General features: G+C 71.6%; 48 protein-coding genes and 2 pseudogenes (2 of these 50 cut by a window edge). 21 read left to right on the top strand and 29 right to left on the bottom strand.

Annotated features, from left to right (window positions below; translation table 11 throughout):
- Both ACH45E_RS15615 and ACH45E_RS15610 read left to right on the top strand, forming a co-directional pair.
- A protein-coding gene (locus ACH45E_RS15615; RefSeq protein WP_361438665.1) for an aldo/keto reductase crosses the window boundary here: on the top strand, positions 1–334 show its end. Its footprint begins 695 nt before the window's first position; the window shows 334 of its 1029 coding nt (coding positions 696–1029); its start codon lies beyond the left edge, outside the window; it ends in the stop codon at positions 332–334.
- A complete protein-coding gene (locus ACH45E_RS15610) occupies positions 331–1452 on the top strand; it encodes a Gfo/Idh/MocA family oxidoreductase (protein WP_361438667.1) in 1122 nt (373 codons plus the stop codon). Before ACH45E_RS15615 ends, ACH45E_RS15610 begins: the two co-directional genes overlap by 4 nt.
- A gap of 7 nt (positions 1453–1459) precedes the next feature.
- Here ACH45E_RS15610 and ACH45E_RS15605 read toward each other — a convergent pair whose 3' ends face one another.
- Positions 1460–2614 carry a glycoside hydrolase family 3 N-terminal domain-containing protein gene (locus tag ACH45E_RS15605; protein WP_361438669.1) on the bottom strand — a complete coding sequence of 385 codons (1155 nt, stop codon included), beginning with the start codon at positions 2612–2614 and terminating at the stop codon, positions 1460–1462.
- Positions 2615–2807: 193 nt separating this feature from the next.
- Here ACH45E_RS15605 and ACH45E_RS15600 point away from each other — a divergent pair, with 193 nt between their 5' ends.
- The gene (locus ACH45E_RS15600; protein ID WP_361438671.1) at positions 2808–4532 is read left to right on the top strand and encodes a phospholipid carrier-dependent glycosyltransferase; all 1725 of its coding nucleotides are present in this window, start codon (positions 2808–2810) and stop codon (positions 4530–4532) included.
- Between the two features lie 8 nt (positions 4533–4540).
- Here the strand turns inward: ACH45E_RS15600 and ACH45E_RS15595 are convergent, their stop codons facing one another.
- Positions 4541–5782, bottom strand: a complete 1242-nt coding sequence (locus ACH45E_RS15595; protein ID WP_361438673.1) for an MFS transporter — start codon at positions 5780–5782, stop codon at positions 4541–4543.
- Positions 5783–5871: 89 nt separating this feature from the next.
- On the opposite strand from ACH45E_RS15595, the gene ACH45E_RS15590 reads away from it, so the two are divergent.
- Entirely contained in the window at positions 5872–6888 is a 1017-nt protein-coding gene (locus tag ACH45E_RS15590) for a winged helix-turn-helix domain-containing protein (RefSeq protein WP_361438675.1), read from the top strand.
- Positions 6889–6893: 5 nt separating this feature from the next.
- On the opposite strand, the gene ACH45E_RS15585 is transcribed toward ACH45E_RS15590, so the two are convergent.
- From ACH45E_RS15585 to ACH45E_RS15570, 4 genes are all read right to left on the bottom strand, one after another.
- Positions 6894–7952, bottom strand: coding sequence for a low specificity L-threonine aldolase (locus ACH45E_RS15585; protein ID WP_361438677.1), 1059 nt, complete (start codon positions 7950–7952; stop codon positions 6894–6896).
- A gap of 44 nt (positions 7953–7996) precedes the next feature.
- The gene (locus ACH45E_RS15580) at positions 7997–8566 is read right to left on the bottom strand and encodes an XRE family transcriptional regulator (protein WP_361438679.1); all 570 of its coding nucleotides are present in this window, start codon (positions 8564–8566) and stop codon (positions 7997–7999) included.
- Between the two features lie 94 nt (positions 8567–8660).
- Positions 8661–11225, bottom strand: coding sequence for an FtsX-like permease family protein (locus tag ACH45E_RS15575; protein ID WP_361438681.1), 2565 nt, complete (start codon positions 11223–11225; stop codon positions 8661–8663).
- Positions 11225–11965, bottom strand: coding sequence for an ABC transporter ATP-binding protein (locus ACH45E_RS15570; protein ID WP_361438683.1), 741 nt, complete (start codon positions 11963–11965; stop codon positions 11225–11227). Before ACH45E_RS15570 ends, ACH45E_RS15575 begins: the two co-directional genes overlap by 1 nt.
- Before the next feature lie 218 nt (positions 11966–12183).
- Between ACH45E_RS15570 and ACH45E_RS15565 the strand changes: the two genes are divergently transcribed.
- Genes ACH45E_RS15565 through ACH45E_RS15555 form a run of 3 tightly spaced genes read left to right on the top strand, consistent with a single transcriptional unit; the run spans position 12184 to position 14956 of the window.
- Positions 12184–13482, top strand: coding sequence for a sensor histidine kinase (locus tag ACH45E_RS15565; protein ID WP_361438685.1), 1299 nt, complete (start codon positions 12184–12186; stop codon positions 13480–13482).
- A complete protein-coding gene (locus ACH45E_RS15560; protein ID WP_361438687.1) occupies positions 13451–14125 on the top strand; it encodes a response regulator transcription factor in 675 nt (224 codons plus the stop codon). The genes ACH45E_RS15565 and ACH45E_RS15560 overlap by 32 nt, the downstream gene beginning before the upstream one ends.
- Positions 14126–14134: 9 nt before the next feature.
- On the top strand, positions 14135–14956 hold the full coding sequence (locus ACH45E_RS15555) for a class I SAM-dependent methyltransferase (RefSeq protein WP_399040784.1): 822 nt from the start codon (positions 14135–14137) through the stop codon (positions 14954–14956).
- Positions 14957–14987: 31 nt separating this feature from the next.
- Here ACH45E_RS15555 and ACH45E_RS15550 read toward each other — a convergent pair.
- A pseudogene (locus ACH45E_RS15550) lies at positions 14988–16201 on the bottom strand (globin domain-containing protein).
- A gap of 154 nt (positions 16202–16355) precedes the next feature.
- On the opposite strand from ACH45E_RS15550, the gene ACH45E_RS15545 reads away from it, so the two are divergent.
- A complete protein-coding gene (locus ACH45E_RS15545; protein ID WP_361438691.1) occupies positions 16356–18095 on the top strand; it encodes a GAF domain-containing sensor histidine kinase in 1740 nt (579 codons plus the stop codon).
- A gap of 29 nt (positions 18096–18124) precedes the next feature.
- Here the strand turns inward: ACH45E_RS15545 and narI (ACH45E_RS15540) are convergent, their stop codons facing one another.
- The 6 genes from narI (ACH45E_RS15540) to ACH45E_RS15515 all read right to left on the bottom strand — a co-directional run bounded on the left by narI (ACH45E_RS15540) (position 18125) and on the right by ACH45E_RS15515 (position 26995).
- Positions 18125–18892 carry a respiratory nitrate reductase subunit gamma gene (gene narI, locus ACH45E_RS15540; protein ID WP_361438693.1) on the bottom strand — a complete coding sequence of 256 codons (768 nt, stop codon included), beginning with the start codon at positions 18890–18892 and terminating at the stop codon, positions 18125–18127.
- Positions 18889–19563, bottom strand: a complete 675-nt coding sequence (narJ, locus tag ACH45E_RS15535; protein WP_361438695.1) for a nitrate reductase molybdenum cofactor assembly chaperone — start codon at positions 19561–19563, stop codon at positions 18889–18891. The genes narI (ACH45E_RS15540) and narJ (ACH45E_RS15535) overlap by 4 nt, the downstream gene beginning before the upstream one ends.
- The gene (narH, locus tag ACH45E_RS15530; protein WP_361438697.1) at positions 19560–21287 is read right to left on the bottom strand and encodes a nitrate reductase subunit beta; all 1728 of its coding nucleotides are present in this window, start codon (positions 21285–21287) and stop codon (positions 19560–19562) included. The genes narJ (ACH45E_RS15535) and narH (ACH45E_RS15530) overlap by 4 nt, the downstream gene beginning before the upstream one ends.
- Complete coding sequence (locus ACH45E_RS15525) at positions 21287–24967, bottom strand: nitrate reductase subunit alpha (protein WP_361439143.1); 3681 nt, start codon at positions 24965–24967, stop codon at positions 21287–21289. The genes narH (ACH45E_RS15530) and ACH45E_RS15525 overlap by 1 nt, the downstream gene beginning before the upstream one ends.
- Positions 24968–25129: 162 nt before the next feature.
- Positions 25130–25648, bottom strand: coding sequence for a hemerythrin domain-containing protein (locus ACH45E_RS15520; protein WP_361438699.1), 519 nt, complete (start codon positions 25646–25648; stop codon positions 25130–25132).
- A gap of 54 nt (positions 25649–25702) precedes the next feature.
- Entirely contained in the window at positions 25703–26995 is a 1293-nt protein-coding gene (locus ACH45E_RS15515; protein ID WP_399040779.1) for a nitrate/nitrite transporter, read from the bottom strand.
- Between the two features lie 239 nt (positions 26996–27234).
- Between ACH45E_RS15515 and ACH45E_RS15510 the strand changes: the two genes are divergently transcribed.
- A complete protein-coding gene (locus tag ACH45E_RS15510) occupies positions 27235–27657 on the top strand; it encodes a pyridoxamine 5'-phosphate oxidase family protein (protein ID WP_361438701.1) in 423 nt (140 codons plus the stop codon).
- A gap of 30 nt (positions 27658–27687) precedes the next feature.
- On the opposite strand, the gene ACH45E_RS15505 is transcribed toward ACH45E_RS15510, so the two are convergent.
- The 6 genes from ACH45E_RS15505 to ACH45E_RS15480 form a co-directional block, all read right to left on the bottom strand.
- Complete coding sequence (locus ACH45E_RS15505) at positions 27688–28656, bottom strand: Acg family FMN-binding oxidoreductase (RefSeq protein WP_361438703.1); 969 nt, start codon at positions 28654–28656, stop codon at positions 27688–27690.
- Between the two features lie 12 nt (positions 28657–28668).
- Positions 28669–29115 (bottom strand): hypothetical protein, encoded by a 447-nt coding sequence (locus tag ACH45E_RS15500; protein WP_361438705.1) that lies wholly within the window; start codon positions 29113–29115, stop codon positions 28669–28671.
- Positions 29115–31772: a multicopper oxidase domain-containing protein gene (locus ACH45E_RS15495; RefSeq protein ID WP_361438707.1), complete on the bottom strand. Its 2658-nt coding sequence runs from the start codon at positions 31770–31772 to the stop codon at positions 29115–29117. Before ACH45E_RS15495 ends, ACH45E_RS15500 begins: the two co-directional genes overlap by 1 nt.
- Entirely contained in the window at positions 31753–33030 is a 1278-nt protein-coding gene (locus ACH45E_RS15490; RefSeq protein ID WP_361438709.1) for a TIGR04053 family radical SAM/SPASM domain-containing protein, read from the bottom strand. The genes ACH45E_RS15495 and ACH45E_RS15490 overlap by 20 nt, the downstream gene beginning before the upstream one ends.
- A gap of 92 nt (positions 33031–33122) precedes the next feature.
- Positions 33123–33626: a hypothetical protein gene (locus ACH45E_RS15485; protein ID WP_361438711.1), complete on the bottom strand. Its 504-nt coding sequence runs from the start codon at positions 33624–33626 to the stop codon at positions 33123–33125.
- A 67-nt stretch (positions 33627–33693) separates the two neighbouring features.
- Positions 33694–34515, bottom strand: a complete 822-nt coding sequence (locus tag ACH45E_RS15480) for a DUF2249 domain-containing protein (RefSeq protein ID WP_361438713.1) — start codon at positions 34513–34515, stop codon at positions 33694–33696.
- Between the two features lie 406 nt (positions 34516–34921).
- Between ACH45E_RS15480 and ACH45E_RS15475 the strand changes: the two genes are divergently transcribed.
- Genes ACH45E_RS15475 through ACH45E_RS15455 form a run of 5 tightly spaced genes read left to right on the top strand, consistent with a single transcriptional unit; the run spans position 34922 to position 42374 of the window.
- Entirely contained in the window at positions 34922–38623 is a 3702-nt protein-coding gene (locus ACH45E_RS15475) for a nitrate reductase subunit alpha (protein WP_361438715.1), read from the top strand.
- 1 nt (position 38624) lies between these two features.
- Entirely contained in the window at positions 38625–40175 is a 1551-nt protein-coding gene (gene narH, locus ACH45E_RS15470) for a nitrate reductase subunit beta (protein WP_361438717.1), read from the top strand.
- Positions 40172–40963 carry a nitrate reductase molybdenum cofactor assembly chaperone gene (gene narJ / locus ACH45E_RS15465; protein WP_361438719.1) on the top strand — a complete coding sequence of 264 codons (792 nt, stop codon included), beginning with the start codon at positions 40172–40174 and terminating at the stop codon, positions 40961–40963. Before narH (ACH45E_RS15470) ends, narJ (ACH45E_RS15465) begins: the two co-directional genes overlap by 4 nt.
- The gene (narI, locus tag ACH45E_RS15460) at positions 40960–41742 is read left to right on the top strand and encodes a respiratory nitrate reductase subunit gamma (RefSeq protein WP_361438721.1); all 783 of its coding nucleotides are present in this window, start codon (positions 40960–40962) and stop codon (positions 41740–41742) included. Before narJ (ACH45E_RS15465) ends, narI (ACH45E_RS15460) begins: the two co-directional genes overlap by 4 nt.
- Positions 41739–42374, top strand: a complete 636-nt coding sequence (locus tag ACH45E_RS15455; RefSeq protein ID WP_361438723.1) for a vitamin K epoxide reductase family protein — start codon at positions 41739–41741, stop codon at positions 42372–42374. The genes narI (ACH45E_RS15460) and ACH45E_RS15455 overlap by 4 nt, the downstream gene beginning before the upstream one ends.
- Positions 42375–42459: 85 nt before the next feature.
- Here ACH45E_RS15455 and ACH45E_RS15450 read toward each other — a convergent pair whose 3' ends face one another.
- The 4 genes from ACH45E_RS15450 to ACH45E_RS15435 form a co-directional block, all read right to left on the bottom strand.
- A complete protein-coding gene (locus tag ACH45E_RS15450; protein ID WP_361438725.1) occupies positions 42460–43449 on the bottom strand; it encodes an Acg family FMN-binding oxidoreductase in 990 nt (329 codons plus the stop codon).
- A 76-nt stretch (positions 43450–43525) separates the two neighbouring features.
- Positions 43526–44218: a response regulator transcription factor gene (locus ACH45E_RS15445; RefSeq protein WP_361438727.1), complete on the bottom strand. Its 693-nt coding sequence runs from the start codon at positions 44216–44218 to the stop codon at positions 43526–43528.
- Between the two features lie 160 nt (positions 44219–44378).
- The gene (locus tag ACH45E_RS15440) at positions 44379–45290 is read right to left on the bottom strand and encodes an aldo/keto reductase (RefSeq protein ID WP_361438729.1); all 912 of its coding nucleotides are present in this window, start codon (positions 45288–45290) and stop codon (positions 44379–44381) included.
- A 242-nt stretch (positions 45291–45532) separates the two neighbouring features.
- Positions 45533–46387: a class I SAM-dependent methyltransferase gene (locus tag ACH45E_RS15435; RefSeq protein ID WP_361439147.1), complete on the bottom strand. Its 855-nt coding sequence runs from the start codon at positions 46385–46387 to the stop codon at positions 45533–45535.
- A 117-nt stretch (positions 46388–46504) separates the two neighbouring features.
- On the opposite strand from ACH45E_RS15435, the gene ACH45E_RS15430 reads away from it, so the two are divergent.
- The 3 genes and pseudogenes from ACH45E_RS15430 to ACH45E_RS15420 all read left to right on the top strand — a co-directional run.
- Positions 46505–46858: a VOC family protein gene (locus ACH45E_RS15430; RefSeq protein WP_361438731.1), complete on the top strand. Its 354-nt coding sequence runs from the start codon at positions 46505–46507 to the stop codon at positions 46856–46858.
- A 177-nt stretch (positions 46859–47035) separates the two neighbouring features.
- The gene (locus ACH45E_RS15425; RefSeq protein WP_361438733.1) at positions 47036–47458 is read left to right on the top strand and encodes a peptidase; all 423 of its coding nucleotides are present in this window, start codon (positions 47036–47038) and stop codon (positions 47456–47458) included.
- A 52-nt stretch (positions 47459–47510) separates the two neighbouring features.
- A pseudogene (locus ACH45E_RS15420) lies at positions 47511–47738 on the top strand (hypothetical protein); the annotation flags it as partial.
- Positions 47739–47925: 187 nt separating this feature from the next.
- Here the strand turns inward: ACH45E_RS15420 and ACH45E_RS15415 are convergent.
- Positions 47926–48837 carry an SDR family oxidoreductase gene (locus ACH45E_RS15415; RefSeq protein WP_361438735.1) on the bottom strand — a complete coding sequence of 304 codons (912 nt, stop codon included), beginning with the start codon at positions 48835–48837 and terminating at the stop codon, positions 47926–47928.
- Between the two features lie 120 nt (positions 48838–48957).
- On the opposite strand from ACH45E_RS15415, the gene ACH45E_RS15410 reads away from it, so the two are divergent.
- The gene (locus ACH45E_RS15410; protein WP_361438736.1) at positions 48958–49563 is read left to right on the top strand and encodes a TetR family transcriptional regulator; all 606 of its coding nucleotides are present in this window, start codon (positions 48958–48960) and stop codon (positions 49561–49563) included.
- 59 nt (positions 49564–49622) lie between these two features.
- Here the strand turns inward: ACH45E_RS15410 and ACH45E_RS15405 are convergent, their stop codons facing one another.
- Positions 49623–50174, bottom strand: a complete 552-nt coding sequence (locus ACH45E_RS15405) for a GNAT family protein (RefSeq protein ID WP_361438738.1) — start codon at positions 50172–50174, stop codon at positions 49623–49625.
- Positions 50175–50225: 51 nt separating this feature from the next.
- Here ACH45E_RS15405 and ACH45E_RS15400 point away from each other — a divergent pair, with 51 nt between their 5' ends.
- A complete protein-coding gene (locus tag ACH45E_RS15400; RefSeq protein ID WP_361438740.1) occupies positions 50226–50858 on the top strand; it encodes a TetR/AcrR family transcriptional regulator in 633 nt (210 codons plus the stop codon).
- Here the strand turns inward: ACH45E_RS15400 and ACH45E_RS15395 are convergent.
- From ACH45E_RS15395 to ACH45E_RS15385, 3 genes are read right to left on the bottom strand one after another with little or no spacing between them, the layout of a single operon-like run.
- Positions 50786–51178, bottom strand: a complete 393-nt coding sequence (locus ACH45E_RS15395) for a hypothetical protein (RefSeq protein ID WP_361438742.1) — start codon at positions 51176–51178, stop codon at positions 50786–50788. The two genes, ACH45E_RS15400 and ACH45E_RS15395, sit on opposite strands and share 73 nt — an antisense overlap.
- Positions 51175–51831: a sigma-70 family RNA polymerase sigma factor gene (locus tag ACH45E_RS15390; protein WP_361438744.1), complete on the bottom strand. Its 657-nt coding sequence runs from the start codon at positions 51829–51831 to the stop codon at positions 51175–51177. Before ACH45E_RS15390 ends, ACH45E_RS15395 begins: the two co-directional genes overlap by 4 nt.
- Positions 51828–53390, bottom strand: a complete 1563-nt coding sequence (locus ACH45E_RS15385) for a sodium:solute symporter (RefSeq protein WP_361438746.1) — start codon at positions 53388–53390, stop codon at positions 51828–51830. Before ACH45E_RS15385 ends, ACH45E_RS15390 begins: the two co-directional genes overlap by 4 nt.
- A gap of 260 nt (positions 53391–53650) precedes the next feature.
- Between ACH45E_RS15385 and ACH45E_RS15380 the strand changes: the two genes are divergently transcribed.
- Both ACH45E_RS15380 and ACH45E_RS15375 read left to right on the top strand, forming a co-directional pair.
- Positions 53651–55819, top strand: coding sequence for a carbon starvation CstA family protein (locus ACH45E_RS15380; RefSeq protein ID WP_361438748.1), 2169 nt, complete (start codon positions 53651–53653; stop codon positions 55817–55819).
- A complete protein-coding gene (locus ACH45E_RS15375; protein ID WP_361438750.1) occupies positions 55816–56004 on the top strand; it encodes a YbdD/YjiX family protein in 189 nt (62 codons plus the stop codon). Before ACH45E_RS15380 ends, ACH45E_RS15375 begins: the two co-directional genes overlap by 4 nt.
- 29 nt (positions 56005–56033) lie before the next feature.
- Here the strand turns inward: ACH45E_RS15375 and ACH45E_RS15370 are convergent, their stop codons facing one another.
- Positions 56034–56498, bottom strand: the 3' portion of a protein-coding gene (locus ACH45E_RS15370) for a response regulator transcription factor (protein ID WP_361438752.1). It continues 213 nt past the right edge of the window; 465 of the gene's 678 nt are visible here — the last part of the coding sequence; its start codon lies off the right edge, out of view; the stop codon is at positions 56034–56036.

Here is a 56498-nt window from a genome sequence, read left to right as displayed (position 1 = left end):
CCACCCCGACAACCTCGCCACGAACCTCACCCTCGCCGACCGGCTGCGGCCGCTCGCCGAAGCGCGCGGCATCAGTGTCGCGCAACTCGCCACCGCATGGGTCATCGCCCAGAGCCGCGAGCGCGGCACCGTCGTGGCCGTCCTCGGCGCCCGCCGACCGCACCGCGTCGAAGATGCCCTGGCCGCAGCCGACCTCGACCTGAGCGACACGGACCTCCGCATGATCGGCGAGGCCGTACCGGCCGACGCGGTGGCCGGAACCCGGTACGCCGCACCCCTCATGGCCCTGTTGGACAGCGAGCCATCCGGACAAGGAGAGGTCTCCGAATCATGAACGCATCCAAGTCATTGCTTGCCGAGCTGGCCCGGTCCGAGAAGCCGATCGGAGTAGGGATCATCGGGCTGGGGGCGCACGGGAGTTGGGCCGAGCGCTCGCACCTGCCGGCCCTGCGCGCCGTACCGGGTTACGAGCTGAGGGCCCTGAGCGCGAGCTCGAAGCAGTCGGCGAAGCACTCCGGACAGCTGCACGGTGTGTCCCGCGCCTTCGGGACGGCGGCCGAGCTGGCCGCCTGCGACGAGGTGGACCTCGTGGTCGTAGCGGTGAAGGTGCCGCACCACCGGGAACTGGTGCGGACGGCGCTGAGCGCAGGCAAGAGCGTGCTGTGCGAGTGGCCGCTGGGCAACGGGCTCGCGGAGGCCGAGGAGATGGCGCTGCAGGCGCACCGCCACGCCGTGCCGACCGTCGTCGGACTCCAGGCGCGGTCGCACCCGGCCCTCGCCCACGTACGCCATCTCGTGGCCGACGGCTACGTCGGGGAGGTGCTGTCCACGACGGTCGTCGGCTCCGGCGGCGCCTGGGGCGCCACCGTCGGTCCCCGCGATCACTACGTGCTCGACGCCGCCAACGGCGCGACGCTGCTGACCATTCCCTTCAGCCACACCCTCGACGGCCTCGCGTCCGTCCTGGGAGAGCCCGAGGAGCTGCGCATCCGACTGGCGTCACGGCGTACGTCGGCCCTGGACACCGAGAGCGGCCAGTCCGTGCCCATGACCGCCGCGGACCAGGTGACGGCCTCCGGACGGCTGCCGGGCGGCGCGGTGGTCACCTTCCATTACCGCGGTGGCATGTCCCGGGGCACCAACTTCCGCTGGGAGATCAACGGTACCGAGGGCGACCTCGTCCTCACCGCCCCGACCGGTCATCTCCAGCTCAGCCCGGTCACCCTCGAAGGCGGCCGTGGAACGTCCACCGGACTCGCTCCCCTGGCGGTGCCGGAATCATACGTTCGCGTCCCCGAACTGAACCCCCGAACCGACGCGCCCGCCTACGCGGTTGCTCATGCCTACCAGCAGTTCCTGGACGACCTGCGCCAGAACACGTCAGCGGTACCCGACTTCGCCCACGGCGCCGCCCGGCACCGCGGCATCGAATCGGCCCTGACGACAGCCTGACGGGATGTCAGCCGCAGGACAGCAAGCCCGCCTGCTGCTTGGCGGTCAGGATGCGATGGACACTCTGGTCGACCTGCGTACGGAAGGCCGCGTTCTGCGCCATCCGGTTCTGTACGGCATTGGCCATGGCCGGGACCAGGTTCGGTTCGACGGTCAGGACCAGGTCTCCGCCGGACGAAAGGAAGTTCACGGCGCGGTTGGCGGGGGAAACGGCCTTCACCGCCACCGCGTTACCGAGGTCGTCCGAGATCACCACGCCCTTGAAGCCGAGGGTCTTGCGGAGCAGGCCCTGGATCACCGTTGACGAGAAGACGGCCTGGTGCTTCGGGTCGATCCTGCTGTACGTGGCCAGGGAGACCATCACGAAGGGCGCGCCCGCCTTGATCCCCGAGCTGAACGGGATGATGCTCGAACTGCTGCTGGTCGTCACGGAGTCCACCACGTTCGCCGTGGTATCGGTGTTGCCGCGGACGTAGCCGAGTCCCGGGAAGTGCTTGAGCGTGGCCAGTACATTGGACTGGGCGAAGCCTGCCGCGAACGCGTTGCTGTGGGGGGTCACCGTCGCGGCTGTGTGGCCGAACTCGCGGTCGTACCGGCCGATCGGACCGTTGTTCCTGCCCAGACTGGCCGGGACGACATCGGCGACGGGCGCGAGGTTCAGATTCACCCCGGCCGCCTTGAGCTGATTCGCCCACAGGGCGGCCTCGTTACGCAGCTTCGAGGTCGACCAGCTGCCCTGCACCAGTGCACTCGGTATGGTCGAGAACCCAGGGCCGGACAGCACTTGCACCTTGCCGCCCTCCTGGTCGGTGGACACCAGCAGGCCCACGCGATGCCCCGACACGGTGTCCGCCTTCGCCTGAAGACCGTCGACCAGGGTCCTGGTCGCCTTCGTACCCGCCGTACCCCGTCCCGCCAGGAAGACTGATCCGACGTGGTACTGGCGCAGAACCTGGATCCGCGCCTGGTCGGGATTCGAGGCGGCGACGGCACCCATGAAGAGCTGACCCACTCGTTGCGGCCCTGTCATCGCCCCGAAGACCTTGTCGACGCAGGTCGCGGTCGCGCTGCCATGCGCCGGGGCGGGTGCTTGGGGTACGCCCGCGGCGTGCGAGGTGTAAGCGCCGCCCAGGGCCGCGGCCGCCAGCGAAAGCGTCAGCAACGGGACAGGCCAGGCTGCCCGATTCCCTCTGGGGCCATGGGATGGTGCCTGCCGCGACGTCATGCGGAGCCCCTTCCAGACGGCGGTCACGCAGCCAGTACCCCTCAACGTACATCCGTCTGGCGGCGTTCGCCTCCGCAGACGAAGAACCGGCCGCCTCACCACACGGGCCTCGACTGACTAAGGTTGTCCGGTGACGAGTAGCAACGCGACCCGCTCCCCTGTCCTGGACGGCGCCCGCCCGACAACGGCGCCCGAGGACTGGCAGGAACGCCTTCGCCGGTTCGGATACATGGCACGCCCGGGAACCGACATCCGCGAGCGTCTCGTTCCGCCCTTTCCGAGGCCGTCGGCGCGTCTGTGGGAGCTCGCGGGTCTCGATCCGGCTCGGGCGTACCGCGTCGCGAAGGCGATGGAATGGGTGGGGCCGGTACTCGTCGCCGTCCTGGCCGGAGTGATCCGCTTCTGGCACCTCGGCCGGCCGCGGGACGTCGTCTTCGACGAGACCTACTACGCCAAGGACGCCTGGTCCCTGCTGCATCTCGGCTACGAGGGCACCTGGCCGGACCGTAAGATCGCCGACCCGCAGATACTCGCCCACCCCCAGGTGATCCCGCTCTCCGACGCCGGGGCCTTCGTCGCGCACCCGCCGACGGGCAAGTGGGTGATCGCCCTCGGTGAGTGGATGTTCGGCCTGACCCCGTTCGGCTGGCGCCTCATGACGGCGGCGCTGGGCACCCTGTCGGTGCTGATGCTGTGCCGAATAGGACGCCGCCTGCTCCGTTCGGCGCTGCTGGGCTGCCTGGCCGGCGCGTTGCTGGCGGTGGACGGTCTGCACGTGGTGATGAGCCGTACCGCGCTGCTGGACCTCGTCGTCATGTTCTTCGTCCTGGCGGCCTTCGGATGCCTGCTGATCGACCGGGACCACGCACGAGCCCGGCTCGCCTCGGCCCTGCCGGTCGGTGTGGACGGCCGTGCGGGCCCGGACGCGCGCACCGGTGACCATGCCGGGACGGGGGTGCGTCCCTGGCGGCTCGCCGCCGGCCTCTTCCTGGGACTTGCGGCTTCCACCAAATGGAACGGTCTGTATGTCCTGGCCTTCTTCGTGGCCCTGACGGTGCTGTGGGACGTCGGCGCCCGCCGCGTCGCCGGGGCGCGCCGCCCGTACCGGGCGGTGCTGCGCAAGGACCTCGGCTGGTCGTTCCTGTCCCTGGTTCCGGTCGCCGGGGCGACCTATCTGGCGACATGGACCGGCTGGTTCCTGTCCGACGACGGCTACGGACGCCACTGGGCCGACAGCCGCGGCGGCACCTGGTCATGGATTCCCGCTCCGCTGCGCAGCCTGTGGCACTACGAGTACGGGGTCTACCAGTTCAATGTGGGTCTGCACACCCCGCACAACTACCAGTCCAACCCCTGGAGTTGGCTGGTCATGGGCCGCCCCGTGCTGTTCCACTACCAGTCGCCGGAACCCGGACAGGACGGCTGCCACACCGCGGTCAACTGCACGCAGACGGTCCTCGCCCTCGGCACACCGCTCCTTTGGTGGTCGGCATGCTGCGCCCTCGTGTACCTGCTCTACCGCTGGGCGCTGCGCCGGGACTGGCGCGCCGGCGCCATCCTGGGTGCGGTGGGTGCCGGTTATCTGCCCTGGTTCCTCTACCAGGACCGTACGATCTTCTCCTTCTACGCGGTCGTCTTCGTGCCGTACCTGTGCCTGGCCGTGACGATGATGCTCGGAGCCCTGCCGGGTCCGCCGGGCGCAACCGGCAGACGCCGTACCGGGGGAACGGTGGCCGCAGGCGTGGTTGTTCTGCTCATCGCCTGGAACTTCATCTATTTCTTTCCGATCTACACCGGGCGCACGATCCCGTATGCCGACTGGCACGCCAGGATGTGGCTTGACACCTGGATCTGAGACACGGGTCAGCTCGGCGCGGGTTCTGCGCGCCGCCAGCTGAAGATCCACGCCGCGGTCAGCAGCGCGCCGAGCCCTGCCAGGGCCATCGCGCCGCCGGTGCCGATCACTGCGGCGAATGCGCCGACGCAGACCGGGCCGAGGCCCTGCAGTGTCATGTTGCCGGAGCCCAGCAGGCCGAACGCCTGGCCCTGGCCCTGTTCGGGAAGGGCGGCCAGGAACTCACGTTGCAGGCCCAGGCCGTTCGCGAAGCCCCAGCCGGCGAGCAGCAGCAGTACGACGGAGAGCGAGCGGCCCGGATCGCCGGCGAAGCCGGCCAGCGGCAGGCCCATCAGCACGATCAGAGGGACCACCATGCGTTCCCGTGTGGCCGGCCGCAGCCACCGCCCGACCACGAGGTCGCCCAGCAGCATGCCGACCGGCAGGCAGGCCATCAGCACCGCGTAGGAGCCGGAGGGGAAGCCATGGCTGCCCGCGTAGGCGACGATCAGCCCCTCCGCTCCGGCGACGAACGCTCCCGGGAGCCACTGCGCGAACAGCAGCCGTCGGACCGGGCGGTGGCCCAGCAGTGCGGCCATCCCACGCAGGCTGTCCCGCATCGCGCCGCCACCTGAGGGGTCCCCCTCTGACGGCTTTACGGCGAGCCGCGGCAACCGCAGCCGGACCGCCGTCGCGCAGAGCAGGTGCAGCGCTGCCCCCACCGCCAGTGCCGCGCGCGGGCCCACCGCCGCGACGGCGGCGCCGCCGAGCGCCAGGCCGAAGAGTTGCGCGCCGCTGGACGCCATGTTGTTGAGCGAGCGCCCCAGCACGTACGCGTCGCCGTCCAGCCAACGGGCGACGAGCCGTCCGGAGGCGCCGCTGAACACCGGCGTCGCCAGGGCGACCACCGAGACGACGGCCAGGCCCGCCCCTATCGGCATCCGCACCAGGGCGAGCAGGGCCGCCGCCACACCCTCCAGCAGGTAGCCGCCGGCGATCAGCGCCCGGGGCGGGAGCCGGTCGGCCAGCGAGCCGAGCAGCAACGACCCGAAGAGCTGCGGCAGGAATCCCGCGCCGAAGGCCAGCGCGCTGAGCAGCGCGGAGCCGGTGCCCGCGAAGACCAGCGCCGAGAAGGTGGTGATACGGAGCGAGTCGGCGGTCACGCCCAGCGCCCGGGTCAGGAAGAGCAGCCGGAAGCGCGGCTCGGCGAGCACCTGGCGGTAGGTGGTGCGCGGCGTCGAGGCCGTGTGCGCAGGAGATGCGGTGGTCATGGGCAGCAGCGTCGTGGAGGACTCCTGCGTGAAGCCAAAGATTCGCCACAGGACGTAAGGTCGGGTCTGACGCGGTCTACGCTGGAGAGGTGCTCCGCTTGACCGCTACCGCCGAGGACCTGCTGCGCAGCCGGTTCGCGCTCTCGCCGGCCTTCGAACTCTGCGGACTGCTGCGCCGTCTGAGCGGCCTGGACGCGGCGCTGCCGACCGACTGGGCGGTGCGGCTCTCCCCGGGCTTCACGCGGCTGCGCGGCGAGACGTCGCTGGACGCGGTGCTGGCTCTGCAGACCAGCAGGGCGGGGGTCAACTTCGTCGCCCCGCCGCCGCACGGTCTCACCCAGAGCTGGGCCGATGATCTCGCGGCGATCCGGGCCACGCCGATCGCTGTAGCGCGGGCGGAGATCGACGCTGTGCTGCGCGCGCGGCCGGTTCGTGATCCACGGGTTCGTGAACTGCTGGAGTCCGACCGGGTGGTGGACGCGGTCGCCGACGTACTGGACCGCGCCTGGAACGAGTTGCTCGCCCCGGACTGGCCGCAGCTGCGGGCGGTCTGCGAACGCGACGTCGTGCACCGGGTGGGCGTGATCGGCGAGCGCGGCTGGAAGGAGGCGATCGAAGGCCTGGAAGGAGCTCTGGTCTGGCAGGGACAGCACCTGTCGGTGCCGGTACGGACCACGCACGAGGATGTGAGTCTCGCGGGGGAAGGGCTGCTGCTGGTGCCCTCGGTGCTGGTCTGGCCAGGCGTGGCGGCCTTCCACGAGGAGCCCTGGCCGAAGGCCCTGATCTACCGGGCTCGCGGCACCTCCGTCCTCTGGGAGCGGGCGGCGCCCGATCCGGACGCGCTGACGGCGCTCGCGGCCCTGCTCGGACGGTCCCGGGCGCGCCTGCTGGTGGAGTTGGGCGTGCCGGCCAGCACCAGCCAACTCGCCCGCAGCCTCGCGATGGCCCCCGGCGCGGTCGGCGACCACCTCGCTGTGCTGCGCACGACGGGTCTGCTGGTACGCGCCCGGTCCGGCCGCTCGGTGCTGTACCGGCGCACGGCGCTCGGGGACGCGCTGGTCGCCGGCGCGGTGCCGGCCGGACCGGGCGCCGGAACACCGAGCTGAGTTGGTCAGGCGTTGAGCCGGCGGACCGCGTCCACCAGCCCGTCGACGTCCTCCGGCATGGTCGCGAAAGAGGTGACGAAGCGGACGACGCCCGGCTCCCAGCGGTCGTGGTAGAAGGCGTAGCCCTCGGACAGGAGTCCGTCGATGACGCGCTGGGGCAGGCGGCAGAAGACGATGTTGGCCTCGACCGCGCCGGGGAAGCCGATGTCCGGCAGGGCCTTGAGTCCCTCTTGGAGCCGGGCGGCCATGGTGTTGGCGTGGGTCGCGTTGCGCAGCCACAGGTCGTCGTCGAGGTAGGCGCCGAACTGGGCGGCGTGGAAGCGCATCTTGGCGGCGAGCTGGCCGGCACGCTTGGCGCGGAAGGAGAGTTCGGGGGTGAGGGAGCGGTCGAAGACGACGATGGCGTCGGCGGTCATGGTGCCGTTCTTGGTGGCCCCGAAGGACAGCAGGTCGACGCCGGCCCGCCAGGTCATCTCGGCGGGGGTGCAGCCCAGGGCGGCGACGGCGCCGGCGAAGCGTGCACCGTCCATGTGGAGGCGCAGGCCCGCCTCCTTGGCGATGGTTTTGAGGGTGTGGACTTCGTCGAGGGTGTAGACCGCGCCGGTCTCGGTGGCCTGGGTGATGCTCACCACGGACGGCTCCACGCTGTGCACGTCCCCGCGCTTGTGCCGGGCAGCCGCCCGCAGCGCGTCGGGGTCGATCTTCGCGTCGTCGCCGGGGAGCGGGACGAGCTTGGCGCCCGCGGTGTAGAACTCGGGCGCGCCGCACTCGTCGTTGTTGATGTGGCTGTCGCGGTGGCACAGGACACTGCCCCAGGGCGGGGTCAGGGCGGCCAGGCTCAGGGCGTTGGCCGCGGAGCCGGTGGAGACGAGCAGCACGTCGACGTCGTGGTCGAATATCTCGCACAGGCGGCGCCGGACGCCGGCGGTGATGCTGTCCGCGCCGTAGGGTGCGGCCGGTCCGGACGCGGCACGACTCACGGCATCGATGATCTGCGGGGCGGCTCCGGCGACGTTGTCGCTGGCGAAGGCGTGGGCGTAGGGGGTGGCGGCGGCGGTGCTCATGGTGTGTGGGCTCATGGTGTGTGGGCCTGGGCTTCCGGTGGGATTCAGCTGACGATGGGCGAGGCGATGACGACGGTGACGTCGGCCGGTTCGCCGTCGGTGCGGTAGAGGTGCGGGGCGTCGCCGGCGAAGGCGAGCAGATCGCCCGCGGCCAGCAGGCGCGGGCTGTCGGTGGGGCCGGCGGTCAGCCGGCCCGCGGCGACGAGCAGGTGCTCCACGGTGCCGGTCGCGTGCGGCACACCCGCCAGTTCGGTGCGGGCGGGCATCCGCAGCCGCCAGATCTCCAGGCTGTGGCCGCTGCTGATCCGGCGCAGCAGTTCCCGGCCGACCTCCTCCCCGGCGAGGTCGGTGCCGGGGACGAACACCGGGCCCGGGTCGGTGTCGCGGGTCAGGAGGTCGGTCAGCGGGATCCTGAGCGCGATCGCGAGCGCGTCCAGCGTCTCGATCGTCGGGTTTCCCCTGCCGGCCTCCAGTTGCGAGAGCGTCGCCTTGCTCAGGCCGGCGCGCCGCGCCAGCTCGGAACCGCTCATCCCGCGCTGTTCACGACGCCGGCGGATCTGCGCTCCCACGGCCGCGGCGGTGCTGCTCGGCGACTGCCCGGGCGGCGGAGTCATCGGCGTGCCGCGTGCGCGGCGGAGTCCTCGACCTGCATCCCACTCTCCGTAACACTAAACGATACGTTCATTATAACGAACGTCGGCGGTGAGTTCACTCCCTGGCGCCGATCGCCTCGACCGGGCGGATCCGCAGCAGCAGCCGGGTCGGCACCATCGTGCCCGCGGTGGCCAGGACCGCCGTGGTGCCCGCGATCGCCAGGTAGCCCAGGCCCGGTACGGCCGGCCACGGTGATCCGCCCAGCGCGAGGGCGACGAGGGTCAGCGGGAACGCGGACAGCAGCGTGCCGAGCCCGACCCCGGCCAGGACGATGACCGCGCTCTCCCTGCGCATCATGCCGACGACCTGGCGGCGGGCGGTGCCGGAGAGCCGCAGCAGCGCGAACTCCCGGCGGCGGGCGGCGGTGGCCATCGCGAGGGTGTTGACGACGGTGATCGCGGTATAGGCGATGATCAGGCCTACGACGAGGTAGTTGACCCAGGCGTTCGCGCGCTGTTCCGCCAGCTGGTCGTCGACGGCGAGACCGTCCCGCAGGACGGTGCCGGGGTAGGCGGCCGCGATGCCGGACAGGGCCTGGGTGAGGCCGTGCGCCGAGGGGGCGGAGCGGACGAGGACGGACTCGTCGGCCTTCTGGGTGGTGTGGGCGAGGAGAAGGTCGTGGTCCAGGGTGACGTCGGCGAAGCCGAACCCGCGTGTGTAGACGGCGATCACCTTGCCCTTGAACAGGGTGCCGTCGCCCAGGTGGAGCCGGGCGGTGTCCCCGACACCGAGGCCGAGCCAGGAGGCCGCGGTGGTGCTGATCGCCACAGTGCGGGGCGAAAGGGCAGACAGGTCGCCGTCACGGGCGTGCAGATCGAGGGTGGCCCCGAGGGCGTCGGGGTCCACTCCCTGCGAGCCGAGCGAGACGGCTTCCTGCGCACCGAGGAGTTCGCCCGCGGCGACGACCTTGGACCTCACCAGTCCAGTGGCGGACCTGACCTGCTTGAGCCCCTTCACCTTCGTGGCCACGTCGGGTGACACCCCGCCCGGCGCGGTGAGCACATGGTCGGCGACGAGGCCGGAGCGCACCTGGTCGGACGACTCCCGCAGGGCCGTGGTCTGGGCGAAGACCACGGTCGACGCGAAGGACACGGCGAGCACCAGCGGGGTGATCGCCCCGGCCAGCCGGCCCACGTTGGCCCGGGTGTTGGCCGCCGCGAGATAGCCGGTGACACCGGTCCGGTCGAGCAGCGGGGCGAGCAGCCGTATGACCGCCCGGGACAGCAGGGGGCCGAGTACGGCGGCGGCCGTCACCAGGATGAGCACAAGGGAGTTGGCGAGCCCGACCAGGGTGAAGAAGTCGGCGTGCTGCACCAGCCCGGAGACGAACATCCCAGCCGCGAGGGTCAGCAGCACCCCGCCGGTGATCCTGCGTCCCCGGCCCAGACCGGAGGGCTCCACGGCGGCCTCGCCGAGCGCTTCCGTCGGCCGGATCCGGGTCGCCCGCAGAGCGGCGGTCAGCACCGCGACCAGCGCGGTGAGCACGGTCACCGACACCGCGCCGAGGAACGGCAGGGGGCTGAGGGCAAGCGGGAAGTCGGGCGGCACGATGCCGTGTCCGGCGAAGCGGTCGCGCAGCCAGTACACCAGGAGCAGTCCGAGCGGACAGCCCAGCAGCCCGGCGACGGTACCCGAGACGGCCGCCTCCGCCGCGAGCATCCGCCGGATCTGGCCGGGCGTGGTGCCGATCGCGCGCAGCAGGGCGATCTCCCGGCGGCGGTGCCGGACGGACAGCGCGGTGGTGGCGTAGAGGACGAACACGGCGATGAGCAGGACGTTGCCGCCGATGGCGGCCGCCAGCACCATCAGGTTGGACCCGCTGGCGGCGACGTCGAGGAACTCCGCCCGGCCGCGCCCGTCGCCGGTGTGCACGGCGAGACGGTCGTCGTCGAGCGCTGAGCCGATCGCGTCGGCGAGCCGGCCGGGCGAGGTGCCGGAGTCGGCGAGGACCCCGAACGCCTGGACGGTCGGGGCGAGTTGCCGCAGGGCCGCGTCGGAAAGGAACAGCACCGACTGGCGAGGCGCAGGTCCGTCCTTCAGGGCGACGAGACCGGCGACGGTATAGGCGCGGGGCACGGACGTGGTCATCAGCCGGACCTCGTCGCCGGGGCGTACGCCTGCGCGTCCGGCGAGTTCGGAGTCCAGCACGACCTCCCCTGCCGTGCGCGGTGCGTGCCCCTTGGTGAGGTGGAAGTCGCCGAGCCGGAGCCCGGACCAGTTGTGGACCTGGGGCGCGCTGCCGTGGCGGCCCGGGACGGGCCGGCCGTGGGCGTCCGCCAGGCGCGCGGTCACACCGTCGTCCTCGATCACCTCGCGGACACCGTCGACCCGGCCGAGCCGGTCGGCCAGGGATGCCTTCAGGGGGACGCGTTCGGGCAGCGGCTGGGATTCATGGACGGTCGAGCCGTCCAGGTCCTTGAAGGTGAGTTCGACTTCCTGACGGCCCGTCACGACCACGTCGGCCGCCGCGTACCGCTCGGCGGAGGAACCGGCCCGGATGCCCGACTCCAGGAGGACGCCGCAGGCACTGAGCACGGCGGCGCCCAGCAGCAGGGCGACGAAGGTGCCGGCGAAACCGCCCTTGCGGGCCTTGAGGGTCTGCAGTGCGAGGGTGAACATCACACCGCCCTCCGCAGGCCGGACATGACTTCGGCCACCCGGTCCGCGCCGGGGCTGACCATGCCGTCCACGACACGCCCGCCGCTGAGGAACATCACCTGGTCGGTGTGGGCGGCGGCCACCGGGTCGTGGGTGACCATCACCACCGTCTGGTGCAGATCGGTGACGGCCTGGCGCAGCAGGACCAGGATGTCCCGGGCGGTCTCCGGGTCGAGCGCCCCGGTGGGCTCGTCGGCGAAGATCACCTCGGGCCGTGTGACCAGGGCGCGGGCGATCGCCACGCGTTGCTGCTGGCCGCCGGACAACTGCGCGGGGAAGCGGGCCAGCCGTCCCCGCAGGTCCACGGCGGTGACGATGTGCTCCAGCCAGGCCTCGTCCGGCTGCCGCCCGGCCAGCCGCAGGGGCAGCGTGACGTTCTGCTCGACGGTCAGCGACGGGAGCAGGTTGAACGCCTGGAAGACGAAGCCGATCCGGGTCCGGCGCAGTTCCGTCAGCCGCCGCTCCCTGAGTCCCGAGAGCTCCTGGCCGCCGAGCCGCACCTCGCCCGCCGTGGGCCGGTCGAGGCCGGCCGCGCAGTGCAGGAACGTGCTCTTCCCGGAACCCGACGGCCCCATCACCGCCGTGAACGTGCCGGACTCGATGCCCGCGCTGACCTTGTCCAGGGCCAGCACCGCGTCCGGCCCATCCCCGTACTGCTTGGTCACATCCGTGAGTTGGACCGCGTACCGGCTTTCGTGCACCGTGACTCCTCGTGCGACTGTCCGTGAGTGATGCCTCAAGTCCACCGGCACCGAAGGGCCTTGGCTTCGGTCGCGCAGTCGAACCGGCGTCTCGGCCGATCGGGCGAGACCGCACCGCGCCTCCTCCCTTCGGAGGAGACCTCACGGACGAGAGCGGCCATAGGCTTTCAACCCCAGGTGAGAGCACAGGGGTTGGCGACCCGGCTACCGTTGGGCGCATGGACCGGATGGAGTCGCTCGCAGGGCGCCACATACCCCGGGCCGTCACCGACACGGTCCTCGCCGCGCTGCTGACCGCCGTGTGTCTGACGCTGCCGTTGACGATGCCACCGGACGGTCCCGAGCTGCGGCCGCCGGACGTCGCATGGGTCGTACTCGTCCTGCTGACGACGCTTCCGCTCGCCCTGCACCGGTTCGTTCCGCTGCCGGCGCTGCTGGTGATGTCGGTGGCCGCGGGCTTCGTCCAGGGTCTGCACTACGTCCCCCGGTTGTCGAGCCCCGACGGCACCTCCATCGGACCCACCTACCTCACCGTCGCCACGGCCGTCTTCCTGACCGCCACGCGCAGCACACCGAAGGTCGCGGCCCTGGTCGGGTCGGTGCTCATCCCGGCGGCTGCCGTGTCCGAGGCGGTGCTCGCCCCGGACGGGCACCGGATCGCCGCGCTGCTCACCGAGTCGGTGATCATGGTCGCCGCGTGGGCGCTGGGGCGGCTCACCCGGGCACGCGCCGCCATCCGGGACCAGGCGCTGGAGCGGGCCGCGGCCCTGGAGAGGGAGCAGGCCGCCGACGCGCGGGCCGCGGTCATGGCGGAACGAGCCCGGATCGCCCGTGAACTGCACGACATCGTCGCGCACAACGTCAGCCTGATGGTCGTACAGACCATCGCCGCCGACCGGGTCCAGGAGCGGGACGCGCGAAAGGCCCACGAACTGCACGGCGCCATCGAGGAGACCGGCCGGGCCGCCGTGACCGAGCTGCGCCGCCTGCTCGACGTGCTGCGCACCGATGAGGAGGCGGACGGCGACCCGAGCAAGGAGCCGCCGCAGCCCACCATCGCGGCCCTGCCCGCGCTCGTGGAATCGGTGCGCGCGGCCGGGCTCGAGGTCGACCACAGCACCACCGGCACACCCGCCGAACTGCCCGCCGGCTCACACCTGACCGTGTACCGGATCGTGCAGGAGGCCCTCACCAACACCCTCAAGCACGCCGGCCGCACCCGGACCGCGCTGCACGTCGCCTGGGAGCCGGAGCGCGAGCGGCTCACCGTACGACTGTGCGACGACGGGCCCCGGCCCGACGGCGAGCCGGTACGCCCGCCGGTCGCGGCGCACGGCACCGGGCACGGCCTGGTCGGCATGCGGGAGCGCGTCGGCGCGGTGGGCGGTTCCCTGCACACCGGCAACCGGCCCGGCGGCGGCTACTGCGTGCACGCCGTCATCCCGCTCCCCGCACCCGAAACCCGGAACGAAGGGCCTTCCCCGTATGCGAGTCATCCGCGTCCTGCTGGTCGATGACCAGCCCATGATCCGGACGGGATTCCGGCTCATCCTCGAATCGGAGCCGGACATCGATGTCGTGGGCGAGGCGTCGGACGGCGACGAGGCCGTCGAGAGCACCGAGGCGCTGTGCCCCGACGTGGTCCTCATGGACATCCGTATGCCGGGCGTGGACGGGGTCGAGGCCACGCGGCGGATCGTACGGTCGGGGGCGCCGAGCCGGATCGTCATCCTGACGACCTTCGACCTGGACGCCCATGTGGTGGACGCCCTGCGCGCCGGAGCCAGCGGGTTCCTCGTGAAGGACGGCCCCGCCGACTCCCTGGTGGGCGCGATCCGCACGGTCGCCGGCGGCGACGCCGTGCTCTCACCGCGGGTCACCCGCCGGCTGCTCGACCGGTTCGCGCACCTGGGCGCGCCCGCCGAGGCACCCGTGCCCGCCCGCCTCGACTCCCTCACCGGCCGCGAACTCGACGTGCTCCGCGCGCTCACCCGCGGCCTGTCGAACGCGGAGATCGCCCGCGAACTCGGCGTGAGCGAGACGACCGTCAAGACGCACATCGCCCACATCCTGGAGAAGTACGGGCTCCGCGACCGGGTCCAGGCCGTCATCATGGCGTACGACAGTGGTCTGGTCGTGCCGCGATGGCCGGCGTCGTAGGTTGGGGAAGTGACAACTACCGCATCACAAGAGGCATTTCTGCAGGCGTTCCACGCTCGGCGCCCGGCGGTGACCGCTGAAGCGTTCGGCCGCGGCCGCGCTCCGGACGGCCGGTCCAGCTATGAGCTCCTGTGCGATCGAGTGGCCGGCCGCAGGCGAGTACTGGACCTCGGCTGTGGTGACGGCCTCCTGCTCGAGGTGCTGGCCCAGGAGAACGGAAGACAGCTCGCGGGACTGGACCTGTCCGCGCAAGCACTGGCGCTGGCGCGACGTCGACCGGCGCTCGCCGGGGCCAGGCTGGAGGAGGGGCGGGCTCAGGAACTCCCCTTCGCCGACGGCAGCTTCGACGCCTGCGTTTGCCACATGGCGCTGATGCTGATGGGCGAGATCGAGCAAGTCGCGGCGGAGGTCGCCCGCGTCCTGTCTCCCGGAGGGGTTCTGGCGTGCGTGGTGGGAGGCGGGGCCGTCGGCGGCGAGGCGTACGAGCGGTTTCTCGGGCTGTTGCGGAACACGATCGAGGAGGTGCCCGCCTCGCGGCGCATCCCGGCGCTGGGCGACAGAAGGACACGCAGTCGCGACGGGCTCGATGAGGTCCTCGGCCCGGCGGGCTTCGCGGCGGTGGGCTGGGAGACCGTTCCCATCGATTTGAGCGGCCGGGTGGAGCAGGTGTGGGCTGCCGTCTCCGGCCTTTATGACCTCGGTCCGCTCGATACGGCGGCCGTGGAGCGGCTGCGCGATGCCTTCTTCGCCGAGATGCGCGACATGACGACCCCGGAGGGGGCCGTCCCCTGTGCCTTCAAGGTCCACATCGCGACAGCGCGGCTGCACTGACTCCGCCGCCCGGCTGGGCCACTCTCAGCGATCAGTCCAGATCGGCCTGCCACAGGTCCGGGCCGAAGACCTCGTACTGGATGTCGTCCGGAGCCACCCCGCGCTCGATCAGGCGGCTGTGCACCGCCTGCATGAACGGCAGCGGGCCGCACAGGTAGTACAGCGCGTCGTCGGCCAGGTCGACGGCGCTCGGGTCCATCAGTCCCTCGAAGACCCCGTCGACCGGTTCCATGCTCTGCGCGCCCTTCTCGTACCAGGCGTACATCCGGGCGTTCTTCAGGGCCAGCACGTCGTTGACCACCTGCCGGCGCAGCGGGAAGGAGGCCTCGTCGAGGTCGGCGTGCAGCACGGTGATGGACAGCCCGGACTCGGCGGCCACCAGGTGGGAGAGCATGCCCGCCATCGGGGAGATGCCGATGCCCGCGCTGGCGAAGACCACCGGGCGTCCGACGTCGTCGAGCACGACGTCGCCGTACGGCAGGGACAGCGTCAGCACGTCGCCCACCCCTGTGGAGTCGTGCAGGAGCGCCGACATCTCGCCGTCGGGATCGTCGCCCTCGCCGCGCACCCGCTTGACCGAGAACTGGCGGTGCTCACCGTCGTCGGCCCGGGTCAGGCTGTACTGGCGGGGCTGGAGCCTGCCGTCGGGCATCCGCATCCGCACCGTGACGTACTGGCCGGGCAGCGAGGTCTTCACCAGACGGTCGTCGATGCGCCGGACCACGAAGGTCGCCACGTCGTCGGTCTCCTGGATCTTGCGCACCACCTGCCAGTCCCGCCACACCGTCTCCGGCCGCACCCCGCGGGCGCTGTACACGCCACGTTCCTGGTTGATCAGGGCATTGGCCATCAGCCAGTACACCTCGTCCCAGGCGGCGGCGACCTCCGGGGTGACCGCGTCGCCCAGGACGTCGCCGATGGCCCACATCAGGTTGTCGTGGACGACCTGGTACTGGTGCGGGCGGATACCGAGCGAGGCGTGCTTGTGCGCGATCCGGTTGAGCAGTTGGTCGGGCACTCGTTCCGGCGTCTCCAGCAGCGTCGACGCGAACGCGGCCACCGAGCCGCGGCGAGCGCCTGCTGCTGGTGACCGTGCACCTGACTGCCCCGGTTGAAGACGCCGTCCATGAGCTCGGGATGCTCGGAGAACAGACGCCGGTAGAAACGCTGGGCGATCTCGACGATGCACTCTCCGACAACCGGCAGTGTGGCGGCGATGACAGGACGTGACGTGTCCGAAAGCAGCTGACTTCCTCCAGGTGGGTACGGAATGACCGGTCCGCGCCAGGTACCCACCCGTATCCGTCCGATTCCGAGCGCTGAGGCGGGGGGCTGTCGAGCCGGGACTCCGGCTGCGGCATTCTGGTGGTGGTCGGCGCGGCGGTGAAGGAGAGTTGTGGTGGAAGAGCGAGCGCAGGATCCTCGTGACGCCGAGGCGTCGGGGGGGTTCCCGCAGTTGCGGCTGGACCAGTTGCTGGAGGGGCTGCAGCAGCAGGTGGAGCAGGTGCGGTCGGCTCGGGACCGGGTGCACACGCTGCTGGACGCGGTGCTGGCCATCGGCTCCGACCTGGAACTCCAGGTGGTGCTGCAGCGGATCGTGGAGTCCGCGGTCTCCCTGGTCGACGCCGAATACGGGGCGCTCGGCGTGCTGGGCGAGGACGGCACGATCAAGCAGTTCCTCACGGTCGGGATCGACGAGGAGACCATCGCCCGGATCGGCCCGTACCCGCGCGGCGAGGGCATTCTGGGGCTGCTGATCCGCGATCCGCAGCCGCTGCGCCTGGCGGACCTGTCGCAGCATCCGTCGTCCGTGGGGTTCCCGTCCGGTCACCCGCCGATGAGCGGCTTCCTGGGCGCCCCGGTCCGGGTGCGCGACCGGGTGTTCGGCAACCTGTACCTGACCAACAAGAAGGGCGGCGCCCAGTTCGACGCCGACGACGAGGCGGTGCTGCGGACCCTGGCCGCGGCGGCCGGTGTGGCGATCGACAACGCCCGCCTGTACGACGAGGCACGCCGCCGGCACCGGTGGCTGGCGGCCAGCAACGAGCTGACCCGCAGCCTGCTGTCCGGCGAGGAGCCCGGTGCGGTGCTGGAGGCCTTCACCGTCACGGTGCGGGAGATGGCCGACGCCGACCTGGTCACGCTCGCGGTGCCGGTCTCAGGCAGCGGTGAACTGGTCGTCGAGGCCGCCGCCGGGACACGCGCGGACGAAGTCCGGGGGCTGGTCCTGCCCGCCGCCGCGTTGGCCGCCAAGGTCTTCGCCTCCGGGGAGACCATCGTCAGCGAGGCCGTCAGCGTGGACCCGCGCGCCGAGGGCGGCAGCGCTTCGGTGGTGGAGCTGGGTCCGGCGTTCTTCGTGCCGCTCGGGACCCAGGAACACGTGCGCGGGGTCCTTCAGGTGGCGAACGTACCGGGCGGGCCGTTCTTCCCGGACCCCGTCATCGACATGGTGATCGGCTTCGGCAACCAGGCGGCCCTGGCCCTGGAGGTCGCCGAGCACCGGCGCGACTCCGAGCACGTGCTCGTCCTGACCGACCGCGACCGTATCGCCCGCGACCTGCACGATCTGGTCATCCAGCGGTTGTTCGCCGGCGCCCTGACGCTGCAGTCCACGCTGGGCCGCGTCGCCGACCGGCCGCAGGTGAGCGAACGTGTCCAGCGGGTCGTCGACGACCTGGACGACACCATCAAGGTCATCCGCTCCACCATCTACGGCCTCCGGGAGCACGACCAGGAACGCAGCGGCGGCAGCCTGCGCTCCAGACTGGTGGCGGCCACCGACCGGGCGGGCCAGGCTCTCGGTTTCACCCCGGCACTGCGCATGACCGGCCTTCTGGACACCCACGTCCCCGCCGAGCACGCCGAACACCTGCTGGCCGTGCTCGGTGAGGCCCTGTCCAACGCGGCCCGGCACGCGCACGCCACCGCGGTCGACGTGAGCGTCTCGGTCACCGTCTTTGAACTGCACCTGCGGGTGGCCGACAACGGCCGCGGCATGGACCCGGCGGCCGGGCGCCGCAGCGGCCTGGCCAACCTGCGCCGGCGTGCCGAGGAACTGGGCGGAGAGTTCCGGCTGGCGCCGAACGAACCCACCGGCACCGTCGTCGAGTGGGTGGTGCCTCTCCCCCGGGCGGCGTGAGGCCTTCCCCCGCCGGCCGGCCCCGGTGATCAACCGATGCGTTCCCAGCCGCGGCGTGGTGCGCGGGCGCCCAGCTGGGTGTCGCGGCTGCGGTAGACGATGTACGGGCGGGTCAGATAGCCGATGGGCGCGGTGAGCATGTGGACCAGGCGGGTGAAGGGCCAGGCGGCGAAGAGCAGCATCGCGCTGATGGCGTGCAGCTGGAAGAGGATCGGCGCTCCCTTCATCCGGTCCGGGTCGGGCTGGAAGTAGAAGATGGAGCGGAACCACGGGGAGATGGTTTCGCGGTAGTCGTATCCCCCGCCGATGACGTTCGCGACCACGGTGGCGGACAGGCCGAGGACGATGGTCAGGGTGAGGGAGATGTACATCGCCTTGTCGTTGCGGGTGGTGGCGGAGAAGACCGGGCCGACGGTGCGGCGGCGGTAGATGAGGATGGCCAGCCCGCCGAGTGTGGCGATGCCCGCGATCGTGCCGAGGACGACCGCGCCCAGGTGGTACATGTGCTCGCTGACCCCGACCGCCTCGGTCCAGCTCTTCGGGATCACCAGGCCGCCGATGTGGCCAAGGAGCACGACGAGGATGCCGAAGTGGAACAGCGGGCTGCCGATCCGCAGCAGGCGGCGTTCGTAGAGCTGGGAGGATCGGGTGGTCCAGCCGAACTTGTCGTAGCGGTAGCGCCAGACATGGCCGAGGACGAAGACCGCGAGAGCGACGTAGGGCAGGACGACCCACAGCAGGACGCCGCCGGTGCCGGCCTCGGCCGCCGTGGTGAGGGGCTGCACGGCTGCGGTCATCGGGGACCTCCTACGACGGGGTCGGGCAGGAACACCGGGGAGGCGGCGTACGGGTCGAGGCCGACCTGTTCCTCGGGCGGGCCCTGGGCGGCCAGCCGCAGCACGGCGTCGCGTTCGTCGCCCTCGAGGGAGGGGAGGGTGGCGGAGACGGAGTCCAGCACGTGCGCCCAGGGCGAGTCGTCGTCGGTCAGGGCCAGGCGCAGCAGTTCCAGGCCGGCCCGGTGCTCGTCGAGCAGGCGCGCTCCGGCGGACGGGTCGGTGGCGGCGAATTCGAGTACGACGGCGAGATGGTCGGGGAGTTCGTCGTCGCCCAGGCGCCACCCGGCCGCGGCGTAGGTCTGCTTCAGCCGCAGCAGGGCCATGCCGCGTTTCCTGGTGTCGCCGTGCGCGTAGTAGGTCAGGTAGAGGCAGCAGCGTTTGCGGTGGTCGAACGTGGCCACGTAGGCGGTGGCCAGGTCCGCGGGGGCGGTCCGCTCGGCGTGGGCGGTGAAACGGAGCAGGGGATCGGCGACCGGTCGCGGCAGGGTGGCGGCGACCCGGCCGGCCAGGGTCAGGCGCTGCTCGAACTGCTCGTCGGGGTAGGCGAGCAGCAGGGACTGGGCCTGCCAGGCGTGGGCCGGCCACGGCTCGGCGGGTGCGGTGCGTGTGGTCTTCCTCTTCAGCGCTTTCACGGCTTCGGCTCGACCTCCCCTCCGCTGTCCGCGGATGATCCGTCATCGCCGGTCGTGCTGGGTGGGAAGAGACCGGGCGGGGAGCTCTTGCCGTCCCAGTTGAGGAGGTTGACGCGGGTGGCCTTGTCGGTGGGGGCGGCGAGGGTGTCGGAGCTCTGCCGGTCGCGCAGGGCGTGGAAGTTCTCCACCGCGATCGGCGCGGCGCCGCCGGACGCCTCGCCGAACGGCCCGGAGCCGCCCATGCCCGGGCCGCCCTCGTAGTCCAGGCTGCACTCGGTGGCCAGTTCCTCCAGCTTGTGGGCCTGTTCGGCATGCGCGGGCGGGATGACGTACCGCTCGTCGTACTTCGCCAGCGCGAGCAGCCGGTACATGTCGTACAGCTGCTCCTCCCCCATGCCGACCTCCTGGGGGATCGCGGCGTCGGGTTCGCGGCCGAGGTTGATGTCGCGCATGTAGGCGCGCATGGCGGCCAGGCGGCGCAGCACCGCGTCCACGGGGGCGGGGTCGCCGGCGGTGAACAGCTGGGCGAGGTAGTCGATGGGGATGCGCAGGGCGTCGACGGCGGCGAAGAGGTTGCGGTGGTCCTCGGCGTCGGAGCCGGTGTCGCGTACGGCGTCGACGACCGGGGACAGCGGGGGGATGTACCAGACCATGGGCATCGTCCGGTACTCCGGGTGCAGCGGCAGCGCCACCTTGTACGTGTTGATGAGGGCGTGGATCGGGGAGCGCTGGGCGGCCTCGATCCAGTCCCGGGGGATGCCCGCCTTCTCCGCCGCGCGCACGACGTCGGGGTCGTTCGGGTCGAGGAGGACCTCCCGCTGGGCTTCGTACAGGTCCTTCTCGTCAGGCGTGGCGGCGGCTTCGAGGACCTTGTCGGCGTCGTACAGGACCAGGCCGATGTAGCGCAGGCGGCCGACGCAGGTCTCGGAGCAGACGGTGGGCAGGCCGACCTCGACGCGGGGGAAGCAGAAGGTGCACTTCTCGGCCTTGCCGGTGCGGTGGTTGAAGTAGACCTTCTTGTACGGGCATCCGGTCACGCACATCCGCCAGCCGCGGCAGCGGTCCTGGTCGACCAGGACGATGCCGTCCTCTTCCCGCTTGTAGATCGCGCCGGACGGACAGGAGGCCGCGCAGGACGGGTTCAGGCAGTGCTCGCAGATGCGCGGCAGGTAGAACATGAACGTCTGCTCGAACTCGAACTTGATCTTCTCGGAGACCTCGTTGAGGAGGACGTCCTTCTGGCTGGTCGCGGCCGAGCCGCCGAGGTCGTCGTCCCAGTTCGCCGACCAGGAGATCTTCATGTCCTTGCCGGAGATCAGGGACTTGGGGCGGGCGACCGGGGTGTGCTCCTGGAGCGGGGCGTTGGTGAGTGTCGCGTAGTCGTAGGTCCAGGGTTCGTAGTAGTCGTCGAGGGACGGCAGCACCGGGTTGGAGAAGATCTGGATCAGCTTCTTGAACCTGCCGCCCGCCTTCAGCGCGAGCCGGCCGCGTTTGTTCAGCTCCCAGCCGCCGCGCCAGGTGTCCTGGTCCTCGTAACGGCGCGGGTAGCCCTGGCCGGGCCGGGTCTCGACGTTGTTGAACCACACGTACTCGACGCCGGTGCGGTTGGTCCACGCCTGTTTGCAGGTGACCGAGCAGGTGTGGCAGCCGATGCACTTGTCGAGGTTCATCACCATCGCCATCTGGGCCATGACGCGTCCGATGGTGGCTTCGCCGCGGGGCATCAGTACTCCACCTCCTGGTTCTTGCGGCGACGGATGACCGTGACCTCGTCGCGCTGGTTACCGGTCGGGCCGAGGTAGTTGAAGGCGTACGACAGCTGCGCGTACCCCCCGATGAGGTGGCTGGGTTTGATCAGCAGCCGGGTCAGGGAGTTGTGGATGCCGCCGCGCCGGCCGGTGGTCTCGGTGCGGGGTACGTCGATGAGCCGGTCCTGGGCGTGGTGCATGTAGACGGTGCCCTCGGGCATGCGGTGCGAGACGATCGCGCGGGCCGCGACCACACCGTTGCGGTTGACCGCCTCGATCCAGTCGTTGTCCTGAACCCCGACTTTCGCCGCGTCCTGGGTGCTCATCCAGATCGTCGGCCCGCCCCGGGACAGGGAGAGCATGAACAGGTTGTCCTGGTACTCGGAGTGGATGGACCACTTGTTGTGCGGGGTGAGGTAGCGCACGGTCACGCCCAGTTCGCCGGTCTCTCCGATCCGTGGTTCGTCGAAGAGCGCGTGCATGTTCAACGGGGGCCGGTAGAGCGGCAGTTGCTCGCCCAGGGCCTCGATCCAGTCGTGGTCGAGGAAGAAGTGCTGGCGTCCGGTGAGCGTGTGCCAGGGCTTGAGGCGTTCGACGTTGACGGTGAAGGGCGAGTAGCGGCGCCCTCCGGTCTCCGACCCGGACCACTCGGGGGAGGTGATGACCGGGACCGGGGCGGCCTGGGTGTCGGCGAAGGTGATCTGCTTTCCCTCGTGCTCGGCGGCCAGATCGGCGAGCGGCCGGCCGGTGCGGGCTTCGACGGAGTGGAATCCCTGGGTGGCGAGATGACCGTTGGTGGTGCCGGACATCGCGAGGATCGCTTCGCAGGCGTGCACGTCCCGGGCGATCGAGGGGCGTCCGTCGGCCGCTCCCCCGCGTACGGTGCCGTTCTTGTGCCGCAGGTAGTCGAGTTCGCGGTCCAGCTTGAAGGTGACGCCCTTGGTGGTGGCGCCGAGGGTGTCCAGCAGGGGACCGAGCGCGGCCATCTTGTCGGCGACGGCGCCGTAGTCGCGTTCGACGGTGATCAGTTTGGGCATGGTGCGGCCGGGCACGGGTTCGCACTCGCCGGCCTTCCAGTCGCGGACCCGGCCGTGCGGGTTGGCCAGGGCGTCCGGGGTGTCGTGCAGCAGCGGGGCCGCCACCACGTCCTCGCGGACGCCGAGGTGTCCGGCGGCCTGGCGGCTGAACTCCTTCGCGAGGGTGTGGAAGGTGTCCCAGTCGGTGCGGGTCTGCCAGGGCGGGGAGATCGCCGGGTTGAAGGAGTGCACGAAGGGATGCATGTCCGTACTGGACAGGTCGTGCTTCTCGTACCAGGTGGCCGCCGGCAGCACGATGTCGGAGAAGACCGTGGTGCTGGTCATGCGGAAGTCCAGCGTCAGCAGCAGGTCGAGTTTGCCGGTGGGGGCTTCGTCGCGCCAGGTCACGTCCCGGGGGCGGGCCTCGGGCGGGGCCTCGGTGGCGCGCACGGAGGAGTCGGTGCCGAGCAGGTGCTTGAGGAAGTACTCGTTGCCCTTGGCCGAGGACCCCAGGAGGTTGGCCCGCCATACGGTGAGCACGCGGGGGAAGTTCTCGGGCGCGTCCGGGTCCTCGCCCGCGAATCCCAGCCGGCCCTCCCTGAGCTCGTCCACCACGTGTTCGCCCACGGCACGCCCTGCTGCCCGGGCCTCGTCGGCCAGGTCGAGGGGGTTGCGGTCGAACGTCGGATAGGACGGCATCCAGCCCATCCGCGCCGACTGCGCGATGACGTCCGCGGTGGACTTCCCGGCGAACGGCCCGCTGCCGGGTCCGGTGGCGCCCAGGGTGTCGGCGGAGAACGGGTCGTAGCGGTACTGGTCGCTGTGCAGATACCAGTACGCCGTCTGGATCATCTGGCGAGCCGGACGGTTCCAGTCGGCCGCGGTCGCGATCGCCGAGTATCCGGTGAGCGGCCGCACCTTCTCCTGGCCGACGTAGTGCGCCCAGCCGCCCCCGTTGACCCCCTGGCACCCGGTCAGCGTGGTCAGGGTCAGAAACGCGCGGTAGATGGTGTCGGAGTGGAACCAGTGGTTCGTTCCCGCTCCCATGACGATCATCGAGCGGCCGCCGGACTCCTCCGCGTTGGCCGCGAACTCCCTCGCGATGCGTGCCGCCCTGTCCGCGTCCACGCCGGTGATCGCCGCCTGCCAGGCCGGGGTGTAAGGCTGGTCGGCGTCCTCGTAGGAGGACGGCCACTCGCCGGGCAGGCCGTCCCGGGCCACTGCGTACTGGGCCAGCAACAGGTCGTAGACCGTGGTCACCAGCCGCCCGGCGACCCGCCGCACCGGCACCCCGCGCCGCAGCCGGCCCGCGCTCCCGTCGGGGGCGTCGAAGCGCGGCAGTTCCACCGGCACGGGTTCCTCGCCGCCGCCCGTCGCCGAGAGCAGCGGGTCGGTGTCGCCGAGATCGAGATTCCATTTCCCGGCGCCGGACTCGCCGAAGCGGTCGCCGAGGGTTCCGTTCGGCACGACCGGCTGCCCGGTGGCCGCGTCCAGCAGTACGGTCCGGAACTCCGCGTGTTCCGTCGCGGCCGGTGCGCCGCCGAGGTCGGCCGCGGTCAGGAACTTCCCCGGTGTGTACGTGCCCGGCTCCCGCTCCTCCAGAACGACCAGGAAGGGCAGGTCGGTGTAGCGCTTGACGTAGTCCTCGAAGTACGGCGTCCGCCGGTCGACGAAGAACTCCTTGAGGATGACGTGGCCCATCGCCATGGCGAGCGCCCCGTCGGTGCCGGGCTGTGCGGGCAGCCACTCGTCGGCGAACTTGACGTTGTCCGCGTAGTCCGGGGAGACGGCGACGACCTTCTGGCCCCGGTAGCGGGCCTCGGCCATCCAGTGCGCGTCGGGGGTGCGGGTCACCGGCAGGTTGGAGCCCCACATGATCAGATAGCCGGCGTCCCACCAGTCCCCGGACTCCGGTACGTCCGTCTGGTCGCCGAACACCTGGGGCGAGGCGACCGGCAGGTCCGCGTACCAGTCGTAGAAGGACAGCATCACGCCGCCGAGCAGCGAGTAGAAGCGGGCGCCGGCGGCGTGCGAGACCATCGACATCGCCGGGATCGGTGAGAAGCCCGCCAGCCGGTCCGGACCGTACTCCTTGATCGTGTGCACGTGTGCCGCGGCGACCATCTCCACGGCCTCGTCCCAGCTCGCCCGCACCAGGCCGCCCTTGCCGCGCACGGACTTGTAGCGGCGGGCGCGCTCCGGGTCGGAGACGATGTCCGCCCAGGCCGCCACCGGGTCGCCGAGGCGGACCTTGGCCTCGCGGTACATCTGCAGCAGCACACCGCGGACGTAGGGGTAGCGGACCCGGGTGGGCGAGTAGGTGTACCAGGAGAAGGCCGCGCCGCGCGGGCAGCCGCGGGGCTCGTACTCGGGGCGGTCCGGGCCGACGGAGGGATAGTCGGTCTGCTGGGCCTCCCAGGTGATGATGCCGTCCTTGACGTACACCTTCCACGAGCACGAGCCGGTGCAGTTCACGCCATGGGTGGAGCGCACCACCTTGTCGTGCGACCAGCGGTCCCGGTAGAAGTCGTCCGCCTGCCGGCCGCCTCTGCGGTGCAGGGTGCGCAGGTCGTCGGAGACCTCCGCCCGGGTGAAGAACCGGCGGGAGCGCACCAGCGCCTCCGCCAGCTCACCGTCCATGCCCGCGTGCGACTGTTCCCGGCTGATCTCGGTGCTCACCGTGCCACTCCGCCCCGGGCACCACGGCCCGTTCGAACTGTGATCGGTTTCCGGCCGCACCCGACTCTACGACCGCGTCCCCCCACAAGGTCAACAGCCACACCGCCCGCGCGCAGGGGCCGATTACCCAGGCTCCGCACCGCCATGCCCACCGGGTGCGACGCCCACGGCCGGCCGCGACAGGCCGCTGCCCGCCCTGGCACGGGTGGCCTCGACCACCTCCCATTCGTCGGTGCCGAGATGGGCGAGCGCGGCCGGGAAGACGCCGTCCTGCTCCTTGAGGATATGGTCGCGCAGCATGGCCATCGCCTCCATCAGACGGTCCGGCCAGGCCGGGTCCGAGGGCGTCGCGCCGTCGGACCCGGCCTCGGCCAGCACCGCCTCGATCCGGCGGTGCTCGGCCTCCAGGGCGGCGATCTGCTCGGGGAAGTCCCCGGCCAGGGCGGGGAACAGGCCGTGCTCCTCGACCTGGGTGTGCGGTTCGAGCACCCGTGAGATCTCCCGGGCGAGCTCCGCCATCCGGGTCGCGCCGCCTTCCTGGTGGGCGGTGCGGAGGTGGCTGATGAGGCGAACCACCTCGTCGTGCTCCCGGGTCAGTTCGTCGATCGTCTCCAGTGACTGGCACCCGCAGTACTCACACACCGGACTTCTCCTTCCTACTCGCTCTTCCTCGCTCCGTCGTTCTCATCCACTCGCCTACGCGGTGGTGCGTGCCGTGCGGTGCCCGCTCCGGCGGCCGGTGCGCTGCTTGCGCCCGCCGCCTTCGACTGCCGCGCGGACACCGGTGAGGGTGTAGACCAGCGCGGCGGCGGCCACGACCGCGAGCAGGGCGAGACCGGCCGCGTACGTTCCGTACTCGCCGTACAGCGAGCCCATCACCAGCGGCGGCAGGAAGCCACCCAGTCCGCCCGCGGCGCCGACCACGCCGGTGACCGAGCCGACCTGGCTGGCCGGGGTCAGCAGCGCCACCAGGGCGAAGGTCGCTCCGCTGCCCGCGCCGAGCGCGGCGGCCATGGCCAGGAAGGCGATGGTGCCCACCGGTGCCAGGGGCGGGGTGAACGACTGCACGAGTGCCCCGGCGACGACCACGGCCAGCGAGCCGGCCAGCACCCGGACCGGGCCCACCCGGTCGGACAGCCAGCCGCCGATCGGGCGCATCGCCACCGCGAGGAGCACGAACCCGGCCATGCGGTTCGCGGCGTCGGCCTGGGTGAGGCCGTAGCCGGTCTTGAGGTAGGTGGGCAGGTAGACGGAGAAGGCGACGTAGCCGCCGAACGCGACCGCGTACAGCGCGGCTGCCTGCCAGGTGATGCCCAGCCGGGCGGTGGCGGCCAGCCGGCGGGCCAGCGGCTCGGTCGGCACGGTGCGGCCGGGTGCGTCGCGCAGCAGCAGCGCGGCGGCGACGGCGTACACGGCGAGGACGGCCGCGGTGATCAGGAAGGGGGTCTGCATGCTGTGCGCGTCGACCAGCTTCACCGTGGTCAGGGCGCTGATGGCGGTGCCGCCCATGCCGGCGCCGAAGACACCGATGGCCAGCCCGCGCCGCTCGGGCGGGAACCAGGCGTTGACGAAGGGCACGCCCACGGCGAACGCGGTGCCGCCGATACCGAGGAAGAACCCGCCCACCAGCAGGGCCGCGAGGGACGAGTGCCCGGCCAGGCCGAGGTAGAGGACCGGGACGATGGCAGCCGCCGAAACGATCGGGAACATCACCCGCCCGCCGAACCGGTCGGTCAGCGCACCCACCGGGATCCGGCCCAGCGATCCGACCACGACCGGTACCGCCACCAGCAGCGACTGCTGGAAGGAGCTCAGGCCGAGGCTGTCCTTGAACCGGGGGCCGAGCGGGCTGAGCAGTGCCCACGCCCAGAAGTTCACGGCGAAACCGACCGTGGCCAGGGCCAGCATCAGCCACGCCCGGCCGGACACCGGTGCACCCGACGGTGAGCCGGCGTTCTGCGATTTCAACGGCTGGACCATGTTGTCCATCCCTTTCGTCCTCTCGGTGGTACTGCGCCACCGGGATCGCACGAGCCCCACAGGCCTCTTGCCCGCGGACCGGCTTCCCGTCACCACTGTCCGCCTGTCGCCTCACCGCGGGCATGGGCCATGAGTCCCTGGCGGTGGCCAGAGGGTCCCTGGGTCCGGGGCCGGCCGTCCTGGCGGCCGTGTGGGGGTAGGGCCGGTCGGCCCTACCCCCACACGACGCGCCCGGCGACTATGGACGGATGTTCCCGAACGATGCCTTTCGCGGACTCGACCGGCAGGAGTGTCTGCGCCTGCTCGCCAAGGTGCCGGTCGGCCGCGTGGTCTACACCCGGCAGGCACTGCCCGCGGTCCTCCCCATCAACTTCGCCCTGGACACGGACGCCTCCGTCCTGCTGCGCACCTCACCGGACTCGGATCTGGTCCGCGCCATCGACGGCGTCGTCGTCGCCTTCGAGGCGGACGAGTTCGATGCGGGCACCCGGTCCGGCTGGAGCGTGGTCGTCACCGGGCGGGCCACCGTGGTGACCGATCCCGCCGAGCACGAGCGGCTCTCGCAGACCGGCCCCACTTCCTGGATGCCCCTGCGGGACACGGTGTTCGTACGCATCGAGTCCGAGATGGTCACCGGACGCGAGCTTATGGGAACGCGCGTCGCGCGGTAGCGGACCGGCCGTGGACTACCCGGCCGTGGACTACCCGAGTGCCCGCGGTGTGGCGGCGCAGTCCCGGCCGTAGCCGAATCGGATCAGCATGTGCGGATGGCACCGCTTGTGTCGCGGGAGGGCGGTCGCGGCCCGCAGGTCCGGCCATTCCATGGCCTGGTGCAGGAGTGAGGTGCGCAGCCCGCGTGCCGTCGCCGTGAGGAGCACGTACTGCAGGGCCTGGCCGGCCCGTAGCCAGTCCGCCCTCCGGTCGTGCGGCGTCCACAACAGGGCCGGCTGAACATGGCGTTCGAACCACAGGGCGGGCCGACGGAAGGCAGGCAGTGCGCCGGTGAAATCCCGCATCGGTATCCGCCTGCCCGCGTCCGGCGGGCCGAGGGCGGTGACGGGTATGCCGTACGGGGCATCGGCTCCCGGGGCGGTGATCCAGGCACCGGTTTCCGCGATGCGGGCCGGGTGGGCACGGTTGCGTGCCTCGGCCATGGCAGTCAGGCGCAGCAGCCGCCGTGTTCCGGCGATATCCGGTAGGTGAAGGCGTGCGCCGGCGGCGTGCGCGGCCGCCGCCATCTCCGCCGCGATCGGCTCGGGCACGGGCCGGCCGGTGAACGGCATCCGGCTCGTGTGCCGCTCTGCGATGGCCTCGTACAGGCCAGGGTCCAACGGCTGGTCGTCCGCGCCGAGCGGGTCCATCAGTCGTACGGCGGCCAGCAGGCCGGGCTCGTGCGGGTCCGGCAGCAGCCTCACCTCCGGTCGCCTGCCCAGGTGCAGGGCCGCGAGCCGGAGGTTGAAAACCGCCGCGCCGACGGACAGGTACTGGGCACGGTGCATCGGGTCGGTCAGCGGCAGTGTCCGCTCCGGCGCCGAGTGCACCTCCAGCACCTGGCTGCCCGAGTCCAGGCGGAAGCGCCAGGGTTGGGTGTTGTGGATCGACGGGGCCGCCACGGCGGCCGCCAGCAGCGACTCCACGGTGGCTGCGTCCAGCAGGGCTTGGGTGCGCATGATGCCTCCCCTTCAGGTGGCGGGCAGGGCGGTGGCGAGCAGGACGACGCCGAGTGAGCCGGCGAGGGACACGACCGCCAGGGCCCGGGCCAGGTCGGCGCGTCCCTTGGCGTGGGCGATTCCGTGTCCGGCCGCGGCGAGCATCACCAGCAGGAACAGGACGAGCTTGGCCGCCAGCGTGCGGCCGTAACCGGGTTCGGCGAGGGAGGACCAGGTGACTCCCTTGTGCCAGGCCATGGCGCAGCCGGTGGCCAGCTGCACGGGCAGGAACACCGCTCCGGTCACCATGCCGAACCGGCGGCCCGCCGCGGCGGTGAAACGGTCCTTGGCCTCGGGGGCGAGCAGGTGGCGGGCCAGCGGCAGGACCACCAGGGTCAGAGCCAGTTGCCCGCCGACCCACAAGGCGGCCCCGGCCACGTGCAGGAACCTCACCAGGGACCACCAGCCGACGGTGTCCATCAGCCGCTCACCTCCACCATGCCGTGCGCTCCGGCTTCCGCGTGGCGCATGTCGTGGTCGACGAACGCGTAGTGGCCGGCCTCGGGGAACGTCGTCTCGACGAAGCCGCCCTGCGCCGTGGCCAGGTCCAGCACCTGCGAACCGCCCGCCTGGCCCGGCCTCAGCAGGTAGGCGCCCTCCTTGTACACGGTGTCGAAGACGGTGCCGACGACGTGGAAGGCGATGCCGTCGCTCGGCCCGGCGGCGACCACCCAGAAACGGGCCCGCTCGCCGGCCTTCGCCTTCAGGGGCTGGTGCTCGTACTGGTTGGCGACGCCGTTGAAGACCCAGGCGTCCGGGGTGTCCTGGCGCATCTTCGTCACCTGGGCCGTGCTGCCGGGCGTGCCGAGGTACAGCTCCGAGGAGACCAGCACATACTCGTGGTCGGCCTTCGCCAGGCCCGGCGGGTCGATGATCACGGCTCCGTACATGCCGTTGCCCATGTGCTGGAGCATCGGGGCGCTGCTGCAGTGGTACAGCCAGGCCCCGGCCCTCTCGGCGCGGAAGCGGTAGACCAGGCTCCGGCCGGGCTGGATCGTGCGCATGGGCCCGTCCGGGGCGAGGGACCCGGCGTGGAAGTCGATGCCGTGGCCCATGGACGGATCGTCGTTGACGAGCGTGACCTCGAAGACGTCGCCCACCTTGCCGTGCAGGGTGGGGCCCGGTGCGGTGCCGCCGAAGGTCCACATCCGCTGCTTCACGCCCGGAGCCACCTCCACGGTGGTGCGGGCGGCGTGCAGTTCGACTTTGTGCACCGTCCCGCCGGGCACGGGGGCCAGGGCGGCTTCGCGTGCCCGCCAGCCGGCGGAGAAGTCGGCTGAGAGATCCAGGCCGCCGCTGTCGGCGGCGGCCGAGGTGTGTCCGTCGTGTCCGCTGTCGCTGGTCGCCGTGCTGTTCTTCACGACGATGTCCATCGTCATCCCGGCCGCCCGGTGGCCCGGCAGCGTGCACCACGCCTGGCGGTCCTCGCTGACCGGTCCGAGGTCGAGTACGCGGGTGCTGCCCTTGGCGAGCATCGGGGTGGCGGGGCCGTCCTCGACCTTGAGGTCGTGGCGCTGGGCGTTGGTGTTGGTGACCTTCAGCTTCAGGTCGGTGCCCGCGGCGACCTCGATCCGGGCCGGGCGGATGCGCATGTCGGCCAGCGTGACGGCGACCGTGCGGGTGGTACCGCTGCCCGCCCCGGCCGTCCCGGCAGCGCTCACTCCCCCGGTCGTGTCCCCGCCGCTGTTCGCCACGAGCACGGCCAGCACGGTCAGTACGGCCCCCGCGGCGGTCCCCCACAGCGCGGGATGCCGTGCCGGGCCACCGGCCCGGTCCGCGCCCTGGAGGAGACCTCCTCCGCTGAGGAGACCTCCTCCGCTGAGGAGACCTCGTCCGCTGCGGACCAGTACGCGCAGCACCAGGGCGAGGAACACGGCCCCGGCCGCCCCGGCCAGCAGCATGCCGGCCGTCCCGGCGGGAGCGGGCAGCGGGAGGGCGAGCAGGGCCACGCCGAGATTGAGTACGACGATCCGCGGCGCCCAGCCCCCTTCGAGTACCGCCCGCAGCGCGGCCCGCTCCTTGGGACCACTGGCGAGCACGATGGGCAGCAGATAGGTGAGGGCCCCGACCAGGACCTGCGCGACCAGCCCGACGAGCAGCACGGGGACCAGGGCGGCGATGTCGTCGCGTACCTGGGTGAGCGGCCGTACGGCGAGGAGCACCAGGTCCACGACCACGCCGGCGCACAGCCATCCCGCGGCGGCGGCCAGCATCCACGCGGCGGCCGCCGAGACCGCGGGCCGCCGGTGCACCGTACGGGCGAACAACTGGACCGCGAGGGTGACTCCGGCCGCGTAGCCGGCGACGCCGAGCGCGGCGGCGGGGCGCCAGTCCGCCGCCAGGCCGGCGACCGCGACGGCGAGCCCGCCCCCGGTCAGCCACAGCACCCGGCGCGCCAGCCGGGTGGTGCGCTCGGCCATGCGCACGCCCAGGACGGTGGGCCAGAGCATGAACAGCGTGCCCAGTACGGGCAGTCCGATCCAGCCGAGGAGGGTGACGTGCACGTGGGCCAGCTTCAGACCGGTGTAGTGGTGCGGGCCGGCCTTGCCGGTGGCCAGCAACCAGCCCAGCACCGCACCGGCGATCAGGGCCGCCGCACCGGCCCGGTAGTAATCGGCGATCGGGGCGAGCCGTCCGCCCAGCGCGCCCCGGCCCATGCGGACCAGCACCACCAGGTGCGCGGTGACGGCGGTGACCAGCAGCGCGCACCCGGCACCGGTCAGGACGGGCGCGTCGGTCCACACGCCGGTGACGACGCCGACGACGCCGAGATTGACGCCGGCCAGACGGGTGTTGCTCCACCGCCGGTCGGGCTGCGGGGCGTGGAGCATGGCGACGGCGAAGTGCTCGCTCCAGACCACGATGGCGGTGGTGGCGGCGCCGAGCAGGAACAGGTGGATGGCCAGCCAGCGGGCGACAGGCAGCGTCTGCTGGGCACTCGCGGCCAGCAGCGCCATTACGGCCCAGGCCGCGACCAGGCCGTGGGCGGCCAGGTGCCGGCTGCGCAGACCGGACGCCTTGAACCTGCTGGGCGGGCGGCCACTGCCACCGGCCGGGTCATCGTTCTCGCGGTACACGGTGCTCCTTGCCGCCCTCCGGGGCGGCGGTCGTACTGGGACGAACGGGCGGCCTCGCGTCAGTGCCGCTGCCCAGCAGCGCGGCCAGTTCCCGTCGGCGGGGAAAGGACCCAGGGACGTAACCGCACCACGGTTCCTCGGCGTAGGGGTCGCCGGTGACGCCGTACGCCCTGGACCGCGAGCCGCCGCAGACCTGGCGGAACTCGCACGCCCCGCACCTGCCGCCCAGCCGGTCGGGGTCCCTGAGCCCGGTGAACAGCTCCGAGGTGCGGTAGATCTCCGTCAGCGGCGTCTCGCGCACGCTTCCCGCGCCCAGTGGCAGGAAGCCGCTCGGGTGGACGGTGCCGGTGTGCGAGACGAAGACGAAGCCGCGGCCCGCGTTGACGTCCAGGGGCGGGCGCCGCACCCGGCGTGCTCCGGCCGCCAGGCCCAGCTCGGCGGCTCGCTCGCGCAACTCCCGGTACAGCGGGCCGAGTCCGAGCACCGCCACATGGTCGTCGCCCGTGGCGGCGAGGACTTGGCGTTGCAGGGCGACACGGCGGAAGTGGTGGGCCTCGGTGGTCTTGGCCGGTACGGTCAGGCCCACGTCGTAGACGAAGTTGAGGACGTCCTCCACCTCGCTCGCGGTCAGTACGCCGAGGCTGCGGCCACGGCCCGTGGGCACGAGGAAGAAGGCGCTCCACAGCATCGCCCCGTGTTCGGCGACGAGGCGGACGATGTCGGGCAGGTCGTGCAGGTTGTGCCGGGCGACCGTGGTGTTGATCTGCACCTTCATGCCGAGGGCCCGGGCGGCGTCCCAGGCGTCCAGGGTCCAGCGGAACACCCCGGGCACGCCGCGGAAGGTGTCGTGGATCTCGGCGGTGGACCCGTCCAGGCTCAGCGAGAGCCCGACCGCGCCCGCCGCGTGCAGGTTCCGCAGCCGCTGAGCGGTGAGCGTGGGGGTGCCGGACGGGGAGACCGCGACCCGGACCCCGGCCTCCTGACCGTATGCGATGAGCTCGGTCAGGTCGGGGCGCTGGAACGGGTCGCCGCCGGTGATCACGAACAGCGGGGCGGGCTGCCCGAAGGCGGCCACCTGGTGCAGCAGGTCCTTCGCAGCGGCGGTGTCCAGCTCGCGCGGGTCGCGATCGGGCACGGCCTCGGCGCGGCAGTGCAGGCAGGCCAGCGGACAGGCCCTGGTGGACTCCCAGATGACGATGAACGGCCGCTCCCCCGCGTCGTGCCGCTGGCGTCGGATGGCATGCGCGGCGGCGCTCATCGCGCAGCCCTCCCCGGAGTCCTGGGGCGTCGAGGGTGGTCGACGTGGTCGTGCACGGTGTACCTCCGGGTCGGTCGCCGTCGGCGAGGGGTTCAGGGGCGGTTCGGGGAGCGGGGGGCCAGGGCGTCCGCGGTGGCCACCAGCGCGACGCCGAGGCCGGTCAGTGCGGCGCCCAGGCCCGTGACCAGGGTCGTGAGGTGCCATGCCTGGTAGGCGGACATCAGCGAGGCGCGCAGGGACTGGCCCATGAACGCGGTGTGGCGCAGCTTGGCCAGCTTCTCGTCGTCGCCGCCGGCGGCGTGCAGCTCGGCGGTGATCTCGGCATAGGTGCGGCCGCCGGTGGCGTGGGCGAGATTGCCCTTGATGAACTCGGCGTAGGCGTGTGCTTCGGGGCCGGTCTCCACGTGCCGGCCGGCGTAGGCGGCGAGGTGGGCGGGCAGCCCGCGGTCGGGGAAAGTGATCTTCTGGGCGGCCAGTTCGGTACGTATCTCCTTCCTGCCGCTGCGGCCGCGCAGCACCATGACCGGTCCGGCGAGGCCCAGAGCTATGCCGACCGTCCCGAGCAGGGTGCCGGCGCGACGGTGCGATCCGTGCATGACGTGTCGTCCTTCTTTTCTCGTGCTGTCTTCTCGTGCTGTTTTCTCGTGCTGGGGGGCGCGCGGGTCAGTGGTGGCTGAGCCGGAGTCGCCAGGCTTCCGGGCCGCGTTCCAGGTACTCGACCGAGAAGACTCCCGGGCTGCGCTGTTCGATCTGCGCGAGCAGCGGCAGCGGGTCGTGCGGGGCGACCAGCACCATCGCGGTACCCGCCGGAACGGCGTCCAGGGCGCCGAAGACCGTGGCATGGCGCAGGGCGTGCGGAACCTCCCGCACATCCAGTTCGGGTTCGTCCGTCTCCTCCGCGCCGCCGCAGCCGCAGACCCCGCCACAGCCGCCGGCGTTGCCCGCGTCGTCCGCGTTGCCCGCGTTGCCCGCGTCGTCCGCGTCGTCCGCGTATTCCGCGTCGCCCGCGAGCCGGTGGTGCATGTCCGCCAGCAGCGCGGCCAGGGAGACCTCCGGCGCCATCGCGAGCAGCGGGAGCACGAGGCCGTTCTCCTTGGCCACGTGTTCCTGGAAGAGCACCTGCGTGGCCCGGGCGTCCGCCGCCGCACCCGCCGGGCCGGGCGCGGCGCGCAGAGCCTCGACGAGCGCGGTGAGGCAACGGTGTTCGCCGATGAGACCCTCGATGAGCAGGCGGGCCTCGGGCATGCCGTGGGCGGCCGGGTAGAGCACGGCCTCCTCGGCCGCGGCGTGCGGCAGCAGCGAGCGGTCGCAGAAGGCCACCAGCCCGGCGCGATTCCTCTCGGCCGCGCTCGGGTCCCGGTCCACGGCGTTGATCAGCATCTTCACCCGGCCGGCCAGTTCCCCGGCCAGGCGGGCGTGGTGTGCCTCGGCAGCTTGCAGGGCCGTGGCGTCCTCGGGGTCCGAGGCGAGGGTGAGCTCGCTCATGGCGGTGTCTCCAGCAGGTCGCGGCCGGCTCGGCCGGCCGATTCGGGCGGGGCCGGCATCCCGGGCGGGCCGTGCCGCGGAGGATGCCGCGTCCGGCCGCGGTGGGCGGCCGGACGCACGATCGAAACCGGGCCACGCGCCGTACGCGCCACGCCTGCCGCGGCCAGGGACGGGGGAGTTGGCCGCCCGGCGGGCGAGGGATGCGGTCGCTCCGGCGGGATGCGCGACCACGGTCCGATCGACGCCCAGCATGCAACGCCGGACACGGCCGGCTCCTTGGCCGACCGGACCCGACCCCAGGGGCCGATGGTCCCTATTGCGGCCGGCCGGATTGGGCCGGAAGGTCATCCGGGGAGGACCGCAGGCCCCACGTGCACCAGGGTCCGCGCCGCCTAGCGTTCCGGCCATGGAGAACGATCAGAGCGCACGGCCCAAGGCGCCGCGCCCGGGTGAAGACTGGCCGCTGGCCGCCCGCAGGCTGCTCACCCGCCGCGAGGTGTCGGCCGACGGACGCGCCGTGTTCGGCACGGGCGATCCGCAGTGGGAGGGCTTCTACCGGGACCGGTGGGCGCACGACAAGGTGGTGCGCTCCACCCACGGGGTCAACTGCACCGGTTCGTGCTCGTGGATGGTGTACGTCAAGGACGGGATCATCACCTGGGAGCACCAGGCCACCGACTACCCGTCCATCGGCACCGACTGCCCCGAGTACGAGCCGCGCGGCTGCCCCCGCGGGGCGTCGTTCTCCTGGTACACGTACTCGCCGAGCCGGGTCCGCTACCCGTACGTGCGGGGCGCCCTGCTGAAGCTGTGGCGGGAAGCCCGGCGCCGGCTGGGCGATCCGGTGGCGGCCTGGGCGGAGATCACCTCGGATCCGGCGAAGGCGCGGGCGTACAAACGGGCCCGCGGCAAGGGCGGCCTGGTGCGCGCCGACTGGGACGAGGTCAGCGAGCTGGTGGCCGCCGCGCAGGTGCACACGGTCAAGGAGTACGGCCCCGACCGCGTCGCGGGCTTCTCCCCCATCCCGGCGATGTCGATGGCGTCGTTCGCGGCGGGCGCCCGGTTCATGTCGCTGATCGGCGGCACGCTGCTGTCGTTCTACGACTGGTACGCCGACCTGCCGGTCGCCTCACCGCAGGTGTTCGGCGACCAGACGGACGTACCGGAGGCGGCCGACTGGTGGAACGCCGGCTATCTGATCATGTGGGGCTCCAACATCCCCGTGACCCGCACGCCCGACGCGCACTTCCTGACCGAGACCCGCTACAACGGCACCAAGGTCGTCGCCGTCAGCCCCGACTACGCCGACAACGTCAAGCACGCCGACGAATGGCTCTCCCCGCACCCCGGCACCGACGGGGCGCTGGCCATGGCCATGGGCCATGTGATCCTGCGCGAGTTCCTCGTGGACCGCGAAGTGCCGTACTTCCAGGACTACATGCGGAAGTTCACCGACGCCCCGTTCCTGGTGGCCCTGCGTGAGCACGGCGCGGGCGGCCTCGTGCCGGACGGGTTCCTGACCGCCGCCGACCTCGGCCACGACACGGAGAACGCCGAGTCCAAGACCGTGCTCCTCGACGCGGCCACCGGTGAGCCGGTCGTCCCGAACGGCTCGCTCGGCTTCCGCTGGGGGGAGACCGGGCAGGGCCGCTGGAACCTCGACCTGGGCGACACCGTGCCCGAGCTGAGCCTGCTGGCGAGCGCGGAGGACGCCGTGGCCGTGGCGCTGCCCCGCTTCGACGAGGGCAGCACGGAGGGCGGCTCGGTCATGGTGCGCGGGGTGCCCGTGCGGCGGATCGGCGGGCGCCTGGTCACCACGGTCTTCGACTTGATGCTGGCGCAGTACGGGGTGGCCCGGCCCGGTCTGCCGGGCAGCTGGCCGTCGTCGTACGAGGACGCGGCACAGCCCTACACCCCGGCCTGGCAGGAGACGATCACCTCCGTCCCCGCCGAGCAGGCGGCCCGTATCGCCCGGGAGTTCGCGCGCAACGCCGAGCGCACCCAGGGCCGTTCCATGATCGCGCTGGGTGCCGGCACCAACCACTGGTTCCACTCCGACACCATCTACCGCGCCTTCCTGGCCCTGATCACGATGACCGGCTGTCAGGGCGTCAACGGCGGCGGCTGGGCCCACTACGTCGGCCAGGAGAAGGTCCGCCCGGTGACGGGCCTGCAGCACCTGGCGTTCGCCTTCGACTGGCAGCGGCCGACCCGGCACATGGCGGGCACGTCGTACTGGTACCTGAACTCCGACCAGTGGCGCTACGAAGCGTTCGGCCCCGACGAACTGGCCTCCCCGCTGGGCGAGGGCCGTTTCCAGGGCAAGGCGTTCGCCGACTGTCTGGCGCAGGCGGTACGGCTGGGCTGGACTCCGGGCCACCCCGGCTTCAACCGCAACCCGCTGGACCTGACCGACGAGGCGGCGGCGCAGGGGCGCGGTGTCGCCGAGCACATCGTCGACGAGCTGAAGTCCGGGCGGCTGCGCTTCGCCGCCGAGGACCCGGACGACCCGGCCAACTTCCCCCGGGTACTGACGGTGTGGCGGGCCAACCTGCTCGGCTCGTCCGGCAAGGGCAACGAGTACTTCCTGCGCCACCTGCTGGGCACGGACGCGGCGGTCCGCTCCGCCGAGACTCCGCCCGGGGAGCGCCCCGAGGAGGTGGTGTGGCGCGAGGAGGCCCCCGAGGGCAAGCTCGACCTGCTGGTCTGCATGGACTTCCGGATGACGTCCACCGGCCTGCTCGCCGACGTCGTGCTCCCGGCCGCCACCTGGTACGAGAAGGACGACCTGTCCAGCACGGACATGCACCCCTTCGTGCACGCCTTCACGCCGGCCATCGCCCCGCCCTGGCAGGCCCGCACCGACTACGACACCTTCCTGACCATCGCCGACCGGTTCAGCGAACTGGCCGCCGAGCACCTCGGTACCCGTACCGACGTCCTCGCCGTGCCGCTGCTGCACGACACCCCGGACGAACTGGCCCAGCCGGGCGGGGTGGTGCGGGACTGGAAGACCGGCGAGTGCGAGCCGGTTCCCGGGCGGACCATGCCGAAGCTGGTCGTCGTCGAACGGGACTACGCCGCGGTCGCGCAGAAGATGCGCGCCGTCGGTCCGCTGCTCGACACCCTGGGCACCACCACGAAGGGCGTCACCGTCCATCCGAACCAGGAGCTGGACGAACTGCGGCGCCGCTGCGGGACGGTCAGGGACGGTGTGGCCGCCGGCCGGCCCTCGTTGGCGACCGCGTCCGACATGTGCGAGGCGATCCTCGCCCTGTCCGGCACCACCAACGGCCGGCTGGCCACCGAGGGCTTCCGCGAACTGGAGCGGCAGACCGGCAGCGAGGGCCTGGTGGAACTCGCCTCCGAACGCGAGGCCGAGCGGATCACCTTCGCCGACACCCGCACCCAGCCGCGGGCCGTGATGACCTCCTACGAGTGGTCGGGCTCGGAGACCGGCGGCCGCCGCTACTCGCCGTTCGTCATCAACACCGAGCACAAGAAGCCCTGGCACACCCTCACCGGCCGCCAGCACTTCTTCGTCCAGCATGACTGGATGACCGAACTCGGTGAACAACTCCCGGTGTACCGGCCTCCGTTGAACACGCCTCGGCACTACGGCGACGAGCAGTTGCGCGAGGACGGCCGGGCCGAGGTCACCGTCCGCTATCTGACCCCGCACTCGAAGTGGTCCATCCACTCGAACTACCAGGACAACAAGTACATGCTCGACCTGTCCCGCGGCGGACCCACGATCTGGATGTCGGTGCAGGACGCCGAGAAGATCGGCGTGAAGGACAACGAGTGGATCGAGGCGTACAACCGCAACGGTGTCGTCGCCGCCCGCGCCGTGGTCACCCACCGCATGCCCGAGGGCACGGTGTACATGTACCACGCCCAGGACCGCAACGTGAACGTCCCGAAGACCGAGGTCAGCGGCAAGCGCGGCGGCATCCACAACTCCCTGACCAGGCTGCTGCTCAAGCCGACCCATCTCGCGGGCGGCTACGCGCAGTTCACGTACGCCTTCAACTACTACGGCCCGACCGGAAACCAGCGCGACGAGGTCACCGTCATCCGCCGTCGCTCGCAGAACGTGGAGTACTGAGATGCCCCGTGGCGAAGCCACCATCGGACGCGTCATGGCCCAAGTGGCGATGGTGATGAACCTCGACAAGTGCATCGGGTGCCACACCTGCTCGGTCACCTGCAAGCAGACGTGGACCAACCGCACCGGCGTCGAGTACGCCTGGTTCAACAACGTCGAGACCAAGCCCGGCGTCGGCTACCCGCGCCGGTACGAGGACCAGGAGAAGTGGAAGGGCGGCTGGATGCTCGACAAGCGCGGGCGTCTCGTCCTGCGCTCCGGGGGCCGCGTCAAGCGCCTGCTGTCACTGTTCTCCAACCCCGACCTGCCGAGTATCGAGGACTACTACGAGCCGGTCACCTACGACTACGACAACCTGGTCAACGCGCCGGCCGGTAAGGACATGCCGGTCGCCCGCCCCCGCTCCGTCCTCACCGGCAGGCCCACCGCCATCACCTGGGGCGCCAACTGGGAGGACGGGCTGGGAGGTGCGCCCGAGAACGCGGGCGGCGACCCCAACCTGACCGGCGAGTGGGCCGAGAAGGTGAAGTTCGAGTTCGAGCAGACCTTCCTCTTCCACCTGCCCCGGCTGTGCGAGCACTGCCTCAACCCGGCCTGTGTGTCGGCCTGTCCGTCCGGCGCGATGTACAAGCGGGTCGAGGACGGCATCGTCCTGGTCGACCAGGACCGCTGCCGCGGCTGGCGGATGTGCGTGACGGCCTGCCCGTACAAGAAGGTGTACGTCAACCACGCCACCGGCAAGGCCGAGAAGTGCACCTTCTGCTTCCCGCGCATCGAGGCCGGACAGCCCACCGTGTGCTCCGAGACCTGCGTCGGCAGGCTGCGCTACCTCGGGCTGCTGCTGTACGACGCCGACCGCGTCGGCGAGGCCGCCGCCACGCCGGACGAGAGGGACCTCCTCGACGCCCAGCGCGGAGTCTTCCTCGACCCGCACGACCCCGAAGTGATCGCCGCGGCGCGGGAGTCGGGGATCGCCGAGGACTGGCTGGAGGCGGCCCGCCGCTCCCCGGTGTACGACCTGGTCATGCGGTACAAGGTGGCGCTGCCGCTGCACCCGGAGTACCGGACGATGCCCATGGTCTGGTACGTGCCCCCGCTCTCCCCCGTCCTCGACGCCGTGGAGGCGGCGGGCGGGAACCAGGACGACCCCGACCACGTCTTCGCCGCCGTCACCCGGCTGCGCATCCCCCTGGAGTATCTGGCCGAGCTGTTCACCGCCGGCGACACCGACGTGGTGGCCGGGGTGCTGATGAAACTCACCGCGCTGCGCTCGTACATGCGCGAACGCACCCTGGGCGAAGCCGGCGACGAGGCGGCGCTCGAGGCCGTCGGGCTCACCGCACGCGAGGCGGAGGACCTGCACCGGCTCCTCGCCGTCGCCAAGTACGCCGACCGGTACGTCGTCCCCGCCGCGCACAAGGAGGACGCCGCCGCGCTGACCGCGATGGAGAACCGCTGCCCGGTCGAGACGTCCGGCGACGCCGAACCCCGCAAGGTCATGCTCGGCATCCCCACCCTGCGCCGCAACACCACTGCCGGAGGCCGTCCGTGAGCCCGCTGCCCGCGACCATCCCCGCCCTCGTCCGCACCCGCGTCCGCGCGGCCGTGCGCCGCCCGGAACGCCTCACGCCCGAGGAGGCGGCGGCACGCACCCTGCTGCTGCGGCTGTGCTCGCTGATGCTCCAGTACCCGGACACCGAACTCACCACAGCCCGAACGGCGTTGACGGCCACCGTCGACACGCTGCCGGCCTCGCCCGCCGCCGAGCACCTGGCCGCCTTCACCTCCTGGTTCGCCGGCCAGGAGCCGGAGGCACTGGAGCGGCACTACGTCGAGATGTTCGACCTGCGCCGCAAGAGCAGTCTCTACCTCACCTACTACCTGCACGGCGACACCCGGCGCCGCGGCATGGCCCTGCTCACGTTGAACCAGCGCTACCGGGCCGCCGGCTGGGACACGGACGGGGGTGAACTGCCCGACCACCTGCCGGTCGTGCTGGAGTTCGCCGCCCTGGCGGGTCCCGGTGGCGGCGAGGCACCGCTGCGCCAGCACCGACGGGGTCTGGAGTTGATCCAACGGGCGCTGACCGACTCCGACTCGCCGTACCGGCACGTCCTGGCCGCGCTGCTCACCCTGCTGCCGCCGCCCACCGAGGCCGACCGCGCGGCGGTGGCGCAACTGGTCGCCGAGGGCCCGCCGAACGAGGAGGTCGGCCTCGATCCCTACGGGACGTACGGCGACGGCGAGTTCGCGCCTCCGGGCACCTTCGTGCCGCCGGTGCCCGCCGCGCCGACCCGTGTACCGCCCGCCCCGACCAGCCGTACGGAAGGCCCCCGATGAACGCCCCGCTCACCCCCCTGGCCGCCGCCTCGGCGGGCGGCGCCGATCTGCTGCTGTGGGTCGCCGTCCCCTACATCTGCCTCGCCGTGTTCGCCGTCGGACACGTCTGGCGCTACCGCCAGGACCAGTTCGGCTGGACCTCCCGCACGACCCAGCTCCTCGAACACCGCTGGCTGCGCTGGGGCAGCCCCCTGTTCCACCTGGGTGCCTTCATGGTGATCGCCGGGCATGTCGTGGGGCTCGCGGTGCCCGCCTCCTGGACCGAGGCGGCCGGCATCAGCGAGCACGCCTACCACACCACTGCCGTCGGGGCGGGCTCGGTGGCCGGCGTCGCCATGGTCACCGGGCTCGGCATGCTGTGCGCCCGCCGCCTGCTGTCCCGCCGGATCCGGCTCGGCACCGACCGCAGCGACAAGATCCTCTTCCCGCTGCTGTCCGCCACCGTGCTGCTGGGCATCACCGCCACCGCCGCCCACAACGTCTTCGGTCCCGGCTACGACTACCGCGAGACCGTCTCCGTCTGGTTCCGCGGCCTGTTCGTCCTCCAGCCCCAGCCGGAGGCGATCGCCGGAGCCCCGCTGCTGTTCCGGCTGCACGCCCTGACCGCCTGCCTGCTCTTCGCCGCCTGGCCGTTCACCCGGCTGGTACACGTGTGGAGCGTACCGATCGGCTACCTGGCCCGCCCGTACCTGGTCTACCGGCGGCGAGCCACCCCGGCCGCGGCACCGACGGCCGCGCACCGGACCCGGCCGGCCTCGGGCTCCCGGCGAGCCGCATGAGCCACGGACCCGCGCTCGCACCGGACGCCGCGACCACGCGGCGTCCGCGTGCGGTGGGCGCGAGCCGCCGCACGGGATGGGTGATGCTCCTCGCCGGGATCATCGGCTGGCTCGCCTCCTTCCAGCTCACCGTGGACGACTGGCGGCTCCTGCGCGATCCCGCCTATCAGCCGCCCTGCAACATCAGTCCCATCGTGAGCTGCGGCAGCGTCATGTCCAGCCCGCAGGGCCGCCTGTTCGGCTTCCCCAACATGCTGCTCGGCCTGGCCGCCTTCGCCGCCGTGGGCGCCCTGGGCATCGCCGTGCTCTCCGGGGCGCGCCTGCACCGTAGGCTGTGGCTGGCGCTGGGCGCCGGGGCGCTGGCGGGGATCGTGTTCGTCCACTGGCTGATCGGGCAGTCGCTCTACGAGCTCAACAAGATCTGCCCCTACTGCGCCGTCGTCTGGACCGTCACGATCGCCCTCTTCTGGTACGTCACCCTGCACTGCCTGGAACAGGGCATCGTCCCGGTGCCGCGGGGTGTCCTGGCGGTCGTGCGGGACACGCACTGGATACTGCTCGGAGCCTGGTACGGGGTGATCGCCCTGCTCGTGCTCACCCGCTTCTGGCCGTACTGGAGCAGCCTGCTGTGACCGACCGGGTGGTGGAGGTGACCGACGGGAACCGAAGGGCGGTCAAGGTGAGCAGGATCCGTCGGCCATGGCCCGTCGGCCTCGGTCACACGACATCGAGAACGTCTGCCACCGGGCGGCGGGGCGTGGCCGGGCCCCTCGGTCCGTAGCCGAGCCGTAGCACCATCTGCACCTGGCCGGTGCCCGAGCCCGGGTCGCGGGCCAGCAGGCGTAGCTCGCGGTCCTCCAGGGCGTGGGAGGTCAGGGAGGTGGCCAGGTCGGCCAGGGTGGCCTCCAGCAGGACACGCTCGAGAGCCTGGCCGGCCCGCAGCCAGTCGGCGGGGCCGTCGCCGGGGGTGCTCAGCAGGGCGAGGTGCGGGGTGTGCTCGAAGGCGGTGGCGCCGCGGTCGGCCACCGGCCGACGCCCGGCGAAGTCCCGGACGGGAGCCCTGCCGTCCCGTTTGCGGGGCCCGAAGGCGTACTCGGGGACGCCGTCGACGGCGGTGTCCGCTTCCGGCCCGAGCCGGGTCCAGCGCACCAGGTCCTCGTCGGTGCCGGGGTCCATGGTGTCGCGGCTCTCCGCGTCGCGCACCAGGTCGAGCACGGTCTCGGTGTGCCAGCCGCCGGGGAACAGCAGCTCGGCTCCCTCCCGCGCGGCAGCGTCCCGCAACGTGGCCCGGACGTCCTCGGGTACGTCCTTGTCGGCGAAGGGGTGGCGGCTGGTGTGCCGCTGCCGGATCACCGGGTGCAGCCGCGCCAGGTCGTCGTCCCGCGGGCGTCCGGCCGGGTCGGCCAGGTGCACGGCGGCGAGGAGAAGCGCGTCCTGCGGCTCGGGCAACAGCCGTGTCTCGGCGACGAGGTCCGCGTGCGCGGCGGCCACGCGCAGGTTCAGCAGCGCCGCGCCGCACCCGATGTGCAGCGCCCGGTTGTCGGGATCCGAGTGGGGCATGGCCCGCTCCGGGTCGGCACGCAGCAGCACGAGACGCTCGCCGGTCAGGAAGCGGAAGCGCCACGGCTGCGCGTTGTGCATGGACGGGGCCGCCGTGGCGTCGGCCACCAGCCTGGCCACCGTCTTCTCATCGAGTCGCGATGCCATGGCATCCTCCTCACAGCTCACGGTGCGACAGGTCCCACTCGGCGGGTACCCCGGCTGAGCGGCCTGCCGTACGCCCTCAGTGGCCTTCTTGCCTGAGCCGGTCCTGGGCCTGGGTGGCGATGACGGCGGCCTGGACGCGCCGCTCCACACCGAGCTTCGCCAGCAGCCGCGAAATATGGTTCTTCACCGTCTTCTCAGCGAGGTAGAGCCGCTGGCCGATCTGCCGGTTGGTCAGTCCCTCACCGATCAGTGCGAGAATCTCCCGCTCCCGCTCGGTCAGGCCCGGCAGGGCGTCGGGCTCGGGCTCCGGCTCCTCGCCCTGGCGCAACCGCGCCATCAGCCTGGCGGTGGCGCTGGGGTCGAGCAGGGACTGGCCGGCGGCCACCGTACGCACGGCCGACACCAGATCCGACCCCTGGATCTGCTTCAGCACGTAGCCGGACGCGCCCGCCATGATCGAGTCCAGCAGGGCCTCCTCGTCGTCGAACGAGGTCAGCATCAGGCAGGCGAGTTCCGGCATTCGCGAGCGCAGTTCCCGGCACACGGTCACACCGTCGCCGTCGGGCAGCCGCACGTCGAGCACCGCCACCTGCGGGCGCAGTGCCGGTACGCGTGCCAGGGCTTGCGCGACGCCCGCGGCCTCGCCGACGACGGTGATGTCCGGCTCGTCGTCGAGGAGGTCGTGCACCCCGCGCCGCACCACCTCGTGGTCGTCCAGCAGGAAGACCCGGATCGGGTTGTCGGGGCCGTACTGTCCGCCGTCCGCCATCGGCTGCTCCTCGTTCCGCTCTGCCTGAACCCGCGCTCGTCGCAGATCATGCGCGATCTTGGTGCGAAGGGCCAGGGCCGGTCGGCCCTACTGGCCCCAGGGGGATCATCGCGGTGGCCTCGTCGGTGCGGTAGGGCCGAACCGCCCCGAAGGACAGGGACTATCGGGCCGGCCTCGGTTGCGACGCGTCGAGGAGTGTCATGTCCTCCTCCGAGAGCCGCAGCGCGCCGGCCGCGATGTTCTGCGCGAGGTGGCCGGGGTCGCCGGTCCCGGGGATGCCCAGTACATGTGGTCCCTGGTGCAGGGTCCAGGCCAGCCGGACCTGTGCGGCGGTGACCCCGTGTGTGCGGGCGACGGCGCGCACTTCCTCGCTGTCCTGGGCGGCCGGCCCTGCCTCGCGCCCGGAACCGGCGATCGCGAAGAAGGGAACGAAGGCGATGCCGAGTTCGCCACAGCGACGCAGCAGAGCCCGGTCGTCGTTCGGTGCGCCGATTCCGTACGGGTTCTGCACGCAGACGACGGGGGCGATGGCGAGCGCCTCGGCCAGTTGCCCGGACGTGACGTTGGAGATGCCCAGATGCCGGATCAGTCCCGCGTCGCGCAGTTCGGCCAACGCGCCGAAGTGCTCGCCGACCGGGCCCGTCCGCCGGCTCGGCGGCACGCGCAGGTTCACCACGTCCAGGTGATCCCGGCCCAGTTGCCGCAGGTTCTCCTCCACCTGGCCGCGCAACTGCGCGGGGGTGGCCCACCACCATGCGCCGGAGGTGTCGCGGCCCGGCCAGACCTTGGTCGTGAGGACCAGATCCTCCGGGTACGGTGCCAGTGCCCGGTTGATCAGCTCGTTCGCCGAACGTGTCGCCGAGAAGTAGAACGCCGCGGTGTCGATGTGGTTCACGCCCAGCTCAACGGCCCTGCGCAGCAGGCCGATCGCCTGCTCGCGGTCACGCGGTGCCCCGCCGTCGAACGGCGCGGTCCCGGCCAGACGCATCGCGCCGAACCCGAGACGGTTGACGGTCAGATCACCGAGGCGCCATGTACCGGCGGCTGCGGCAGGGTTCGTTCGCCGGCTCATGTGAAGGGTCTCCTCGTACGGATGGGATGGCGCAGCGGTGGTTGGGCACGCGACGAGTTCAGATCCCTCGACGGTGCCGTCGGCGGGCAGGCAGCTTCAAAGCGGGTCCGCCAGTGCCGGGGCGCGCCCGCCCGGGCATGAAAAAAGCCTCCCCGGCGGGTTGCAGTCCGCACCGGGAAGGCTCGCGTGTGTCGTCAGCCTAGCAGGTTGGGCGAGGCGCTTGCCACAGCCCGTGGGGCGTGTCAGCGCGCGGTGACCGAATACGCACCGAGGGCTCGGTTGCCGCGCGGCTTGGCGAGGGCCCGGAGAACGTCGGCCTGGCTCAGGACGAGCTGTCGCACCGGCTCGGGCAGCACGGCCAAGCGCTCCTCCGTACCAGCCAGGTCGAGGCAGGCAGCGATTTCCCAGTCGCCGTCCTGAAGCTCTTCCGTATCGACTGACCCGCTGCCGTCGGCCGTCCATCCTGCCTCAGGGAGGAGCCGCAGCAGCCCCTCACGGGAGAAGGGCGTGCGGACGTTGCCCTCGCTATGCGATCCCGCGGCCTCGAACTGTCCCTGGATCAGCACGGCGAGAAGGTGCGCCAACTGGTCGCCGGAGGTGGGCGTCAAGTCCCACTCGGTGAACCATAGTCGCCGCGCCCACGGCCATACCCGGGCCAGTGTGTCTCGCAGCTGCCCGAGGGAGGCGAAGTACCACGAGCAGTGTGCGAGCACCACGTGGTCGAAGGCGCCTGCGGGGAAGTCGACCGACGGGTCGAGGACGTTCGTTCCGAAGCGGAAGTCGATGCACGGCCCGAGGGGACCCTCCGCGAGCCGGGCTGCCGATTCCCCGAGCGTGACCGGCGCCCCATAGGAGGGCTCGGCCACGTCCACGGCCACCACGCGCCCCTCGGGTCCGACCGCTTCTGCGAGGACGGCTGTCATGTCGCCCTGTCCGCAGCCCAGTTCGAGGACGGTTGAGCCGGGTGCGATGCGCCAGCCCGCCACCAGCGCGGCCCGGTGGCGGGTCTGGGACAGCTGGCTGCCCGGGCTGTGGTCGGCGGCGGCCATGCCGGCCGCGAGCGAAGGGGCCTTGGCCCGGAGATCGGAGTGGTTCACAAGATCCTTGGTGGTGATCGACGGCAAGTGCAGGCCGATAGTACGAGAAGGCTGGGGGTGAAGCCGGCGATGGTGTGGTGCCGGCCCGCCCGTTCGCCGTGCTGGCACGATGGCGGCATGGAACGTGTGCTTGGAATCGGTGGGTATTTCATGCGGGCGGCCGACCCGGCGGCGCTTGGCGCGTGGTATCGCGATTGCCTGGGCCTGGACGCCGATGAGAACGGCCTGTGGCGTCAGGAAGCCGGGGTGACGGTGTTCGCGACGTTCGAGTCCGAGACCGACTACTTCGGGTCCCGCGCCCAGCGGACGATGCTCAACTTCCGGGTCCGCGACCTGGATGCGATGCTCGCGCAACTGCGCGCCAAGGGAGCGGACGTGGCCGAGGAGACGCAGGACATGGACGGTGTCGGCCGATTCGGCTGGGTCACCGATCCCGAGGGCAATCGGGTCGAACTGTGGCAGCCCGCCTGACCGCGTCTTCGGGCAGTGTGGTGCGGCGGAACATTGGCAGTCCTCTGGTCTCCCGCTCTCCGTTTGCTGGGCTGTCTCTCAACAGCGGGTTCCCAGGGTCGTAGTCATCCCCCGGAGGCCCGGTTCCAAGGGCCTCCGAACTCGCAAGTGATTCCCCAGTGTTTGGAGACACCCCTGATGCGTGCTCTGCCCCGCCGTGCCCTGCTCGCCGCTCCCGCCGCAGTGATGATGTTCGCGCTGGTCGCCTGCGGCGGTTCCGACTCCGGATCCGACAGCTCCAAGGCGGCGGACACCCAGCAGTCGGCCCAGAGCGCGGGCGGCGCCGAGGCGGCCTGCGAAGCCGGTGCGGACGACGGTGACACCGACGACAAGACCGAGCCGCCGCTGACCGGAGACATCAAGCAGAAGGCCGAGGCCGCCGCGGTCGCCAAGTACCCGGGCACGGTCGTGAAGTCCGAGGAGGACGCGGAGAAGCCCGGCATGTACGCGGTGGAAGTCAAGCAGGCGGACGGCACCTCGATCGAGGTCTGCCTCGACAAGTCCTTCAAGGTCACCGACACCAAGAAGGAGGGCACCGAGGAGACCGAGGACGCCGGCTGACAGAGGCGGCCCCGTACGTCTCCCTGGCCTCAGGCGGCTTCCCTTCGACCGCTTCTGGCGCGCCTCCGACACCCATCACGACGGCGCTGGCCTCGGCCTGCCCATCGTCCGCCACCTCGCCGACGCCTCCGGCGGCACCATCACCCTCCACCCCGCCCCCGGCGCCGGCCTCGACGCCCGTATCCAACTGCGCCCCGCCACCACGCGCCCCCGCGGCCCACAGGACGTCCGCGCATCCCGCGTCCTCAACCGCAGAACGCAAACAGCCGGCCGGCGATAGGACGTCCCGAGCCGGGCCTGCCCGTTACCTCGCACGGCATCGTCGTCCAGCTCGTCGAGTGGACCGCCCCCGACACCGAAATCCCCGACTCCGAACTGTCATCGCGGGACAGCCTTCAGCTTCCGCACAGCACTTGGACGGCTCGTGTACATCTCCGCCCGTTGGAAGTAGTGCGCCGCGGCCAGGATCAGCAGGCCGGTGTGGCCAAGTAGTCGCCGTGTTCCAGGTCTTCGAGCAGTGTCGGGTGGGAGGGCGACCAGCCGAGGAGCTCCTGCGTGGAGGAGCTGGAGACGGGCGCGTCGAAGCCGTAGACGGTGGCCATGAACGGGCTCGGGAAGTGCGCGGCGGCCTCGCCCGGGGTCAGCGAGACCGCGGGCAGATCGAGGCCTCTGGCGATCGTCTCCGCGATGCTCCTCAGGGTGACGCCATTTTCGGCAGCTCCGTGCAGCACGCTGCCTGCGGGTGCCTTCTCCAATGCCAGGCGGAACAGGACCGCCGCGTCGAGGCGATGTACCGCGGGCCACCGGTTGCCGCCGTCGCCGATGTAGGCCGATACGCCGGTCTTTCGTGCGGTGGCGACGAGCATGCCGATGAAGCCGTGGTCCCCGGGGCCATGGACGGTGGGAGCGAGCCGGACCACGCTCGCGCGTACACCCTGGGCGGCGAAGTCCAGGCAAGCCCGCTCGCCCGCGATACGGAAGCCGGCGATCCCGGCCGTGTCGGGCTCGTCCTCCTCGGTGCTCTCTCGGCCGGCGGGCATGACCAGCGTGCCCGAGGTGCTGACGAAGGGCTTGCCCGAGTGTTCCAGCGCCTGGCCGAGCGCCTCGATCGCGGTTCGGTCGCGCCTCATCATGTCGTCGGGGTCGGCGAAGTCGCCACCGAACGCCATGTGGAGGACGCCGTCGGCGGCTTCGACGCCGCCGCGCAGGCTGTCGAGGTCCTCCAGGGAGCCGCGGTGCGGTGTGGCGCCGAGCGCCTCCAGCCGAGCGGCGGCGGCATCCGAACGCGCCAGACCCGTGACGGTGTGGCCGGCCGCGACGAGCTCGGCTACGACGGCGGGGCCGGTCAGGCCGGAACCACCGGTGACAAAGACATGCATGAAGCACTCCCCTTTAATGTCAGTGACTGGCACTACTAAGCGCCAGTCACTGACATTACGGTAGTGCCAGTCACTGGCGCAACGGGAGTCGGCCGCCGGCCCATGCGGTAGCCTCGGGGGGTGCCACGGAGCGGAGCTGAAGCGCGCCGCCGCCTTCAGCAGGCGGCCTTGGAGCTGTACCGGGAACGCGGGTTCGACCAGACCACCACGGCTGAGATCGCCGCCCGGGCCGGCGTCAACGAGCGCACGTTCTTCCGGCACTTCCCGGACAAGCGCGAGGTGCTCTTCGACGGAGAAGCCGACCTGCGCGCCGCGCTGATCCAGGCGGTGGCCGAAGCACCCGATGATCTGCAGCCGCTCGGGATACTGCTCTGGGCCTTCCGGGAGGCCGAACGGATCCTTGAGGACAATCGCCCGTTCGCCGAACCGCGGCTGGAAGTCATCGCCGCGACACCGGCGCTCCGCGAACGCGACCTGGCCAAGGCCGCGTCGCTCACCGACGCCGTGGCGGAGGCGCTGCGGCAGCGCGATGTCGCCGACCGGCTGGCCGCGCTGGCCGCTCGGACGGGCTGGGCCGCCTTTCATCAAGCGGTCCAAGCCTGGATCGACGACCCCGGGCAGAGCCTGGACGCGCATCTGCTCCAAGCCTTCGACGATCTGCGGGCCCTCTCCGCGACCGACCTACTGACGAAGGCAGGCTCCGCGGGCCCTCAGGTCACCTCATGAGGACCGGCTCGTCCTGCTTTTTCCCCATGTGAGCCGCCTGTCCGTCGTACTTCAGCAGGTCAGTGACCCAGGGCTCGCCATTCGGGAGCGAGCAGCGCCCATATCTGCTTGTCGTAGCGCGCGCCCTCGTACGGCCATGCCTCGCGTCGCACGCCCTCCAGCGTCATGCCGAGCCGTTCGGCCACCGCCGAGCTGCGTTCGTTGTCGGCCCGGCAGTGCCATTCGGCCCGGTGCAGCCCCCGGGAGGCGAACGCCCAGTCCAGCAACGCGGCGCACGACCGCGTGACCAGACCGTGGCCCTCGGCGGACGGCTCCAGCCAGCAACCGATCTCGCACGAACCGAAAGCGGCTTGGAAATCGGTGAACATCACACCGCCGACCAGCACGCCGTCCCGCCAGATGCCGTACAGGCGGGCACCGTCGGCTGCCTGGCGTTCGGCATACCGCTTGAGCGTGGCCCGCGCCCCGTCCACATCGTCGGTGACGAACGTGGGCCCGACCCACGGACGGATGTGTTCGCGAGCCCGGTCCATATGGCGGGCGAACTCCTCGGCATGCCAGACCTCCAGCGGACCGAGGCGAGCGCCGTCGCGCAGCGGCAGTGAGAACATGTTGGCCTCCCCATTTACATAACAAGCGTTACGGCAATGTACCGTGGCGGCATGCCACGCACCAAGGGAGATCACGAGGCCCGCAGACGCGACGTCTCCGAAGCGGTCTGGCAGGTCATGGCCACACGCGGCTTCGCCGGCCTGACGCTGCGCGCCGTCGCCGCCGAACTCGGCGCGACCACCGGCCTGCTCACGCACTACTTCCCCACCAAACGCGCCCTGCTGGAGCACGCCCTTGACCTGCTCGAACAGCGCACCGTCTCCCGGCCCCGCCGCGATGCGGGCACAGGCCTGGCCGCCCTGAGGGACGCGCTGCTGGACATCCTGCCGCTGACCTCCGGGGCCACCGACAGCAACCGGATCTGGGTCTCCTCCTGGGACGCCGCCCTCTCCGACCCCGCCCTGAGCACCGACTACGCCCGTAAGTACGCCCAAGGCCGCGACAGGCTGACCGAGCGGGTGGCCGCGGCCCAGGAACGCGGCGAACTGCCACCTGGCGACCCCGCGCACATCGCGGTCGGGGCTCAGTCCTTCGTTCTCGGCCTGGTGGTCCAGGCCCTGTTCGACCCGGCCGCGTTCCCGCCACAGCGCCAGGTCGAGCTCCTGGACGACTACCTGGCCGCCGTGACCGCCCGCACCGGTCCGACGACGGCCACCCGGGACGATCCCGACGACGCGCTCTGAGTGATCGTGCTCCGGGTGCCCGAGAAGATGACGCCGGAGCCGGACGGGGTCTGGTTGAGGACCCACAGGCCGATCAGTGTCGCGAGCGTGAAGACGACCGCGATCAGGACGGCGAGGACCAGCCGCCGACGCCGTTCCCTGCGGAGCCAGTCTCCGCGGGCCGTGCGATAGGCGTCGGGAGCGGCCCGCACCCCGCCGGCGAGCCTCTCCAAGGCCGCGCGCAGTTCCTGTTCGGTCCGGTCCTGGGCGCTCCGGTCCTGGGCCTTCGCCTTCTCGTCCTTTTCCGTGTTCCCCGTCTGGTTCGGGAAGGTGTCGTTCATCGCCGGGCCTCCATCGCCTGGGTCAGGGCGGCGATGCCGCGCGCGGTGTGGGTCTTGACCGACCCGCAGGAGATGCCCATCGCGGCGGCTATCTCCCCCTCCTTGAGACCGAGCCAGTGCCGCAGGACGAGCGCTTCGCGCTGCCGGGCGGGCAGTTGCTGAAGAGCGTCGACCAGTACGCGCTGGTCGTCGTGGAGCAGGGCGGTGCTCTCGGCCGAGGCGACGACATCACCGGCCGGGGCCTCGGTATGCTTCCGGGCCACCTGGAGGTGGCGGATCCGCATACGGGTCAGATTGCACACCGTGGAACGCAGATAGGCCGCCGCCGCCTCGGTGTCCCGCAGCCGCCGCCACTTGCGGTAGATCTGGTAGTAGGCCTCGGCCACCACGTTCTCCGGGTCGTCGGCGCCGAGCAGGACGGCCAGGCGCAGCATCGAGGCGTAGTGCAGTTCGAACAGGTGGGCAAGGGTCGCCTCCCGCTCCAGTTCGGCCGGATCACTCGCCGCCGGGGCGAGCGCCTCGCCGTCGGCGGCGGGAGGCGTGTGCGGCACTGTGGGCAGCGGGGCGGGCAGTGCGGCAGGCAGCGGGGACGGGTCGGCGGTGGCCGGGGCCGTCTGCGGTACCGGTACGCGCGTGTGCTGTCTGCGTCTCATGAGCTGGTCGCTCCCGTCTCGGGGCGCCGCCTGACCGTCAGGCGGGACGGCAGGTCGGTGGCGTCGGCGCCGCGCGGGACCCCGAGGCGCTCGAGGACGGCGGTCCCGGTCACGACGACGATCAGATTGAGGAGCAGGGCCGCGAGCCCGGCGTAGATCTCCAGCGGCTGCCTCCCGGATCCGAGAGGCACGATCGACGAGAAGCCCTCCCGCACCACCAGGAACGTTCCGGCAACCATGCCCACGGTCCACCCGGCGAGCAGCGCCCGGGGATGCAGCCGGCCGGTGAACAGCCCGACGGCCACGGCCGGGAAGATCTGCAGGATCCAGACGCCGCCGAGGAGCTGGAGGTTGACGGCGTCCTGGTCGCGCAGCCCGAACACGAACGCGACCGCACCCACCTTCGCCGTCAGTGACACCGCCTTGGCGATGCGCACCTGCCGCTTGGGGGTGGCCGTCGGATGGACGTACTCGACGTAGACGTTCCGTACGAAGCTGGTGGCGGCCGCGATCGACATCACGGCCGCGGGGACCAGCGCCCCCACGGTGATCGCGGCGAACACCAGCCCTGCCAGCGGGCCGGGCATCAGCCGGTCGACCAGCATCGGCACGGCGGCCTCGGCCGCGCCCTTCGGGGCCCTCACCCCTGCCGCGAGGGCCGCGATGCCGAGGAAGCCGAAGAGCGCGAGCAGTCCCGTCCAGGCGGGCAGTGCCACCGAGACCTTGCGCAGGGTGCGGGGGCCGTCGGCGGCGAAACCGGCGGTGAGTACGTGCGGGTACATCAGCAGGGCCAGCGCGGAGCCGAACGCGAGCGTGGCGTACGCGGGTTGCTGGGCCGGGGACAGGAGCAGGGCGGAGTGGGCCGCGTCCGTCCCGCCGAGCCGCCGCGCCGCGCTGTCGAAGACCGCGCCGGGACCGCCGAGCCGGGCGAGGACCAGCCAGCAGACGGCGGTCAGCGAGACGAACACGGCCACCGCCTTCAGCGCGGAGATGACGGTGGGTGCGCGCAGCCCGTGCCGGTACGTCGCCACCGCGAGCCCGGCGAAGAGCGCCACCATCACCACATCGCCCCCCGCGCCCCGCGGATAGACGCCCCCGGCCGTCAACACCGCGCGTATGCCGAGCAGTTGCAGCGCCAGATACGGCATCGTCGCCAGAATCCCGGTCAGCGCGACCACCAGCGCCAGCGGCGGTGAACCGTATCGCCCGCGTACGAAGTCGGCGGCGGTGACATAGCCGTGCCGGCGGGCCACGGTCCACAGGCGGGTCAGCAGGACGAAGGCGAGCGGGCAGACGATCACGGTGTACGGCACCGCGAAGAAGGCCGGCGCCCCGTTGCCGTAGGCCAGTCCCGGTACGGCGGTGAAGGTGTAGGCGGTGAAGATGGTGCCGCCGAGCAGCAGCCAGGTCCATACCGGGCCGAGGCTCCGGTCGGCGAGGGCCCAGCCCTCCAGGGAGGGCAGCCGGTCGTTCGGGCTCAGCCGGCGCGCGGTGACGGCGAGCAGTGACGCCCCGCCGATCACGGCGAGGAACGTCGCGGTCATGGCGCCGTCGGCCATGGGTCACCGTCCTTCGTGTGCCTGAACCCTCGCGGGAGAGTTGCGCGAGCGGCCGGTTCCGATGACAGGGAACCGGCGGGAAATCTTCTGGAAATCCGCTGTCAACCGGTTCCGGGGAGTGGGCAACTCTTGCACAGACCGACAGCGAGCGGGAGAGGAGCGCAGGTCGTGGCACGGACCGGTCCGCACCGGCTACGCCATGTCACCTGAGCCGCACGCATCCGTACCGCCACACACCATCGCCACGGTGAGGAGCCGCCATGCCTACGTCAGCCATGCCCGAATCCGGACGGACCGCGCCACCGGGACCGCCGCCGACGCGGCCTCGCACGACTGCCCGGGCGGTCCTGGTGTGGACTGCCGTCGCCCTGCTCGGGGCCGCGGCCTGGGGCGTCCTCGCACTGTCCCGCGGTGAGAAGGTCTCCGCGGTCTGGCTGGTGGTGGCCGCGCTCGGCTCGTACGCCATCGCCTACCGCTTCTATTCCCGGTTCATCGTCCGCCGCGTGCTGAAGCCGGACGACCGCCGGGCCACACCCGCCGAACGGCTGGCGGACGGCGTCGACTTCCAGCCCACCGACCGCCGGGTGCTGCTGGGCCACCACTTCGCCGCGATCGCCGGTGCCGGCCCGCTGGTGGGACCGGTGCTCGCGGCCCAGATGGGCTATCTGCCCGGCACGCTGTGGATCGTCGCCGGGGTGATCTTCGCCGGGGCCGTGCAGGACATGGTGGTGCTGTTCCTGTCCATGCGGCGGGACGGCACGTCGCTCGGACAGATGGCCCGTGACGAGATCGGCCGGGCGGGCGGAGTGGCGGCCCTGGTCGCCGTCTTCGCCATCATGATCATCCTGCTGGGGGTGCTCGCCCTGGTCGTGGTCAACGCGCTCGCCCACTCCCCGTGGGGCACCTTCTCCGTCGCCATGACCGTCCCCATCGCACTCTTCATGGGCTTCTGGATGCACCGCATCCGTCCCGGCCGCGTCCTCGAGGCCAGCCTCATCGGCGTGGCGCTGCTGCTGCTCGCGATCGCCGGCGGCAGCTGGATCCAGAACTCCTCACTCGCCGGTGCCTTCACGCTGAGCCCGACGACCCTCGTCTTCTGCCTGATCGGATACGGTTTCGTCGCCTCCGTACTGCCGGTGTGGATGCTGCTCGCGCCCCGCGACTACCTCTCCACCTTCATGAAGATCGGCACCACCGGGCTGCTCGCGGCCGGCGTCGTGGTCGCCGCGCCCGTGCTGCACGCGGACGCGGTCAGCAAGTTCGCCACGTCGGGCGCGGGCCCGGTCTTCGCCGGCTCGCTCTTCCCCTTTCTCTTCATCACCATCGCCTGCGGCGCCCTCTCCGGCTTCCACGCCCTGGTCTCCTCCGGGACCACCCCGAAGCTGATCCAGAAGGAGTCCCAGGTCCGGATGATCGGCTACGGCGCCATGCTGATGGAGTCGTTCGTGGCGATCATGGCGCTGATCGCCGCCGCCACCCTCGACCCCGGTCTGTACTACGCGATGAACGCCCCCGCCGGCCTGCTCGGTGCGACTGCCCAGTCCGCCTCGCACGCGGTGGCAGGCCTCGGCTTCACCATCACCCCCGATCAGCTGACGCATGCGGCGAAGGCGGTGCAGGAACAGACACTGATCGCCCGCTCCGGCGGCGCGCCGACCCTTGCCGTCGGCATGTCGGAGATCTTCTCCGGGCTCTTCGGCGGCACCGGGCTGAAGGCCTTCTGGTACCACTTCGCGATCATGTTCGAGGCGCTGTTCATCCTGACGACGGTCGACGCGGGCACCCGGGTCGGACGGTTCATGCTCCAGGACATGCTCGGCAACGTCTTCAAGCCCCTCGGCCGCGTCAACTGGAGGCCGGGGATCTGGCTGTGCAGCGGGCTCGTCGTGGCGGCCTGGGGGTACTTCCTCTACACCGGCGCCACCGACCCGCTGGGCGGAATCAACCAGCTCTTCCCGCTCTTCGGGATCGCCAACCAGCTCCTCGCCGCCGTCGCCCTCACCCTCTGCACCACGGTCCTGATCAAGTCCGGGCGGCTGCGCTGGGCCTGGGTCACCGGCGTCCCGCTGGCCTGGGTGACGGCGGTCACCTTCACCGCCGGCTGGCAGAAGATCTTCTCCGGCGATCCGAAGGTCGGCTTCTTCGCCCAGCGGGCCAAGTACGCCGACGCCATCGACGCGGGGCAGGTCCTGCCGCCGGCGAAGTCCCCCGGCGACATGCACACCGTGGTCGTCAACTCCACCGTCGACGGCGTGCTGATGATCCTGTTCCTGCTGCTGGTCGCGGTGGTGATCGTCAACGCGGCGCTGGTGTGCGTACGGGCCGTCCGTTCCCCGGGCACGCTGCCGAGCACCGAGGCACCGTACGTCGAATCCCGCCTCGAAGTGCCCGAGCGGGCCGCCGAACCACTGGCCGGAGCCCGCCCGTGAGCGCCCCGCGGTGGGCGCGGACGGTGCGCTGGTACCTGCGCGAGCTGACCGGAGAGGCGGAGTACGACCGCTACTGCGAACGTCATCGCCGCCACCACCCGCTCGCGCCGGTACCGACCCGCCGGGAGTACCAGGCCCTGCGCACACTGCACCGGGAGTCACATCCGCAGGGCCGTTGCTGCTGAGGTCGGCACACCGGCCGTTCGAAACCGGATCACGGCCTGGGCCCGGCGCTCACCAGGCCGGACCGGTATGCGATCACCACCAGCTGAGCACGGTCGCGGGCATCCAGTTTGGACATGGCTCGCTGGATGTGGCTGCGCACCGTGAGCGGGCTGAGTACGAGCATCTCGGCGATCTCCGCGTTGGACTTCCCGTGGGCGGCCAGGGCCATGACCTCGCGTTCGCGCTGGGTGAGGGCGGCCAGGCCGGCCACGGGAACGGACGCGCTGTCCGGGTCGGGAGCGGCGAGGAAGCGGGTGATGAGCGTGCGGGTGGCCGCGGGCGACAGCAGTGCGTCGCCCGCGGCCACCGTGTGGATCCCCGCGAGGAGCGCTTCGGCGCTGACGTCCTTGCCGAGGAAGCCGCTCGCGCCGGCCCGCAACGCCTGGGCGACGTACTCGTCGTTCTCGAAGGTGGTCAGGATGAGTACTCGGACGTCCGACAGAGCGGGGTCCGC

Origin of the sequence: Streptomyces sp. NPDC020299, assembly GCF_044387825.1 — a bacterium.
GTDB lineage: Bacteria > Actinomycetota > Actinomycetes > Streptomycetales > Streptomycetaceae > Streptomyces.
Note: the sequence above shows the minus strand (reverse complement) of the source record. Positions and strands in the feature narration are given on the sequence as shown.

Bases quoted from the DNA above. Each gene is read 5' to 3' on its own strand.
- ACH45E_RS15610 (WP_361438667.1), top strand. From the start codon at position 331: ATGAACGCATCCAAGTCATTGCTTGCCGAGCTGGCCCGGTCCGAGAAG.
- ACH45E_RS15595 (WP_361438673.1), bottom strand. From the start codon at position 5,782: ATGACCACCGCATCTCCTGCGCACACGGCCTCGACGCCGCGCACCACC.
- ACH45E_RS15585 (WP_361438677.1), bottom strand. From the start codon at position 7,952: ATGAGCACCGCCGCCGCCACCCCCTACGCCCACGCCTTCGCCAGCGAC.
- ACH45E_RS15580 (WP_361438679.1), bottom strand. From the start codon at position 8,566: ATGACTCCGCCGCCCGGGCAGTCGCCGAGCAGCACCGCCGCGGCCGTG.
- ACH45E_RS15575 (WP_361438681.1), bottom strand. From the start codon at position 11,225: ATGTTCACCCTCGCACTGCAGACCCTCAAGGCCCGCAAGGGCGGTTTC.
- ACH45E_RS15565 (WP_361438685.1), top strand. From the start codon at position 12,184: ATGGACCGGATGGAGTCGCTCGCAGGGCGCCACATACCCCGGGCCGTC.
- ACH45E_RS15560 (WP_361438687.1), top strand. From the start codon at position 13,451: ATGCGAGTCATCCGCGTCCTGCTGGTCGATGACCAGCCCATGATCCGG.
- narI (WP_361438693.1), bottom strand. From the start codon at position 18,892: ATGACCGCAGCCGTGCAGCCCCTCACCACGGCGGCCGAGGCCGGCACC.
- narH (WP_361438697.1), bottom strand. From the start codon at position 21,287: ATGCCCCGCGGCGAAGCCACCATCGGACGCGTCATGGCCCAGATGGCG.
- ACH45E_RS15525 (WP_361439143.1), bottom strand. From the start codon at position 24,967: ATGGACGGTGAGCTGGCGGAGGCGCTGGTGCGCTCCCGCCGGTTCTTC.
- ACH45E_RS15515 (WP_399040779.1), bottom strand. From the start codon at position 26,995: ATGGACAACATGGTCCAGCCGTTGAAATCGCAGAACGCCGGCTCACCG.
- ACH45E_RS15510 (WP_361438701.1), top strand. From the start codon at position 27,235: ATGTTCCCGAACGATGCCTTTCGCGGACTCGACCGGCAGGAGTGTCTG.
- ACH45E_RS15505 (WP_361438703.1), bottom strand. From the start codon at position 28,656: ATGCGCACCCAAGCCCTGCTGGACGCAGCCACCGTGGAGTCGCTGCTG.
- ACH45E_RS15500 (WP_361438705.1), bottom strand. From the start codon at position 29,115: ATGGACACCGTCGGCTGGTGGTCCCTGGTGAGGTTCCTGCACGTGGCC.
- ACH45E_RS15490 (WP_361438709.1), bottom strand. From the start codon at position 33,030: ATGAGCGCCGCCGCGCATGCCATCCGACGCCAGCGGCACGACGCGGGG.
- ACH45E_RS15485 (WP_361438711.1), bottom strand. From the start codon at position 33,626: ATGCACGGATCGCACCGTCGCGCCGGCACCCTGCTCGGGACGGTCGGC.
- ACH45E_RS15480 (WP_361438713.1), bottom strand. From the start codon at position 34,515: ATGAGCGAGCTCACCCTCGCCTCGGACCCCGAGGACGCCACGGCCCTG.
- ACH45E_RS15475 (WP_361438715.1), top strand. From the start codon at position 34,922: ATGGAGAACGATCAGAGCGCACGGCCCAAGGCGCCGCGCCCGGGTGAA.
- narH (WP_361438717.1), top strand. From the start codon at position 38,625: ATGCCCCGTGGCGAAGCCACCATCGGACGCGTCATGGCCCAAGTGGCG.
- narI (WP_361438721.1), top strand. From the start codon at position 40,960: ATGAACGCCCCGCTCACCCCCCTGGCCGCCGCCTCGGCGGGCGGCGCC.
- ACH45E_RS15455 (WP_361438723.1), top strand. From the start codon at position 41,739: ATGAGCCACGGACCCGCGCTCGCACCGGACGCCGCGACCACGCGGCGT.
- ACH45E_RS15450 (WP_361438725.1), bottom strand. From the start codon at position 43,449: ATGGCATCGCGACTCGATGAGAAGACGGTGGCCAGGCTGGTGGCCGAC.
- ACH45E_RS15445 (WP_361438727.1), bottom strand. From the start codon at position 44,218: ATGGCGGACGGCGGACAGTACGGCCCCGACAACCCGATCCGGGTCTTC.
- ACH45E_RS15440 (WP_361438729.1), bottom strand. From the start codon at position 45,290: ATGAGCCGGCGAACGAACCCTGCCGCAGCCGCCGGTACATGGCGCCTC.
- ACH45E_RS15430 (WP_361438731.1), top strand. From the start codon at position 46,505: ATGGAACGTGTGCTTGGAATCGGTGGGTATTTCATGCGGGCGGCCGAC.
- ACH45E_RS15425 (WP_361438733.1), top strand. From the start codon at position 47,036: ATGCGTGCTCTGCCCCGCCGTGCCCTGCTCGCCGCTCCCGCCGCAGTG.
- ACH45E_RS15415 (WP_361438735.1), bottom strand. From the start codon at position 48,837: ATGCATGTCTTTGTCACCGGTGGTTCCGGCCTGACCGGCCCCGCCGTC.
- ACH45E_RS15405 (WP_361438738.1), bottom strand. From the start codon at position 50,174: ATGTTCTCACTGCCGCTGCGCGACGGCGCTCGCCTCGGTCCGCTGGAG.
- ACH45E_RS15400 (WP_361438740.1), top strand. From the start codon at position 50,226: ATGCCACGCACCAAGGGAGATCACGAGGCCCGCAGACGCGACGTCTCC.
- ACH45E_RS15395 (WP_361438742.1), bottom strand. From the start codon at position 51,178: ATGAACGACACCTTCCCGAACCAGACGGGGAACACGGAAAAGGACGAG.
- ACH45E_RS15390 (WP_361438744.1), bottom strand. From the start codon at position 51,831: ATGAGACGCAGACAGCACACGCGCGTACCGGTACCGCAGACGGCCCCG.
- ACH45E_RS15385 (WP_361438746.1), bottom strand. From the start codon at position 53,390: ATGGCCGACGGCGCCATGACCGCGACGTTCCTCGCCGTGATCGGCGGG.
- ACH45E_RS15380 (WP_361438748.1), top strand. From the start codon at position 53,651: ATGCCTACGTCAGCCATGCCCGAATCCGGACGGACCGCGCCACCGGGA.